This window comes from Clostridium sp. 1001271st1 H5 (assembly GCF_005845215.1).
GTDB lineage: Bacteria > Bacillota > Clostridia > Lachnospirales > Lachnospiraceae > Enterocloster.
The window spans coordinates 57672-115342 of record NZ_SPHO01000020.1 but is presented as its reverse complement, the minus strand read 5'-3'; the positions used below and the strand labels follow the sequence as shown (position 1 = coordinate 115342).

Genomic DNA, 57671 nt, shown 5'->3' with positions numbered 1-57671 from the left:
CTGCCTCAGGGTCAGACAGCTGGTCCAGCAGGTCATAGTAACCGCCTATGCCGCCGCAGTCCTCCGGAATATTGTCCCCCTTATATTTTAACACCTGGGGAAGACTGCCCTCATACTCCACTTCCTTCTCCATGAGAATCTGGTGTTCCCATGCGTCCCCAAAGTCATAGATATATACAAAACGAGGGTTCTCTGTTATGAGGGTTCTAATAGGTGTTCCTTCCTCCAGCACCTCACTGCTGCAAAGCTCCGCAAAATCGTCTTCCTCTTCCAGGTCCCTTACAAGCAGCCCCAGTTTCTTAAACTCAAACTCGTGCAAATGGTAATCGCACCAGCCAAAGGCCTCCTGAATCACCTGATGAAGCTGGTAAAACGTAAACTGCTCCGGCACCACCACGCGTCTCCATATAGGCGGTTTACTGCCTTTTATGGTAATTTTCAACTGATAACCTTTCATAAGGCCCTCCTTCGAATTTCAAATATTTGTATAAGCAGGCATCCTGCGCCGTAACAGGCAATATCCTTCCAGTCGAAGACTGAACCCAGGATAATCCTGGCCGCGGCATTTCCCTCAAGCCCCAGTATCTCAACCAGGCGGAAAAACTGCAGTACCTCCACACAGGCTGCAAAGAGAAACACATACAGCGGCAGCCGCTTTATGCCTCCAGGTAAGAACACCCTGACAAAACAGTACACCGGCACCACCACCAGCATGTCCCCTATATAGGGTCTGATGATATGGTCGTGAACATACAGGGCGATAATTAACTCAATCAAAAATACAACAATACCCACAGCCAGATATCCACATCTTGCCCTGAATTTATTTCCACTGTCCATTAGACCTCCATCCGGCTATTTTAAACCGCGTCCTTGCCGGAATACCTGTTTCAGACGCCTCCTGCCTTCTAACGGATTCCATTAAGCTCCTGATACATATCCTTGGCAAAGGTGTCTGTCATGCCGCAGATATAGTCAGTCACCAGAAGCAGCCGCAGATACAGCCGTTCCTCATCGTCCTTGTCCCTGGCACAGAGGGAATATATCATCTTATAATTGTCCGATATAAGGGAAACCAGCTTTTTCTGTACCTGGGTCATGGGAAGGTCCGTATCGTAGGGTATCACAGCGTCAACAAACCGGTCCAAAAGAAAGTTGAATATTGTCTGTGCCGCTATCTCCAGCTTAAGGATAGGTCTGGTACAAAAGGCATACCGGAATGCAATATCTCCCAGCGCCTCCATCAGCAGCTCCACATCCGTGCCTGCAAAAAGGTCACAGGTATAGGTACCTTCCATAATGGAATCATAGTTGCCGGCAAAACATTCCGTAACCCCTGAAATCATCTGGCCCTGGACACTGATAATCCAGTTCTGCACTGCATATTGGTCCGGCCTGTCATATTCCTTTCTCACGGCCTTTTCATACTTATCCTCCAGCCATGACACAATCTGGATATAGTGCTCTGTCTGGTTTCCGGCCTTATACCCCTTTAACTCCGCCAAAAGGCGTTCATAAGAAATGCAGCCCTTCTTAACCGCATCCTCAATATCTGCTGTCTTATAGGCAATATCATCTGCTGCTTCTAATATGAATGCCAGCGGATGTCTTTTTCCCAATGTTCCCGTTGACGCCTGCACATCCCGGAAGTTCTCCCTGTCTCCATGGAAATATCCCATCTTCTTAGTACGGATATCGCCGCTGTCCTTATTAATTTCCAGGGAAGATACCGGATACTTGATAATAGTTCCCAGAAGCGCTTTTGTCAAGTTCATGCCATGCTCATCCACCAGGAAATGGAGCCTGGTCACCACCCTGAATGCCTGGGTATTGCCCTCAAAATGGCAAAAGTCCTGTACCATCTGAGGCTTTAGAATCTCTGAAAGCTTTCTCCCTTTAAAAGTAAGCTGCTCAAGATTCTTCTTAAACCAATCCTGGATGGCTGTCTCCCCAAAGTGGCCAAAGGGAGGATTCCCAATATCATGAATCAATCCGGCACACTGGAGAATATCACACACCGCCGCCTTATGCTCAGGCGTAAACGTTTCATCCCTGATAATCGTACGGATGCTCTCCGATATGTTTTGTCCCAGGGACTTGGCCAGGGATGATACCTCCAGGGAATGGGTCAGCCTGGTACGGATGAAATCACTTCTGTCCAGAGGAAACACCTGGGTCTTATCCTGGAGGCGCCGGAAGGATGCACTGCCAATAATCCGGTGATAATCTTTCTCAAACTCCGTCCGCAGGTCCGTGGAGGACTGTTTCCTGTAGCTGCGGATGCGGTCGTCGCAAAGCAGTGTCTGCCAATCCATACTTACCTCCTTATTGGTTTCCCGCCAGGGTCCTGTCCTTTACAAACCATCCGTCCCAGCTGGAAAATCCAACTGCAGACAGGCCAAAAAACGGGATACATTTCATTCTAGTATATCGGAAGTCGATTCCCCTGTCAAATCTGCCTTTCATATGCCAGAATCAGCCTTAAAAATGCGTCTATATCTATTATCAACAAAATCGTAAAAAAAGCAACAAAAAACTGCATCTTTTGCTGTTGACAGCCAATGTTATTTGTGATAATTTTAAATGAGAAAAGCAAATGAATAGGTTCTTCGGGGCAGGGTGTGATTCCCTACCGGCGGTATAGTCCGCGACCCGCTGCATGCGGCTGATTTGGTGTGATTCCAAAACCGACAGTATAGTCTGGATGAGAGAAGACAATTTTGTTCATATAAGTAACAGGCATTCCCTTTTATTTATATTGACCATGAAGTTAATCTCAGGTTCCCCGGAACCTGAGATTTTTTGTTACCTGGAACTTCATTCATTGCTGAATCACCGTATAATAAGCATTTATCAAGGAGGTTTTGCTATGAAAACAAAATGGAGTATTCAGAAACTTATCTACACCGGTATGCTGGCTGCGGTTGCCGGCGCCCTCATGTCCCTGGAATTTTCCGTTCCCATGATGCCGCCCTTTTACAAGATTGACTTCAGTGATGTCCCCTCCATCATCGCCCTGTTTCTCATGGGGCCTGTCTCTGCAGCCTGGGTGGAAATCATCAAAATCATAATTAAACTCATCACGGTGGGTACCAATTCCATGTATGTAGGGGAATTTGCTAATTTGATAGGGGTTGCACTATTTGTAATTCCCATATGGACTGTTTACAAAAGAGGCGGAAAGACCCGCCGTGCAGCCATTGCATCCATGGTTGTCAGTGTTCCAATCCGTACTCTGTTTGCCTGCTTCTGCAATGCCTTCATCACCCTTCCCCTGTATGCAGCGGCCATGGGGCTTCCTCTGAACCAGGTGATTACTATGGTAGCCGCAGTGAATCCGGCCATCAGCGATCTGACCACCTTCATCTTCATGGCCACCATCCCCTTTAACCTGATTAAACTGGGGCTCAACTGCTTTGTGGGATATCTGCTGTACACCCGTCTTCTGGCGGTTTATCCCGCTGTAAGAACGGCATAAGGAATAACCGGCTTACCAAAAATAATCAGGAGGTATATACACATGATTCGGAATTATCGGGATTTAACCCGTTTAGAAATGGAGCAGGTCAACAAGGAGGAGACCATTATACTGATTCCCCTGGGAGCGTTGGAGCAGCACGGCAACCAGGCGCCGCTGGGGACGGACGATATCATTGCAGAAGCCATGACGGACTATATATGCAGGGAATTGGAAGCAGAAGACCCGGATTTTCCCATGCTGATATTTCCGGTCATTCCCGTAGGACTCAGCACGGAGCACAGGAATTTCTGCGGCTCTGTCACGTTTAAACCGGATACTTATTACCATATGCTGTATGATATCAGCACAAGCCTGGTCCATCACGGGTTTAAGAAGCTGGCCTTCCTGGTTTGCCACGGAGGAAACGCCCCCATTGTACAGGTCTTAAGCCGGGAACTCCGCAGCGAATTCGGCATATCTCCCTTCATCCTCTCATCCGGGGCCTTTAGTCATCCGGATGTGACAGCCACCATCTCCGAAGGAAATATATGGGATTTTCATGGCGGCGAAATGGAAACCTCCATGGTCATGGCCGTGGACCCGTCTCTGGTAAAACTGGAGACTTCAGAAGCAGGCATCCCGCATGCATTTAAGGATAATCAAGCGCTGAAGCCTTACGGGAATGTATCCATTGGATGGGTATCCGAGGACTGGAAGACAGCGGACGGCAAACCCATTGGAATCGGCGGAGATCCGTCCGGCGCCACTGCGGAAAAGGGACGGATTATATTGGAAACCAGCGCCAAAGTGCTGGTACCTGGACTTAGAGAAATTCGGGCGTGGAAGGGCTAATGGGGGGCAGCTGAAATATGGGTTTTTGTCAGCACTCTTTTGCAGCATTTTATAGATTAACAGAGGTGGGGCTTGCCCCACCTTATTGTTATGCATTTATAGTCGGAAGTATCCGCTGTGCACTGTATACAAAATACAGTTGAAATAACTATTCTCTTATATATTAATTTTATTCCGCTATGCTGCAAGGTCAGCTATGTACTGTTCTATTGCAATACATTCCACCTGCGAAGGCGGAGACATGTGGCTACATCCAGTCCTATCTGCGTATGGACATTTCAATCCACTCCACCCGCGAAGGCGGAGACCGACTTTGACAATCCAGTCATGATTTCCATCTGCCATTTCAATCCACTCCACCCGCGAAGGCGGAGACGAATCCGAGAGGGTGAGCTCCTGGCCCTAACAATAATTTCAATCCACTCCACCCGCGAAGGCGGAGACTTTGCGACTGGCCACTTTCCACATTGCATCCGGATTTCAATCCACTCCACCCGCGAAGGCGGAGACTCTGATGAAAGATGGGATATATGCATATACAAGCATTTCAATCCACTCCACCCGCGAAGGCGGAGACCGATAGCCAGTATCAATATGCTTCAAATGTAATTCTATTTCAATCCACTCCACCCGCGAAGGCGGAGACATGAAAATCAACAGTACCCCCACCCCAATGGAAGATTTCAATCCACTCCACCCGCGAGGGCGGAGACAAACTTCAAGTTCAGAATCCTGGGTATAAAACCATGATTTCAATCCACTCCACCCGCGAGGGCGGAGACGAGATATGGGCTTAGGGTTTTTACACCTCTTCTTAATTTCAATCCACTCCACCCGCGAAGGCGGAGACGCGTAAAGAATCAGTCTTTCTGTGTCCGCCATCATTTCAATCCACTCCACCCGCGAGGGCGGAGACCTGCCTATAGTCCCATATGACCAGACGATTGTGATTTCAATCCACTCCACCCGCGAGGGCGGAGACTCGGCAACCCTTGCATTTCCAGCCAGTGTGTGGCATTTCAATCCACTCCACCCGCGAGGGCGGAGACGGCATAATCGCAATCCGGATATATGGAGTAATCAGGATTTCAATCCACTCCACCCGCGAGGGCGGAGACATGACCAACCACGCACTTGCACATTCCTACTTTTATTTCAATCCACTCCACCCGCGAGGGCGGAGACTTTCCCAACAGGTATGTATTCAAGCTGTTTCAACATTTCAATCCACTCCACCCGCGAGGGCGGAGACATTCAGTCCAACCAGAGGAGGGAATCTTAAAGCTATTTCAATCCACTCCACCCGCGAGGGCGGAGACGGAAGGTTCGATGTCGCTTGAAAGCGGTATGATGCATTTCAATCCACTCCACCCGCGAGGGCGGAGACGAGGGGATAGACCTTGTGATGGAGCCTTACCGGATTTCAATCCACTCCACCCGCGAGGGCGGAGACTTGTAGAGGAAGCCACCATCAATGCGCTGGTAGATTTCAATCCACTCCACCCGCGAGGGCGGAGACAAAGGTCATCTGCATGGATGAGGCTGGAGTAGGATTTCAATCCACTCCACCCGCGAGGGCGGAGACTTCTTTCACATACTCAAGCGCCGATGAACCATAAATTTCAATCCACTCCACCCGCGAAGGCGGAGACTGGACGCTGCTGATTCTGTGGACTTGGCTGCAGCATTTCAATCCACTCCACCCGCGAAGGCGGAGACCATGCTTCCCTTCCTCCTGTTGCGATATCGCAAAATTTCAATCCACTCCACCCGCGAAGGCGGAGACTCGGTCAAACGTGCCGGTCTCTGGGAACTGCTCCAATTTCAATCCACTCCACCCGCGAAGGCGGAGACAGCTTCTTAATTATGTCGGCGGCCCCACTTTCCTTATTTCAATCCACTCCACCCGCGAAGGCGGAGACAACTGAGGGCACATATGTCCAGGCATGTACTGGAGATTTCAATCCACTCCACCCGCGAAGGCGGAGACGCCCGTTCTTCATCCGTAAAGTTACAATATGTACATTTCAATCCACTCCACCCGCGAAGGCGGAGACGAATGACCAGGGGAAATATCAACATACTTTTTTAATTTCAATCCACTCCACCCGCGAAGGCGGAGACAATTTATTCAACTCTATTTTAATTTCATTCAATATTTCAATCCACTCCACCCGCGAAGGCGGAGACGGTATCCAAGATAGGGGAATCGGATAGAGATATACATTTCAATCCACTCCACCCGCGAAGGCGGAGACCCTGTTTTTTCATCAAGCACAAAATACCCATTGATTTCAATCCACTCCACCCGCGAAGGCGGAGACGACTCAACGTTAAAATCTTCCTCTGCCTGTCGCTTATTTCAATCCACTCCACCCGCGAAGGCGGAGACTAATATGTATGATTACCGTCCAGAATATCCCAGTATTTCAATCCACTCCACCCGCGAAGGCGGAGACACTATTATCGGCAGGTATGGGAGGCCGAACTCATATTTCAATCCACTCCACCCGCGAAGGCGGAGACTAATATACTTTCCATTTAGCAATGAAAATCTTGATTTCAATCCACTCCACCCGCGAAGGCGGAGACATAAAAAGGTGTTCATTATCTATAGGGCAGGAAATATTTCAATCCACTCCACCCGCGAAGGCGGAGACAGCAATAATACACAACAACTCCTATCATTTCTTATCAAATTCCAACAAACAAGTCATACAACACCCCCTCCAAATCCCGGAAAACATGCCTAAATCCTCACAATACCATCCTCATTATACAATTTTTCTGGTGCGAATCCCCCTGGAAATCCATGTTTGCTTCAGGTTCGCACCGGAACACCTATTACCGTTTCAACTCCTGCACATCATATCAGAAAATCAATGGTTCCTCCACATTAATTCCCTTACTAACACCAACATGGTCCACTTTTGTAGTATGTTTATTCCCTAAGTTATAAAATCTAAGGCTGTCCGTCTGTTCATCAATGATATCTGTCAAAATTGCCTTTAGCTTTATCAGCTGGGCATTATCCAGAATACATTCAAATACGGAATTCTGAACGCGGGTACCATAATTGACGCATTGCTTTGCAACCTTTCTCAGTCTGGCCTTGCCTGCAGCGGTTTCCGTGTTCACATCATATGTAATTAATACCAGCATACGCCTTCCTCCTCCGGCGCCCCCTTCCTATTTCACCCTATTTCCAGAAAAACGGCGGATATTCATCAATATCACCCCTCAGATATCTGGCCAGAAGCATGGCCTGAACAAAAGGAATCATTCCCCACTCCACCTTCTCATTCAGGTACGGATGGGTAATCATCTCTTTTTTCTTGTTCTGCCATTCCGACAATAGCATCTTTCTGGCTTCATCTGCCATGATGACTGCCCCGTCCTCTTTCCTGGAAAAATCCTTTTTGTTTACCATCTTTCGATTGATTAAGGTTAATACAAAACGGTCTGCCAGAACCGGTCTCAGTTCCTCCATTAAGTCCAGTGCCAGCGAAACGCGGCCAGGCCGGTCAGTGTGCATGAAGCCCACATAAGGGTCCAGGCCAACTGTCTCCAAAGCCGACGCAACCGTGTTTGTCAGGAGCGTGTATACAAATGACAGCATGGCATTCACATTGTCCAAAGGCGGACGCTTATTCCTTCCATTGAAAGCAAAATCCTTCTTCTGCTGTAATATGAGCTGGTCAAACACTCCAAAGTAAATACTGGCAGCCTCACCTTCATAACCCCGCAGCTGAGCCATGTCCCGGCTTTGCTCTATCCGCTTAAGGGATTGCTTTAAATATCCTGCTGCATCCTTTACCTTCTCTGTGTCAATCTGCAGCCCATGGTCCCTCACAGCCCTTTCCAGTATCCATCTGGCATTGTATACCTTTCCAAGAATACAGTTCCTGGATATTGTAAGGCTTATATCCTGATTTTGGGAGACCTGGTACTGTTTTTTGCGCAGCAGAACATTTCCCCGTACACGTCCGGTCACGCGGGCCAGAAATCTTCCCTGAGGCGAAAGGACGCAGAGTGATATGTCCCGCTCCGCGCATCCCCCCATAAGAGCCGGACTGATTCCCCTGTACCCAAAGGATACAATTCCTTCCAGGTTATGAAGAGGAATCCTCCCCAGCTCCGTCTCTTTATCATAAATCACCACATTTTCCCCATCCATCGACAGATAACTATCAGGAGATGTAACATACAGCGTGTTTAATAACTTCTTCATACATCCTCCTCCATCTTCCCGCGGATATAGTCCCTGACGGATAATGCCTTTCCCAGTTTCGGCAGACATATATCTTTCATGGAACAGGCGCTGCAGCTCTTTGACCATCTGACCTTTGGCGTATATCCCTTGTCATAAAGTTCATGCATTTCCTGAAATATATCACGTACCTGTTTTCGCAGCTCATCTGTTATCTCCACCACCGTCCTTCGGTGAATCTCTCCATAATACAATGCACCAGCCTCTATCCTGGCTGACATCATTTCCTCCAGACACATGGCCTGGGCTGTCAGCTGCAGTATATCCGCCTCGGATTCCTTCGGACTCCCCTTTTTATATTCCACAGGAAATATGCGGAACGTTCCCCTGTGCCCATGGAGCCTGATACCATCCTCTGTTCTGTGAAACTCCACAATATCACACTCACCGCTGACGCCCATAATCCTGGAATACACAGGCAATGCCCTGCTTATAATCACATCGCCGCGCTTTTCTGTCAGATATGGGTCATGGGCCTTTTTGTGGAGCAGTTCTCCTTCTATGGTATGCTCATTTTCTTTCCACTGCTGTTCAATATGTATAAGGGCCCACTGGCGCCTGCAAAAGGAAAAATGCTGGATACCGGATAGCATGAGGAAATCGTCTTCCCTGAAATCCATTATATTTTCTCCGAGACGTCAACCGTTTCCGGAATCTGCTCCATATGGACTGCGACCGTATAATCCCCATATCTTCTGGGATACTCCACATCCTCATTCCTTTTCACTTCCACAGCATCAAAGAGTTTATATGCAGGGCAGTCTCCCAGTTCCTTGCTGTGTTTAAACACAATGAGCCTGCGGACCGCCATCTTTCCCCTGGCCGCAGAATGGTCAATTTCAAACATATTGATGATGGCATCCCACAAAAGTTCCAAATCCTCCTCTGAAAAGCCTGTGGATTTTCTGGCCAGATTGGCTGATATGTACCCCTCTGCACGGTACAGGGCATAGGGAACAATATTCTTTCTTCCCATCTCTGTGCTCTTATTTTCCGCATCTTTTTCCGTGGTAATGGCTACACGGGTAATCGTTACTTCCTGGCTTACAATTGGGTCAATGCTTCTGGCAAAGCCCAGCTGAACAGGTCCCCGCACCTGGCCGCAGTTTAACGCAGCTTTCACAAAGGTGGTCATGACCGCGCCAAAGGTACGGATATCAAAAAAGTTTCGGCACATGAAATCCCGGATTTTCTGGTCTACCAGAGGGTCTTTCTTTTTCAGTTCCTTGATTCCCTTTTCATCTGTTCCCAGCTCTATGTACGCGGTATTATCGCTTCTGTTTAACGGTACATCCTCCCGGATGTATATCTTATACCCAGGCTGGTCTTCCTTCAGGGTTTCAACGTAATTTCTTATCTTACGTTTCAGGCATACATCCGTCACAATGCCGTATCCGCTCTCCGGGTCAATCCTCGGCAGATTGCCTGCATCCGGGTCGCCATTTGGATTCCCGTTCTCCACATCAAATAAAACCACGAATTCATACCTGTTCTTAATTACCTCTGCCATTTTAAGCCTCCTCCTTTATCTTCTTCTCATATCGCTTCTGAGTCTGGTGATAATATCCCAATATGAACATTCCCTGCTCCTCCAGGGTAAGCCGCTTTGGGCAGGCTGCCTTCTGTCCCTCTGCGACATTCAGCCTTCCCTGTAAATCAACCAGGATTTTTTCGTAATATACCTCCTTTGCCCCATTGTTCATCTTCTTTATATGACTGTTTTTCAATTTAAATAAAATGGGAAAGATTGCTGCCGGAGTTGCACATGCAGAGTTAAAATACTTGTCCTTTATGGTGGCGTTAATCCCTGGATTGGCATCCTCCTGGATTGCCTCCAGAACAGCAAACTCCCTTCCCAGGATATACGCAGTATTGTTACTGTCTTCATTCAGCGCCATGGTTATTTCCTCCCTGTTATTTCCATTTTTCAGCAGATATGCCTTGATAATGGCAGCCCTGCCCCTGGTTATCTTATAAATCCGGCTGTCCCCGTCATCCTGCTCTGCCCGTATTCTTCCAAGCACGGCCTGATACAGGGATGCCGGATAAGGGCTGCCGGATATGATTGCCCGGTACACAGCCCCAGACATACTGGGAACCGGCTTTTTGTCCCTGGACTTTTTATTGACAGTCTCCTGCAGCATACGCCACATCCCCAGGTACTCCAAGGCATCGGCTGCGGGCCGTACAATCGCCATCCTGTCATAGTGTTCTTTGATATGCTTTAATATATTTCCAAAGCTGTCCTGATAGAAAAAACGCACTGCAAGCCTGGCTGCATTGGGCGCCAGACCTAATATATAGAATTTCCTGCCCATATCCAGACAGTCCAGGACATCCTGGGCCACAACCGCTTTTCCCTCTGCCAGATTCTTGAATACCCCATCCACAATTTCCTGGTTTTCCATGGAAGGCTCCGACACAGATGCAAATATATTCTGGTATAGGTCGTCACCGTCCTCGGACCAGTAGACCACAGCCGTATCACCAATGGTTGTCCCGTGCGTCCGGTCTGCAAGGAGATAATTGAGCGCCGTGGTATAGGCGTAGGCCGCGTATGTTCCCACCGGTGCATTAAAGCTCTGCTCCTTTCCGTAGGATTCAAAGGCCGGCGCATTAAAGGAAACCAGCGCAGCCCCGCTGGACTGGGCTCCCTGTACGCCTTTGATGGTGCCGTGAATCCTGGCGATTTCCTCCCTGCGCCCCGTTACAAGGCAGACACCCACAGGTCCGGTACCGGACTGTCTGCTGTACGCTTCCCATGCCTGTCTTATATCCGGGTCCTCATGGGCGTACTCTCCCTCCACCAGGAACACCAGATTACATCCAGATATTATCTCCTCCAGTTCCGGCATAAGACATGGATTATCTGCTGCCTGGTCCGGCGCCCAGCAGTCAAAAAAACGGCACACCGCCACGGCTGCAGGACTGCTGATATTCCCAAGGATGTCCTGATGCCGCTTTCTGGCACACTCAAAACATTCCCTGGACCGCTCCGGCTTCCCCTTATTATCGATTCCCAGCATATAACCGGAATGGTCGCACAGGAAATTGGCTGATACGCCGGAAGAACGGGAAACCATCTGAGGTACCGTAAGGTTTTGCGGTACCATGACTGTCTTTTTACCTCTCTGCTGCTCCTGCTTAAGGGGAATGACAGCCTTAAGCTCCCCCTGCCTTGAAATATCCAGGCCGTACGCAGCCTTGGCCCTGCACCAGCCCGGACTGGTTATCTTCCCCTTCTGTTCAAGAGCTTCATAATATTCAACAAGCGCCTGGAGAATCATCGCACCACCTCACAATTCCTCACATCCAGAACACCATCCTTCATAACAGCCCTGAAAAACATGGGTTTTATGTCCTCTGTATCTGAATAATCAAAATCATACAGCATATACCCCAAATCCTTTTCCGTTCCCTCATATGCAGTATCCACATCCTCCTCTTCATAGAGAGCAAACCGGGCAGGGAACTCCCGGCAGCCAAAATACGGCCTGTGATAACACTCTCCCCGCCGCAGACGGCGCATGATGATATCTTTAAACTTGCCCTCGTTATCCCCGGGAGTTGCCTTAGGGGTCATCTCAAAATGGGCCTCAACCACATATTCCACATCCCGCAGAAGAATGGCGGCCCTCTGTACGATTTCCTCCCTGCTGCTTATGTACAGCGGTTTTCCTCCCCCATTTATGGCGGACAGCACGTTTCCTGCCAATACCTTGCTCTTTACCTCATTCCTGCGGATGCTGGTAAACTGAATCGGTTTTCTCACATAGATTTTGTCAACCACCCAACGCATCCCCGGATGCCAGTAGACCGCCTCCAGCATCCCCCTGGCCGCGGAAGGCGTCATCACATCATAGCTGCACCGTTCCACTTTCATCTCAGGGCGGCTGAAAAGGGCATAATCTCCCCACATCCGGACCCGTACTCCTCGACTCATCACTTCACTCCTCTCCGGCATACGCCTTTTCCTATAAGGGACTCTAACTCAGAACATGACGGCATCACCGCGGCTTACGTCAATTACAAGCCCTTTCTCGGCTGTATACTGTTCCTTATTCCTCAGGACATAAAATTCCTGGTCTATCTGTTCAAGACGGCCTGCTCCGTTCAGCGCCTCAAAATCATTTTCATAGACATTTACACAGTACTGTCCCGCCTGCCTGATAAGCTGTCTGCTATGCTCTCCCCTTCGGATTTGCATGGCAATCTGCACTGCCTCCGGTTCTATATCAATCAAAATGGTCCTGGTATTGCTCTCAATCAGACGGAACCCGGATGCCACCGATGCAAATGGAAACATAAAAGAACGGCTTCCCTGTTCAAACTGCTCCACCACATCCTTTGCATCCAATCCCTCCCCCTTATACCGGTACAGTCTGGTAAAGTATTCGCCTATGGCCTCAGGTGATGATATATCCCCGTATTTATGTACAATCTGTCCTGCAACTGAAATAGGCAGTTTCAGTTCCCGGGGTATATGGATATCCTCCTCTTCCTCCAGAGTAAATATCTCCGTCATGCATTCCTCCGGCTTTCTCCTTCCTTCCCGGTTGCACCTTCCGGCAGCCTGAATCACACTGTCAATTCCAGCCAGCTCCCTGTACACGGCCGGGAAATCAAAATCCACCCCTGCTTCCACCAGACTGGTGGAAATAAGCCGGCACGGCTCTCCTGATAACAGGCGGTTCCGTATCTCTCTCAGCAGCACCTTTCTGTGTTTCGGGTACATCAGTGTGGATAAATGGTACGTCCCCTCTCCTTGTATGGATTCGTAAATGCGCTGCACACGCTTTCTGCTGTTCAGGATACACAGGACCTGCTGATGCCCCTCCAGCCGGCTCACCAGGTGGTCCTGGGATATCTGACCTGCCAGGTGTATCTTTGTTCTTTTAAAAAAGTCATACTGTCCTTTTACATCCGGGCATATCTCCACCGCCTGCAGTTCCTGTATCTTCGGCGGAAAGAAGGGCTGAAGAGATGGCTGGGTGGCCGTACAGATAACAGCCGTACAGTGATAATTACAGATAAGCTCGCTGATAGCCCGAAGGCAGGGCATCAGATATTTTGCCGGCAGCATCTGGGCCTCATCAAATATGATGACACTGTTGGCTATATTATGCAGCTTACGGCATCCGGAGGTCCTGCAGGCATAGAGCGATTCAAAAAAACGGACATTGGTAGTGACCACCACCGGTTTATCCCAGTTCTCCGCTGCCATCTGTTCCAATTTCAATTCCTTTTCACTGTCTTTGTCTTCATATGTTACATTACAATGGTTTTCCAGAACATTGTTCCTTCCCAGGATTTCCTTAAACACCTGGGCATTTTGTTCTATTATGCTCGTATACGGAATGACATAAATAATCCGGCTCAGGCCATGTTCCGCTGCATGACGCAGGGCAAAGGCAAGGGAGGATACCGTCTTGCCTCCGCCGGTAGGTACGGTGAGCTGGTACAGCCCCTGTCCCTTGCTGCCAGCCTGCAGGCATGCCTTTAGGATAGCCGTTCTTCTCCCGTTTACAGTCGCCAAATCATCATTGGAAAGCCACGGCCCAACATGGCTCTCCAGACGGCTGAGAAGTACGTCCATATCATCATGGCCGCCCCTTCCCCCATCATGTCCCAGCATGAAATGTTCCGTATCCAGATAATCTGCATCCACAAGGCATGAAAACAGCATCCTGATAAAGAATGACAGACTGAAGCCACCCCTGCCTATCTGTCTCAGGGGCAGCCCTGGAAAATCCGGCAGCGCAATTTCATCTTTGTATGGGCTGTAATCCTCCAGCTGCTTCTTAAGCCTTCCCTGAAGCGTGGCCTCCCCTGCTGTGTCACCGGTCCTTCCCCCGTCCAGCAAGCCCGAATGATGGCCGCTGATACAATAAGCGGTACAATAAGCAGCCAGCGGATTGGACCTGGCATACAAACGCATCATCTCCCGGGCCCCTGCCGTGGCATGGTCTATCATGGAACCGCCCTCCAGACGCTTTCTGAATCCCTGGGAATATTTCCCTATATCGTGCAGGATTCCGCATCCATACCCCCATTCTCCGCATCGGAATGCCTCTGCAAACAATCCGGACAGCCTGGCTGTCCCTGTCAGATGTTCCTTCACGGTCTGCTTGCGTACCTTGTCGTCACTGATATGCGCATAGTACTGCATAGGTTCCCCCCTTCCCCCATTATAGTGCAAATTATAACATATCTTTGTCTGAAATTAAATGTTTTTGACAAATGTTACCATATTCATCTTTTATTTAAAATAACGAACCCGATTCATTCTGTCATAAACATAGATATACTTACTCCTCCCCCACAAACAACGGAAAGCCATCCTCAGCACTGCACTCCCCCGCCTGTACCATCTGTGTCTCATCCTCCGGGTATTCGATGCAGCACCCCTTTCCTCTTGCCCTCGCGCACCTGGGATATTTGGGACAGATAAATTGATAACATACTTTATCTGGACTTTTTTGCTCCATTTTAATTTTCCTCCTTGATTTTTATTTTTTTCTTTCATTATAGCGTGACTTTCCTTTTATTTCAATCTTTAATGACTGAAAATTTGTTAAAATAAAAACTATTATGAAAACAATTTAACAAATATTGCATTTTTTATGTGAAAATGATATGGTAGTTAATGTAAACGGAAGCAAGGCTTTTATAAGTCTTATTTATAGGAGTGTAACAACACAAAACAAGGAGGTATTACATGAACAAACCAGAACTTCAGAACAGGTATCAGCTTTTCATAGGGGGCCAATGGCGGGACGCTTCTGATGGTGAAGTATTTACCACAAAATGCCCTGCCAATGGTGAAAAGCTGGCCGAGTGCGCGCAGGCTACCAAGGATGACGTGGATGATGCTGTTAAGGAAGCTTGGAAAGCGTTTGAGACATGGAAAATGGTTCCCACCAGCGAACGTGCTGCAATCCTGAATAAAATCGCCGATATCATCGACGCAAACACAGAACACCTGGCTATGGTGGAATCCCTGGACAATGGCAAACCCATCCGTGAGACAATGGCCATCGACATCCCGCTGAGCGCAAAGCACTTCCGCTACTTTGCAGGCTGCATCATGGCCGAGGAAGGCAGCGCCAATGTACTGGATGAGCAGTTCCTTTCCCTGATTTTACGTGAACCAATCGGCGTTGTAGGTCAGATTGTTCCCTGGAACTTCCCATTCCTGATGGCTGCCTGGAAACTGGCTCCTGTCCTGGCAGCAGGATGCTGTACTGTATTTAAACCATCCAGCGACACATCCCTTTCCGTTCTTGAATTTGCCCGTTTAGTACAGGATGTCATTCCCAAGGGCGTATTCAATGTGATTACCGGTTCCGGCTCAAAATCCGGCCAGTATATGCTTGACCACAAAGGATTCCGCAAGCTGGCATTTACCGGCTCCACCGAGGTAGGCCGCCAGGTAGCCCTGGCAGCAGCCGACCGTCTCATCCCCGCCACCCTGGAATTGGGCGGAAAATCCGCCAATATCTTCTTCCCGGACTGCAACTGGGAGCAGGCCATTGACGGCCTCCAGCTTGGCATTCTGTTCAATCAGGGCCAGGTATGCTGCGCAGGTTCCCGTGTATTCGTACATGAGGATATTTACGACAAGTTCCTTGAGGACGCAGTAAAGGCATTTAATAATGTAAAGGTAGGGGTATCATGGGATTCTGAAACCCAGATGGGCAGCCAGATTAATGAACGCCAGCTGGAGAAGATTTTAAGCTATGTGGAAATAGGCAAGCAGGAAGGCGCCCGCCTGATTTGCGGCGGCGAGCGTATAACGGAAGGCGAACTGGCTAAGGGCTGCTTCATGCGTCCTACCCTGCTGGCCGACGTGACCAATGACATGCGTGTTGCCCAGGAAGAGATTTTCGGCCCGGTGGCCTGTATCCTTAAGTTTAAGGATGAAGACGAGGTCATCCGTATGGCCAACGACAATGCATACGGCCTGGGCGGCGCTGTCTGGACCCGTGACTTAAACCGTGCAATCCGTGTATCCCGGGGCATTGAGACAGGACGTATGTGGGTGAATACATACAATCAGATTCCGGAAGGCTCACCATTCGGCGGCTACAAAGAGTCCGGCATCGGCCGTGAGACCCATAAGGTCATTCTGGAGCACTATACACAGATGAAGAATATCATGATTAATCTGTCCGAGGCTCCCAGCGGATTCTATCCTGCAAAATAGAATCTGACAGCGGATTTATGAATCTTCGAAAACAGGAATAAATGATTTTTATAAACAGGAAATTTCCTATAAATGTCATACATGGGGAATTTCCTGTTTTGTTATGATTTATCTGATTTACCATTGGTTTCATTATTATCTGTTTTATTACCGTCAGCTTTATTATTATCAGTTTTACCACTGCCAATCTTCTTACTTCCATTCATTCCAAGCTCCTCCCACTGCATCAATCCGTAAATATGGCGCATCCTAACAACAAAAAAATGCTCTTGAAACTATTCTCAAATACCGCTTGACATATAGTACTGTAACTTTTATAATTACAGATAGGAACTGATATTTATTTGATTACAGTTTATTCAGAAAGGAACTGCCATGAACAACACCCTCACCGGATTTCTGGGTACCTATGCCTCGCCTGACAGCCTGGGCATTTACCGTTTTACCATTGATTTAAGGAATGGGGCAATGTCTTACCCTGAATTATATTATGAAGCCCCGGATTGTAAGTATCTTTCCCTTAAGGACGCCATGCTGGCCTCTCCTTTAAAAAGGGAGGCCAGGTCCGGGATATGTCTTCTGGATACAGCCCATAATAAAGAGAATGCCTCTGTTCCACTGGTTGGCGAATACTTCGATGAATCCTCACCGGCATGCTACGTTGCCCAGGATGAACGATATATATACACGGCCAACTACCACGAAGGCGCCATACTGATATATGAGATAAAACATGAGGCCAATTTCCACGGACACGAAAAATGTCCGGCCCGCCGGTACCTTAAACCGGTTAAAAAAATTCTCATTGCACCCAAAGCCGGATGCCATCAGATTTTGTTTCACAGTCATTATATGATGGTTCCCTGCCTGCTGCTGGATAAAGTGATGGTGTTTGACCGCCATATGGATTTTGCCCTTGTATCTGAACTGGCCTTTCCCACAGGCACAGGCCCCCGACACGGAATTTTTGACAAGGACCATACGCAGCTATTCCTTGTCAGCGAGCTGAGCAATCAGGTCTTTGTCTATGGACTGACGGAAACTACTGCCTCCGGGGCAGACAGCAGCAGTATATCTCTTCCGGACTTTACCATGAGGCTTATGCAAATTTACCCGCTTTTCCCTTCAGACGCAGTGTATAAGGAATCTCCTGCGTCCGCGGCCATTCGTCTCTCACCGGACCAGCGCTTTTTGTATGTATCCACCCGCTTTGCCGAAGTCATAACGGTTTTCAGGATACACCAGGGGCATCTGGAGCAAATCCAGCAGACCGGGTGCGGAGGCGTCCATCCCCGCGACATGGTTCTCACCCCGGACGGAAGGTACCTGCTGGTTGCAAACCGGACCCAGGGCGGCCTTGTGAGCTTTCAGATTAACCCGGAAACAGGACAGCTCATGGAAATATGTTCCCGTGTGCCTGCGCCGGAGGCTGTTTCCATTGTTCTTTCCCCGCACACCAATTAACCCGTTTTTCACCTGATAGGAGGTAATAGCATGACAAAACTTGATATTGGAATCATAGGACTTTCCGTTATGGGCAGAAGCCTTGCCCTGAATATGGCTGACCACGGTTTTAAGGTGGGCGGTTATAACCGCAGCGCCGCCGTCACAGACCAGGTAATGAAAGAACACCCCCATGAGAACCTGATTCCTTTTTATGACCTGGCCAATCTGACAGATGCCCTTTCCCGTCCCCGGAAGGTTATGCTGATGATTCAGGCCGGTAAACCGGTGGACGCTGTTATAGAACAGCTGACTCCCCTTCTCGAGAAAGGGGATATGATTCTGGACGGAGGAAATTCCTTTTTTGAGGATACCAGAAGGCGGGCAGCCCTGCTGGCGGACAAAGGGATTCATTATCTTGGAGTTGGCATCTCCGGCGGTGAGGAAGGCGCCCGGTTTGGTCCCTCCATCATGCCCGGCGGTGATGCCGGGGCTTACCAATCAGTTCGTCCCATACTGGAAGCCATTGCTGCCAGGGCCATGGACGAACCCTGCTGCGCCTATATCGGCCCTGACGGGGCAGGGCATTATGTAAAAATGGTCCACAACGGCATTGAATATGCAGACATGCAGCTGATTGCTGAATCCTATCTCCTGCTAAAATATGTAGGCGGCTTTACCAATCAGGAGATGGCCGATACCTTTCAATCCTGGAATGACGGGGAGCTTCGCAGTTACCTGATAGGCATTACAGCCGGTATTTTCCGGGAGGCTGATGACCTGGCCGGCGGAGCGCTCATCGACCGCATCAGAGACAGCGCCAAGCAAAAGGGAACCGGAAGATGGGCCAGCATAGAAGCCTTGAGACAGGGCGTGGATATCTCTATGATTACCTCCGCCTGCACAGCCCGAATCATGTCCAACCATCTGGATGAGAGAGAAAAGGCGTCCGGGCTTATTCATTCCCCGTCCATCAGCCTGTCCCCTGACAAGGCGTCATTTGCAGCCATGGTCCGCCAGGCCCTGTATACAGGAAAAATCATTGCATATGCCCAGGGCTTCTCACTGATGCAGGATGCATCCGTACAGTACGGCTGGAATCTGGACCTGGGAAAAATTGCTTCCATATTCCGCGCAGGATGTATCATTCAGGCTGTTTTCTTAAATGACATCACCCATGCCTTTGAAGCTGAGCCGAAGCCGGAAAGCCTGATATTCGACCGTTTCTTCCTGTCACGCATCAATGAGCACCAGGACAGTCTGCGTCAGGCCGTTTCCACAGGCGTCATGAGCGGCCTTCCCATTCCCGCCCTCTGCAATGCAGTGTCCTACCTGGATGAATTCCGGGCAAAGGCAGCAGGCGCCAATCTGATTCAGGCCCAGAGGGACTGCTTTGGAGCCCACACCTATGAGAGAACCGACCGCGAAGGCGTATTCCACCACGAATGGAGGTGGGCAAATGAAAATCAGCACTAACCTCACCATATTCGGAGGAACCGGAGACCTCACCTTCCGCAAGCTCCTGCCTGCCCTTTACACCATGGATATCACTGGAAAGCTTCCGCAGGACAGCCGTATCACCATCATTGGGCGCCGTGACTATGACAGCAGCCATTACCGTCAGATTGCCAGGGACTGGGTGGAGAAATTCACCCGGCTCTCCTTTGAGGAACATACATTCGGCTGTTTTGCAGAAAAAATAGATTATTACCGGATGGATTTCTCTGATTTAGGACAATACCAGGGACTGAATGAGTATTACAGAAAAAATGATATCCTGTCACACATCTTTTATTTTGCAGTGGCGCCCCGCTTTTTCAAAGCCATCACAGAGGGGCTTAAGCTGGTCCGCGGCTCCGCCTCCGGCAAGGTTATACTGGAAAAACCCTTTGGTGAAAACCTGGCTGCTGCCACAGCCCTTAACAAAGAGCTGGAAGTATTCTTTGGCCCGGAGCATATTTACCGTATCGACCATTACCTGGGAAAGGAAATGGTCCGTAATATCCAGGCAATCCGCTTTTCCAATCCCATTTTTACGGATGTATGGAATTCCCGCTATATTGAATCCGTACAGATTTCCGCTCTGGAGGACATGGGCGTGGAAACCCGGGGCGGTTACTACGACGCCAGCGGTGCCCTGAAGGATATGGTGCAGAACCATCTGTTCCAGATTTTGTCCATCATGGCTATGGAGCAGCCGGAGGAATTCAGCCCCAAGGGGCTGCACGACGCCCAGTTGGATGTCTTCCGCTGTTTACGGCCGGCCGGCGGTACATCCATAGAAAACACCCTGGTCCTGGGGCAGTATGAGGGATACAAAGACGAACCCCTTGTAAAACCGGATTCACAGACCGAAACCTATGGAGCCCTGCGCCTTTTTATTGACAATGAACGCTGGAACGGAACTCCGTTTTACATCCGGACCGGAAAAAAGACAGGAAAGCGCGAAATTGAACTGGCCGTGATTTTCCGCCGCCCTTATCCGGAGGTGGAGCCTAATATACTAATCATAAAGATTCAGCCCACGGAAGGCGTTTATCTGCAGTTTAATATCAAACGCCCCGGCGACTCAGAAGATATCATCCCGGCCAAAATGGACTTCTGCCAGAATTGCAGCCTGATTCATCAGCTCAATACCCCTGAGGCCTATGAACGTCTCATCACTGCCTGCATGAAGGGGGAGCGCTCCTGGTTCTCCCAGTGGGACCAGATAGAGCTGAGCTGGAATTACATCAGCTGTCTGAAGGAACTCTATGCAGGAAATAAACTTCCGGTGTATCCTTATAAACCAGGCTCCCATGGACCGGCCGAAGCGGACCGGCTGCTGGAGCAGCATGGGCATAGCTGGCTGTAGGAGGTCTGCAGGAAGAAGGCGGGATATCGGCGGAAGGCGGCACATCGGTGGAAAGCGGCACATCGGCGGAAGGCGGCACATCGGCGGAAGGCGGAACATCGGAAGAAAGCGGCACATCGGCGGAAGGCGGCACATCGGCGAGGCACGGCCGGCACAGAGGAGAGAATATGTACAGTACAGAAGAGCAGAAAAAAGCGGCTGCCTGGCGGGCGGCCATGGAAGTAACCGATAATATGGTACTGGGCCTTGGAACCGGTTCAACCGTATATTACCTCATTCAAAATTTGTCTGAACGAATCCGCGGCGGCCTGAACATCCATGCGGCAGCCACCTCTCTTGGAACGGAATCATTGGCCCAGCATCTGGGTATTCCCCTCATATCCCTGAGGGATGCACAAACCATACACCTGGCCATCGACGGTGTGGATGCCATTGACCCGGATTTTTATTCCATTAAGGGCGGGGGCGGCGCTCTGTTCCGGGAGAAAATCATTGCATGCAGGGCCCGGCAGGTCATATGGATTATGGACCGGAGCAAACTTGTAAAATCCCTGGGCGGGTGTGTGCTTCCTGTGGAAGTTCCTTCCTTTGCAGTGCCTTATGTGGAGGAGCAGGTAAAGAAAGCAGGATTTATACCAAAGCTGAGGTTAAAAGACGGAAATATATTTGTCACAGATAACGGCAATCATATTCTGGACCTGACAGGAAGCAAAGACATGAACTATCCCGCGGCAGCCCACCGTCTCAAGGCCATGACCGGCATATTGGAGACAGGCCTATTTCGCGATATCTGCGGAAAAATCATAATCGGGACCGAATATGGAACCGAAGAACGGCATCATATTTGAGCTGCAGCCATAAAACCAACCGGAAAAGTCCCGGACTCCGCATGATGCAGAACCCGGGACTTTTTCATTTTCTTAGATTGAATCCGCCTATGCTGATTTCGCTCTGGCAGCTGCCTTATCCTCCAGCTTGGACACAAACACAGTACCTGCAAGGTCGCCCAGGCAGTTGTTGGTTGTGGTTCCCATGTCAAACAGACGGTAGAATGCAGCGATGATACCTACAATCTCTGTAGGCAGACCAAAGGCAGTAACCATGACCAGAAGTTTTACAATACCGCTTCCCGGAATACCGCCGCCGCCGGTGGAAAGAATGGCAGACATCAGTATGATTTTCACCATGGTTCCCAGGGTAACCGGGACACCAATGGTCTGGCTGATAAACAGGATGACACAGCCGTACAGGATAACGCTGCCGTCATAGTTCATCTGTGAGCCCAGAGGCACGGTGAAACCGGAAATGGTTTCCGGAACATTGAATTTTTCCTTTGCCACCTTGATGTTAATCGGAATTGCTGCCACACTGGAGCAGGTGGAGATGGTATACACCCAAAGTTCCGCGCTGTCCTTTAAGAACTTAAGCGGATTGATTCCCGCAGTTACCCAGATAACAGTACAGTAAACCAGTACCACATGTACCAGGCAGGCCAGATAATAGGTTCCTACAAGGGTCGCCATACTTGTAAAGATACCGGCTCCGTACTTTCCAAAAGAATCTCCCATCAGGAAGAATACACCGATTGGGGACACCAGCATAATCATGTTAATCAGTGAAAATACCATGTCGTTGAGCACGTTCATGCCCTTGATTGCCTTTTCCTTGTGCTCCGGATTCTTCATTCTTAAAATCGCCACGCCCAGCAGGATTGCAATGACAACCGTCTGAAGAATATTGCCGTCAGCAAAGGTCTGGATGATATTGGATGAGAACATGCCTGTAAAGAAATCAGCTACCGTTATGTCCGCGCTGCCTGTTACCTCTTTGGACGCCAGCCCTGTAAAATTGGCTATGGTGCCAGGCTTTACAATGGATGTAACCAGGATGCCGATGGCACAGGCAACCAGTGTGGTGATAATATAATATGCCATGATACGGAAGCTGATTCTTCCCAGTGTTTTCATATCCTTCTGTGAAACAACTCCCGTTACAATGGTAACCAGTACCATTGGCACAACAATCATCTTAATACAATTCAGCCAGATGGTTCCAATAAACCCAACTTTGGTCATTGGTTCCCCGATAACGATTCCCAGAATCGCTCCCAACAACATGGCTGCAAATATCTGCGTGGATAAACCTACCTTTTTACCAGCAATCTTCATATGTCAAATCCCCCTTTATCGTAAAGAATCCAGTTCACGTATAATTGATACCGCTTTCTCCGTGTCCTCCCTCGAAATATCCTTGTAAAATACAAGTCTTACCTTATCCTTCAGCACCGGCTTAATCAATAACCCCTTTTCAGCCGCCCTGCTGCAGTATTCACCCGGCGTAAGTCCCAGTCCATTGGCATCCAGAACAATGATATTGCTCATAACCTTTCCGTATACCTTTGTGTTCTTTAAATCCTTTAACTGCTCTGCTGCATAGGCCGCATTGGCATTATCCTCCGCCAGGCGCTCAATGTTGTGCTTAAGGGCATACGTTCCAGGTGCTGCAATCACACCTGCCTGCCTCATGGCTCCGCCTAAAAGCTTCCTCTTATCCCTGACCTTCCTGGAAAATTCCTCTGAACAGCATACCAGCGATCCGATAGGCGCTCCCAGACCCTTTGAAATGCAGAACATCACGGAATCCACATACTTGCACATTTCCCGTGCCTCCACACCCAGGGCCACCACTGCGTTAAACATCCTGGCGCCATCCATATGGACAGGCACGCCAAACTCCTGGGCCAGTTCACGAATCGCCTTCATCCGCTCCAGCGGGACACAGGTACCGCCCGAAAAGTTGTGGGTATTCTCAATACACAGCAGGGCAATTTCCTGGCTCTCCAGTATGCGGCGCATATCGTCAAGGTCCGGCAGATTGTCCTGGTCCAATTTATAGGTAACCGGCTCAAGCTGCCCGATGGATGGGTCAAATACCACCTTTTCACTTAAGTAGATATGCTGCATCTCATCTACCATCACCTTCTGTCCCGGCTTGCAGTATGCAAGAATGGCAGATGTATTGCCCTGTGTTCCTGACGGGAACACCACCGCGGCCTCTTTTCCTGTCATCTCTGCCGCCAGGTCCTCCAGCTCATTGACCGCCAGGTCCTCACCCCTTCCTCTGGAATCCGTTCTTCCGTCATCCCCAAGTTTTGCTTCCAGTATGGTCTCCAACATTGCTCTGGTTGGCATACTGATGGTGTCACTTCTCAAATCTACCATTTCATTCCCTCCTAGTACATGGTTATACAGTATTATCAAGCAATATTTGTGCCATTTTTCTTGTTTGGTACAGGAATACGAGAAAAAACAGCTATATTCAGAGATATTTATGTTAATATCTGCAAAATATAGCTGTTTTTTTGGGTTTTCAGATTCGAAAAAAGGTAGAAAAAACAAATTTATTCCGGTTGGAATTGATTCTTACCTTGGCTGTTTCATGTCATGTGTCGCATTTCAAAATCAAAAGTGTGGCGTATCATTTAACGCAACATCTCTTGCGACATTTTATGCGACGTCTCATGCGACACCCTATGGGATATCATGTGCGGCACTGTATCCGGTGCTCACCGCTATATTTCATACTGCACATAATATACAAAATCATACTCTATCACTTTACTCCATATTTTTTGATATACCTCCAAACCGTACTCCTGTGTACACCAAGAATCCGGGCTGCTTTCGTTTTATTGCCACCTGCCTGTTCAATTGCCTGCATCAGAAGCTGTTCTGTTATCTCCTGACTAAGGCTCTCCCGGCTCAGGTCCATCCGCTTTAGACTCTCCTGACTCAGGCTCTCCCGGCCGCCATCCCCACTGCCGCCATATACCTTGTCATTCCCATTTCCATGGCCTTCCTGGCTGGCAGTCCAGTCTCCAATCTGCTCCATCCCGCAAGGCGGTTCATAATTCTCTATCACATAGCTGGCAGCCTCCCCTGATATAACGGAGGAATCGCATATGATACGGACCTTCTCCATAAAATGTCTCAGCTGCCGGGCATTTCCCGGCCATCCGTAGGAGGTAAGCACCTTCTGTGCAGCCGGAGTAAGGCAGCATTTTCCCCCGCCTTCTTTGAGAAACAGATTAGCCAGGCCAGGAATGTCCTCCACCCGTTCCCTCAGCGATGGGATTTTCAGGGTCAGCACGTTCAGACGGTAGAACAAATCCTCCCGGAATTTATGCTCCTTCACCAGCTCAATGAGATTTTTGTTGGTGGCTGCAAATATCCTGATGTTCACGGGAAAGACCCGGTCGCCGCCCAGGCGCATAACCTTACGTTCCTGCAGAACACGCAGCAGTCTGCTCTGAAGGGACATGGGCATTTCCCCTATCTCATCCAGAAAAATGGTTCCATTGTGGGCCAGCTCAAAAAGTCCCATTTTTCCACTTCTCCTGGCGCCGGTAAATGCGCCGTCATCATATCCAAAAAGCTCACTCTCCAGAATTCCTTCCGGAAGGGCTGCACAGTTTACAGCCACAAAGGGCCCTTTCCTCCGGCTGCTGGCATTATGCATGCTCTGGGCAAACATCTCCTTGCCGGAACCTGTCTCCCCCAGCAAAAGTACGGTCAGGTCCGTGTGGGCGTACCGCTTTGCATGCTGGATGCACTGATTCATCTGCTGGCTGCTTCCGCATATGTCCTTAAAGGAGTAGGTTGCCTGGAATCCCTTTATGCCTTTATCCCTGATTTTATGTTCCCCTCTTGTAATGGTCCCCGCATCGTTGAAGGTGATGACCGCGCCCAGTATCTCCTCGTTTTTATATGTCAGGGGAATCATGTCATAGAGAATATCAGCCCCATTGATGGAGCCTGTCTCCTGTATGATTTCCTCCCCGGTCGCCAGTACGTCACAGACCGCCTCAAAGGCAGGAAATACCTCCGTTATGGGCATGTCATAAACGCGGCCGCCCGGATTGGGCAGATAGGGTTTGGCCACCCGGTTCATCCAGGTAATATTTCCTTTTATGTCAACTGCTATATACTTCTCATTGGTGGTATTCAGTATGGTCTTAAGCTCCTCCGCCTTTCTGGTCGCCGCCTTGACCGTGGCAATCAGTTTCTCTGCCTCCTGGCACGCATAGGACAGGGACTTGTCCGTCAGCTCAATGCGGACTGCCGGCAGCCCTAATTCCCTTGCATAACGGGTCTGGATAAGGCCGCCCACAATCACGTCCACCCCTTCATCTTTAAGCTTCTGGATCTGATGATAGGTATCATCTGCATCCACGGCAAATATCTGCCGTATATTTACATTCAGGATAGGGTTTAAGCGTTCCAGACCGCTGAGAAGATTGTTATAGCCAATAACACCGATGTTTCTGCCGTAATGGCTGGCCTCAATCAGGGTGTCTGCCATATCCTCAAACGGAATGGGAATTTCCACCACCGGCAGGTCCACTACCTTGCGGATTCGCAAAGCCGTGGCCCCCCGCCCCAATATGACGCTCACCCCGCGCCTCAGCATTTCCGGAACCAGCTCCGGGTCCCATACCGTGACAATTACGTCCTTATCCAATTTTTTGAATATCTGCTGTGCCTGCTCTACAAAATCTTCGCTGAAAGCAGCGTACCAAATCTGGCTCATGGGAAGCCCTCCGATTTTTTATCATGTAGTTACTAAAAGACTATCTATATAATTCTAAACAACCATTCATATTGCATCCTCAGTATAGAATATTTACTCAAATATCTCAAAAAATTCAGCCATGGAACAGCCCAATGCCATTGTAATCTTTTCAAGACTCATAATTGATAAATTCCGTTTTCCATTTTCTACGGATGCAATATAGGTCCGGTCCAGACCTGCCTTGAATGCCAATGCCTCTTGACTTAATAATCGTTCCTTTCTCAATTGGCGTATTCTGTTTCCAACTTCCATTTTTATATCACCAGAAAACTCCATCGCACTCACCTCTTGTAGGTAAGCGTAGCGGAGTGTGACTTATTTATCAACGGACTATAAGTCACATATATCCATACATTCCAAATATTTTATTTCGTCCGGACTAAACTCGTCGAATTTTTTCTGAGAATTACATTCATCTAGTACTCATCATTCCCGACCGCATAACCACTTTAATCCACTGTTTATCTTTCCTAAAACAACATATCTGGTTAAGGAATCCCTGCATTTACAACCGCCAGACAAGCATCAAAAAATGCATGACGCACCCTGAGGCCATCATGCATTTTATTTTAACTACACATTTCTTCCCATCTCATATGCCTGACCCATGGCCGGGGACCCTTTAATCTCTCCCGCCTGCCATGCACCTGTTCCATAAATGATTCCCTTTTCCCTGGCTCCTGTCAGACAGTCCTGCGTAAATCCCCGGAATCCCTCTATGGTGCGCTCAATCATCTTCTGTTCCGTATCCGCGGCAGCCATTATGAAGTAAAAATCTTTATTCTGGATTTCCGTATATCTGGGCACTGTACGGTCAATCAATGTCTTCATCTGTGCGTCCATGGTGTAAAAATAAACAGGGGTGGCCAGCACGATGACATCTGCCTCAACCATTTTATCCAGCACCTCTGCCATATCATCCTTTTGGACACACTTATGAGTTGTGTTACAGACACCGCACCCTTTGCAATATCCGATACTCTTACCCGCCAGAAAAATCTTTTCCGCCTGGTTCCCGGCTTCCTGTGCTCCCCGGATAAACGCATCACAGAGGGTGTCTGAATTTCCGCCCTTCCTTGGACTTGCTGATAAAACCAATACTTTTTTACTCATATGTAAATCTCCTCTCATTAAGCTTTCTTCCAGTATCTTATCATCTGGAGTTAACTTCAAGTCAAGAAAATTTTCACGTTTGGCTCACGTTTGGTCCCTGTTTGGCTTTAGCTTCCCCTTAGCTCAATATCACCTTCCGCTTCATCCAATAATACACAAACCCGGTACAATCCGCCAGAAACCACCCAATGGGCACTGACGCCCATATACCTGCAACACCGATAGAAGGAACCGCAGACAGGACGTAGGCAAGGACTACCCTGGTTCCCAGCGATATAACCGTCAGAACCACGGACATCTCCGGCCTTCTCACAGCACGGTACAGGCCATACAGCAGGAACAGACAGCCGATACCGCAGTAAAATGTCCCCTCAATCCGAAGATACTGCACCCCCACTGCCAATATTTCGGTTTCCTGTGGCTGTACAAAAATAAGCATAAGCTCCCTTGCAAACACACACACAATGAATGATATCACCAGACAAAACAAGGCGGAAGCAGCGACAGCGCTTTTAATTCCCTTTTCCACCCGGTCATGCCTGCCAGCTCCATAGTTCTGGGCTATGAAAGTGGAAAATGCATTTCCAAAGTCCTGTACCGGCATATAAGCAAAGGAGTCTATTTTCACCGCTGCGGCAAACGCCGCCATGACTGCCGCGCCAAAGCTGTTGACCAATCCCTGGACCATCAATATACCAAAATTCATCACTGACTGCTGGACGCAGGTCAGAAATGAGAAACCGGATATTTCCGCCAGCACCTTCCGGTCCATTTTCATATGGCTTCTGTTTATCCTGAATTCCGGCATTTTTAAAAATGTATACAGGCAGATTCCAATGCCTGACACAAACTGGGAAATAACAGTCGCCGCACCAGCGCCGGCCACACCCCATTGAAAGACCAGAACAAACACCAAATCCAGTCCCACATTCAGGAGGGCTGATATGCCAAGAAATACCAGCGGTATGAAGGAATTTCCCACCGCCCTAAGAAGACACGCAAAATAATTGTACAAGAATACAGCGCTGATACCAAAGAAAATAACCCACAGATATTCTCTCATGAGCCCATAGATTTCCGCAGGTACACATAACAGGCGCATGATTGGGTCTATGAACAGGAATACAGCTGTATTCAGTATCAGGGCCACTGCCGCCACAAGCACGAACGATACAAACATACTGGATTTAAGCATCCTCTCGTTCTTCTCTCCAAAGCGCAGGGAGAATACAGCTCCGCTTCCCATACACAGACCCAGGAGAATGGAAGTAAGGAATGACATCAGCGCATAGGCAGCGCCAACTGCTGCCAATGCCTGCACTCCCAGATACCGGCCCACAATCAGTGTATCTGCAATATTATAAAACTGCTGCAGAAGGTTCCCCGCTATCATGGGAAGTGCGAACCGCAGCATGGTTCCCGTGATGGAACCTGTAGTCAAATCCCTATGCATGTCTCTTACATCCCTCTATGAATGATTGGAATATTTTTCCTGCATCTGCGTCCTCCGGCGGCATGAACTCAGGATGCCACTGTACAGCCTGTATGTATTCCCTGTCAGGCGCATATACTCCTTCCACCAGTCCGTCCTCTGCCACAGCCATGGCCTTAAGCCCGGGAGCCAGTTTCCTGATTCCCTGGTGGTGGTAACTGTTCACTCCCATGGTACTCTTTCCCAAGAGCTTACATAGCGGTCCGTCAGCCGTCAGTTCCACCTGATGGCAGGCCCGGCTGTAGGGCGGTTCCATGTGGTGCCCGACGCTGCAGGTACCCTGAAATTGGGACTGCAGGTCCTGAAACAGGGTGCCTCCCATAAGAACATTTATCAGCTGCAGGCCCCGGCAGATTCCAAGCACCGCCTTGCGGTCCTCCCATGCCATGCAAAACACGGTTTGTTCCAGCCTGTCCCGTTCCATACAGGCAGGTCCGCACAGAGCGGTCTTTTCCTCCCCGTATAGGGATGGGTCCACGTCATGTCCACCTGTAAACAGATACCCGCTGCACATACTGTTTATCTGGCGTAAATCCGCCTCGCCACATACAAGCGGCAGTATCATGGGGATTCCCCCCGCCCGGCGGATTCCTTCCATATATCCCGGCACCATCCATATGCTGTCCTTATCCTCGTCATATAATGGTATGATTCCTATCACTGGCTTCATGTGTATTTACCTCGTTTCATGTGTACTTACCTCATCTCTTTATGACTGCGTCTTCATAGCTGTCCTCATCTCATCCTATATATCCGGAAAAAATATTCCCCTTGTTACATTGATGAATGTCCGGCCATTTTCCCCCTTAATCTTATATGCCCTCCCGTGTCAGTACACAGTAGACTCATTGGCCGAGATTTCCACAGTACTGCCATCCTTTTTATGATATGTAACCGTAATTACCGCTTCCCCTTTGTCCGGGGTTCCCAGTTCATAGTTCAGAAAACCAGGTATCTTTGAAGCCAAATCTATTTTGTCCCGGGTCTGAAACAAACGGGGCTCCTGCCCCGCATCTCTGTCCAGAATTTCCACACTGGATATTTCATCCGCATCCGGCAGTCCCATCAGAGGTATGCCGCGAAGCCAGAAAAACAATACACACATGATAATCATACAGATTATGGCCTGTAACATATACTGCCTGAAAATCTTCCTCATCGACGTTCCTCCTTGATTGCTGTTATACCCTATGACGCGCGGTTTCATTACCGCACTGTTTCATTGCCGCACTGTTTCATCGTCACACTGTTTCATTACCATGTTGGTTCGGCATCATCCGGTCCTGCCGCCCTTATCATAGAGACAGTATATCACAGACTTCCAATAATTTACAAACAATATCTCTGTTCGTATTCTGATTAATGCCAATAGCCCTGCTTCCCTCATGTTCCAAGTTCTCCGGGTCTTCCCCGCATACATCCACCCCTATTATACTGCGGCAGGACGCAGCCTCTTTTATGCATGCCAGCACATCCCCCAGCCGGACCTCTCCCTGGTCCCAATTTGTGACAGCCCAGGATTGGCCCAGGATGTCCTTATCCAGTGATATATACAGGGGGAGTCCGGAGTTCTTCAGATGACTGCTGATGCACCCCGGTATCTTCAATTCCTCTTCCCTGATTCCAATGACCCGTTCCCCGTCAGTTTCCTCCTCCATACATGGCGGTCCTGCCAGATAGACCGTTTTCAATCCCGGATTCGTATCCAGAGCTGACTGAATCCACCCGCCGCATGACAGGATATCTCCAAACATAGGCATCTGCATGTCCGTATGGTGGTCAAATACCAGCAGTTCAAATTCCCCTTCTATCTTATCCAGCCAGATTTTACTCACATAATGGTAATTCCCGGAGTCCAGGAAATGGATTCCGGAGGGCTCCATAAAGCGGATTCTCTCCCTGATGGCTGCTTCCGCCTCCTGGTCACAGTAACAATTGGTGCCCTTTAAATCTTTAAGCTCCAGCCACACAGCGTTCAATCCCCTGTAAAATGACTGTTTTTCATAGGCTCCTGTAAAATTCATAATGACAATCTTATCCCGTGTAAGCATACCGATTCACCGCCTGCCTTTCATACATGCTGTTATCCATATTCCTCATACTGCTGACTAGATTTATCATACTGTATTAGATACTTCTCATACTGCTTTTCTATGATTGTAGCAGATAGGCTCCAAATAAGAAACTATCTGTGTACAATATTTTTTATAATAATAGTAATTATTATTGATTTTATGGAATTTCTATGGTACAATACAAATATCTTACATATTATCAATTATACGTGGTAAAATCAAACTATAGCCGAAAAGGCAAATGAAACACAGGAGGGGTACATTTTATGGATTCAAAAGCATTTTTCAAATTAAGTTACGGCGTTTACATCATTTCCACCAGCGCAGACGGCAAGGAAAGCGGCTGCGTCATCAACACACTGACCCAGGTCACCTCATCTCCCGCCAGGGTATCCATTGCTCTCAACAAGGAAAACTATACCTTCCGGCTGATTGAGACATCCGGCACTTTTTCCGCGGTCGTGCTTTCAGACGATGTGGAGATGGACCTGATTAAACGCTTTGGTTTCCAGTGCGGCAAGGATGTAAAGAAATTTGACGGTATTGCACAGGGACGGGACAGTCTGTATAGCCCATATCCCACTGAGGGAGTCTGTGCACGGTTCACCTGCCGCGTTGTATCCTCCATGGACGTGGGAACCCATATGCTTATAGTGGGCGAGGTAGTGGAAGCAGAAGTCCTGGATTCCCAGACACCAGCCCTCACCTATTCCAATTACCATCTGAAGAAAAACGGAACCACTCCGCCAAAGGCACCTTCCTATCAGGCAGACACCGATAAGGTGACCGGATGGCGCTGTACCGTATGCGGATACATTCTGGAATCCGAGACATTGCCCCCTGACTTCATCTGTCCGGTCTGCGGCAAGGATGCCAGCTATTTTGTCAAACTTTAGCCTCCTTATTTTCCTTTTTATATAAAATACCCCTGAAAACAGCTGATTCATACCCATAAGCTGTTTTCAGGGGCATTTTCATGTCCTCTGGATGTATCTGGCTTCTGGCAGGATATTTCCTACTCCTGGCCAGACCTATTCTTATCCCGGTTTTCTTCCTTATCATTGGTAACATTACCGTCCCCGCTGACCGGTATGGCGTCGCCCAGATAGGTGGGCTTGGGCATCACTATCGTGTAGAGCAAATCCTTGGGCCTGGCCAGCAGCTCCCGCAAATCCCGCATCTTCTGACCGCCATACTGCCTTGGCTCTGATTCCACGCCGTATGCCTCCATACCCATGGCCTGCGCCACATAAAGAGCGCGGTACATGTGATAGCGCTGCGTGACTATGATGATTTTCTTGACCTGGAAAATATCCCTGGCCCGGTACATGCTCTCATAGGTGGAAAAACCTGCGTGGTCCATAAAGATGTCCCCTGAAGGAACGCCCTCGTCAATGGCGTACTGCTTCATCCGGTTTACCTCGTCATAATTCTTGCGCCCATGGTCTCCGCTCATGAGAAGGCGGTCTGATACACCATCCCCGTACAGCTGGATTCCCTTATCCAGCCTGTCCCGGAGCATGCCTGACGGCGTGCCGTCAGGCCTTACGCTGCAGCCCAGCACCATGATGCAGTCCACATCACCAAGGGCTGCCGCATCATCTGCACTGATGATATTCGGCTTTTCCTTCCTGATGATATACAGGTTAACGAGGAACAGGACCAGACAACCTGCCAGTCCCAATACCAGAAGTACCTTAACCGCTTTTTTCAGAATCGCTTTTTTATCCATTCCACTCTTCCTTCTCTTACGGAGCGCCGACGGGGTCAAAAAAGCCGCTCTTCCCGGCAAAATGCAGAGATTTGCGGCTTTTATTGCGTATGTCAGGTCAATCCTTATTTAACAGCAATTGCCTCGATTTCACACAGAACGCCCTTTGGAAGGGTCTTAACTGCCACACAGCTTCTGGCTGGTTTGGAAGTGAAATACTTGGCATATACTTCGTTAAATGTAGCAAAATCGCCCATGTCTGCCAGGAAGCAGGTGGTCTTAAATACCTTGTCAAAGCCGCTGCCTGCTGCTTCCAGGATGGCGCCTACGTTCTTGCAGCTCTGCTCAGCCTGTCCTGCAATGTCCTCTGCAACGCTGCCGTCTGCCGGATTTACCGGTATCTGACCGGACGTGTAGATTACTCCATTAACCTCAAATCCCTGGGAGTATGGTCCGATTGCGCCTGGTGCTTTTTCTGTGCTGATTACGTTCATTTTAAATCCTCCTTGTTTTTAGGGGAAATGCCCGTACAATATGTATTCCCCATTATATTGATTTTCATTCTCACGCGACATGCGCGAACCCCAAAGTTTATTATATCGGATAATTGAAGATGTTGCAAGATGGGCCTGGATTCTTCTTTGTATTTTTTACCGTGCTATTCTTTTTATACATTTCCCGCAGCAATGAAAGGTAATATAAATATACGGCGCCATGGACGTCACCAGGATGCCATCCTGCTGATGGCTGTATGCGAAATGATGCGGGAATACAAGAAGGGGAAGGAGCAGGCGCTCCTTCCCTGATACGTATCTCTCCGCCTGCTCACTCTAAAAGGGAAAGAAGATACTCCTTCGTATTCCTCTTCGGTTCCTCCAGTACCATATCCAAAAACCGTGACAGCGTACTGCCCACCTCCCTGCCCGGCTTCACCCCTGCCTCCATGATGTCATGGCCGGACACAGCCAGGGTCTTAAGGCTGATGCAGTCCCCGTCCCTTCGGATTTCCTCTGTCAATTCCCGGACCTGGCGCAGCCATTCCACTTCCCTGTCATTGGATTCTGCCTCAGAAAGGCATATTTTAAGAGTGAGCAAATCATCAAACAGCTCCGGCTCCATCTGGCTCATGGCCCAGCGGATTAATGCCTTGGATGGTTTTACAGGCGCGTCCCCGGATGATTTTTTTCCTGATTCTCCCCCTTCATCTTCCATAACCTCCTTATAGCCTACCCTCTTCCCCTGCCACTCCACCAAAGTTCTCACCTTGCAGATGGTATCATTGTCCAGCTTTAAATCCTTCAATATACCCGCTGCCTGGGAAGCGCTGCACTCCCTCAGAAAGGCTGCCCACCGCATATGCTTTACCGCCGGAACCCCGGACGGAACAGGCGGCACCGCCCAATCCCCTGATTCCATGACACCGGCCCTGTGAAATCCCTCTGACACAAAGGGACTGATTCCAGTCTCATACACCAGCGAGATATAATCCGGATGGGAACTCAATAAAAGCTTGGTCAGCTCCACCTGTATCCGTTCCTTGCTCACATGGACCATATTAGGCGCAATTACCTTGATAGCTTCAAAGGTGTGTTCTTCTATGGAAAAACCCAGCTGGGCAGAAAAACGGATGGCCCGCAGTATTCTCAGGGCATCCTCCGTAAAGCGGTCCATCGGTTCACCTACGCACCGGATAACGCCCTTTTCCAGGTCATCCGCACCGCCGAATTCATCCACAAATCCCCTGCGGCTGTTATAGGCCATGGCATTGATGGTAAAATCCCGGCGCTTTAAATCCTCCGCCAAATCCGGCGTAAACTCCACACTGTCAGGATGGCGTCCGTCAGAGTACTCCCCGTCAACGCGGTAAGTCGTTACCTCATACCCTTCCTTTCCCATCATCACGGTCACGGTTCCGTGCTGTATGCCGGTATCCACGGTGCGCCGGAATACCTCCTTTACCTGCCGGGGCAGGGCGCTGGTGGTGATATCCCAGTCCCCCGGCTCCCTGCCCAAAAGCATATCCCTGACGCATCCGCCCACCACATACGCCTCGTATCCATGTTCGTACAGTCTATTTATAATCTCCTCTGCCGGAGCAGGAATTCTGATTTCCATGTCTGTCTGCTTCCTCATACTTTAAATATTTTATGATTTACATTGCCACGGTCTTATTTTATCAGTTCTTCCGGCCTTTTTCCAGAGATATTTTAACTGCATACCCCTAAACGGTCCATTTCTCCTTATACTGTTTCAAAACTATAATTACGGGCCGCTGCCTATGCCGCGTGATTGTTTTGTACAGGGAAAACGGCTTGTTTTCCATTCCCGAAATGCTATAATTGTATTAACGTATCATCAGACAACATTCTATGAAATGGATGCGGTACGAACCAGCGGAGGAACTGCGGATGAACTGCAAGACCGTTAACATAAGCCTGCAAACAGAATATGACAAAACCAAACTGCTCCAGGGCCTGTGTCTGGCTGCCCTTGGCATTGCGCTGCCGGGAATCCTGAAAACCACAAGCTTCTCAATCGAAAGCGCATTGGATGTTTATGTGAAAACAGGAAATACATATTATCTCATGATATCCGCAGCGCAGATGGTGCTGATGAATTGCATCAGGGCGATTCCCCAATATATGGGGGCTTTTCTGATGAGTGAATCCATCCGCATGATATACCGCGGGAAACGGTTCTTAATTTTTAATTTTCTGCTTACCTACCTGGTGCTGTTTCTTGTTTACAGGGGCATTTACTTCATCCACGGAATCCGGTTCGATTTCGGACTGACAGCGCACATCATGATTCTGTCTGTGTTCGCGCTTACGTACCTAAATTTATTTTCCATCCCTCTCTCCAATAAAATCTTTGTGCTGATATCCATGCAGCTCTGTTTCCAATGGCTGGATGAAATTCCTGTTATCAGCAAATACGGCTTTGGACGCGGAAATCTGTCGTCCCTGATAAAAGAAACCGCTGTTAGACACGGAGACGGATGGACGCTCAGCTTTTATGCCGCCGCCCTGGGCTGTTCCTTTTTGTTTGCACTGCTTATCCAAATACGGCTTCTTTATAAAGAGCACCGTTTAAAAACAATGACGGAACAGAACAAACAGATGACGGAACAGCTGTATCAGGCCCAGATTGACGCACTGAAACTCAGAAGCGCCAGCGAGGTCCAGAGCCTGGTGCATGATTTAAAATCTCCGCTCACCGCCATGCAGGGCCTGATTAGTCTCTCGGAAATGATGGAATCCGACCATCAGATACGGGAATATCTGGGAAGAATCAGTGCATCCGCCGAAGGGATGAGCGGGATGATTTCAGATATTCTCTATGAAGAACACAGGGAGCTATGCCAGACAGACGAGCTGTTCCGCACCATACTGGCCCAGGCTCAGGCCGGCATACCGGGAAATATTATCAAATACCGGAACCATGCCAAAAGCGCCCTGCTTCAGGTTAACCGAATCCGTTTTTCCCGGGCAGTGATTAACATCATCCAGAATGCATACCGGGCTGTCGAGGAAAAACCGGACGGCCTGATTGATATTTCGGTCAGGGAATTACAGGGGACCGTCATTATCCGTATTTGGGATAATGGAAACGGAATACCGGAAGCAATCCAGGAGAAAATCTGGCAAAAGGGATATTCGGCAGCCGGTTCCACCGGAATTGGTCTTGATTTTGTAAAACAGGTAATTGAAAATCATGGAGGGGACATAAAGATTCAGAGCGGAGAAGGACAGTACACCAACTTTGAAATATGGATGAAGGAGGCTGCTTTGCATGGCGAAAACAATACTGATATGGGATGATAACAAAGATATTCTCTATACCATGGAACAGATTTGCAAGTTTCAGAAATGGCGTCCTCTGCTTGCCGAAAATTCCGTGCAGGCCCAAAAATTCCTCCGGACATCCGCCATCGATCTTGTCATTGTGGATTACCATATGCCGGATATGGACGGCATCACGGCGGTAAAAACCATAAGGAAACTACTTCCCCATCTTCCCATTATTGTCCTGACCATTGAAGAACGGGAATTCGTGGCGGAAAGATTCATGGAGGCAGGGGCTGACGACTACGCCCTGAAACCCATTAAGGCCGTTGACCTGATTGCCAGAATCAAAGTCCATTTAAGCTATGCTGAGAAAAGCCAGTACTACGATAATACGGAAAAGGGAATTGGGTCAGTAACGCTGAAAAAACTGGAAGATGCAATGAGGGAATTAAAAGAATACAAAGAGATTGAAGAGCTTGAGGAAATCACGGGTATCAAAAAGAAAACCTTGTACCGCTATCTCCAGTACATGCAAAAGGAGGGACAGGTGGATGTGCAGAACAGCTACGGCAGAATGGGCAGGCCAAAGCTGGTGTATTTTCTGAAACGGTAATCCGGCGGATTTGAGCAGGGGTTGTCAGTGGTCCGAAAGGACATTTACTGGCAACCCCTGCTTTTTTGTAAGAAAAATGAGAAAAAATAGACTTGACCTGACGATAACAGTATACTTTTGCTAAAGAGTTCAAGTTGTAACAAAGAGCGTTTTAAGGAGGATAAAATGGAACTAATCGACGAAATTAAAAAGCTGGAAGAAACCATGATTGCACAGAGACGTCTGCTTCATCAGAATCCGGAACTCAGCTATCAGGAATTTCACACAACAGAGTTCTTAAAGAAAGAGCTGCTGAATTCCGGCATTGAACTGGAACCGCTCCAAATGCCCACCGGCGTTTCCGCAATTATCCGTGGTGAGCGGCCCGGCAAAACAATCTGTATCCGCCACGATATAGATGCGCTGCCTATCCAGGAAGCTACCGGTCTTTCCTTTGCCTCGGAAATGGATGGAATCAGCCATGCCTGCGGTCATGACATCCACGCAATCATAGCGCTGTACTGCGCCAAACTTTTGCAGGAAAGAAAAGACAGCCTTGCCGGCAATGTCAGAATCGTATTCCAGCCCGCAGAAGAACCATGCGACGGCGCACAAGCCATGATAAAGGCAGGACTGATGGACCTGACACCCCCAAATGATATTGTGGTAGGGCTCCATACCCATCCCGACACACCGGCCGGAAGCATCTGCCTGAGAAAGGGCCCCATGGAGGCTGGCGTGGAACATCTGAAAATAACAATCCGCGGAAAGGGCGGTCACGGCGCCCATCCCTACCGCTGCGTGGACCCGATAATGACAGCGGCATTCCTGCTGACACAGCTCCAGGCAATCATAACCAGGGAAAATCAGGCCGTAAAACCCACTGTCCTGACATTTGGCAGCATTCACGGCGGACAGGCTTCCAACGCCATACCGGACCAGGTAACCATACTGGGAACACTTCGGACCTTTTATCCGGAATGCAGGGAACAAAATATCGAGGCCATACGCCGTATTACCCATTCTGTCTGCGAGGGCATGCGGGCGGAAGGAGAAGTGGAAATAATGGGAAGCCTGCCGCCGCTGTACAATGACGGGGAGGTGGTGGACGATATCATCCATGCGGCCCACACAGTGCTCGGTGAAGACAAGGTAGTGGAATTTGAATTTCCAAGCCCTGGCTCCGACGATTTCTCAGTCTTTTTGGAATACAGCAAAGGCGCACAGTTTTTCCTGGGTACTGCCAATGATAACCCCGGGAGCCGTCTGGGCCTTCATAACGCCTCAAACATTTTTGATGAAACATGTATAGCCGCCGGCGTAGCCGTACTCACCCAATACGTTTTAGACCGTTTATGCGAAGGAGGAAATAAATCATGAAAGAAAAAAAATGGAGTCTGGGGACAGTCATCCTCTACGGAATCAATATGGTAATCGGAAGCGGCATCTTCCTGCTGCCGGGAAATGCCTATAAAACAATGGGAGCCGGGAGTCTCCTTGCCTATGCTTTTGTTCTTGTCCTGGTGATGTCCATAGCACTGTGTTTTGCTGAATGCGGAAGCATGTTCGAGCGTTCCGGCGGCCCTTATCTGTATGCCCAGAAAACCTTTGGCTCCTTTGCCGGTTATGAAGTGGGGATTATGAAATGGATTGTAAGCATCATTGCATGGGCAACCATGGCCGTTGGATTTTCCACTGCGCTTTCAGCAGTGTTCCCATTGTTTGCAAATCCCGCTGTCCAGAAGATGACCGCTGTCAGCATCATTGCAGTCCTGAGTATCATCAATCTGTTCGGAATTAATATCATGGCCTACCTGAACAATATATCCACAGTAGCCAAACTGGTTCCCCTTGTTCTCTGCGTCACAGTGGGTATTTTCTTCATCAAAGGCTCTAATTTTACGCCGCTGTTCCCGGCCGGCCTTGGCTCCGCAGGGGTCTCCGCAACCATTATCACTGTGTTCTATGCTTTTACAGGATTTGAAAATACAGGTCTTGCAGCGGGGGACATGGAGAATCCTGCCAAAAATGTGCCGAAAGCATTGATTTTATCCATGTCCGTTGTTTCAATTGTTTATTTCCTTATACAGTTTATCTGTATTGGAACGCTGGGAGAAAATCTATCCGGCACCTCTACCCCGGTAGCGGATGCAATGGGAATTATCCTTGGAAATAAAGGCGCTCTTTTAGTAACCGTCGGTACCCTTGTTTCCATTGCCGGAATTAACATCGGTTCTTCCTTTAATACCCCAAGATGTGCCCAGGCCCTTGCCGAGGACGGGCTTTTACCGGAATCCATTACAAAGCGGAACCGTCATAACGTACCCTATGTTTCAGTGGTTGTAACCGGAGTGCTGGCCATTCTCCTGTCCCTGAGCGGCAGCTTTACCGAACTGGCAATGATTAGCGTGGTCAGCCGGTTCAGCCAGTACATCCCCACATGCCTGGCCGTCATCTTTCTGCGGAAAAACCATCCAGAGATGAAAGCAAATTTCAGGGTTCCTTTTGGAAACGTGATTCCTGCCGTGGCAGTCATTGCCAGCATCTGGCTTTTGATTAACACGGAATTACCAAAGCTTGTGGCCGGACTTGGCGCAATGGTTGTAGTGGCTCCGCTTTATTTTTACATGAAGAACCGCAAGAAGGCCAACGCAGCCAACGAGGAAGCAAATACAGCAAGCTGCAGCTTTTCCCAGTAAATAAATGGCAGATACAGGTCTAATCCTGCATCTGCCATTTCCATATATATTTTTATATACAACCCTAGTACGCCTTGCCCCAATAAACCATTTTCTTCGCCGGTTTCCCGCAGCAGACACATGTATCGGACAGCTTCTCCTGCTCAAAGGGGATGCATCTGGATGTGGCGCCGGCCACTTCCTTGATTTTTTCCTCGCACTCCAGGCAGCCGCACCACATGGCTTTTACAAAGCCGGGCTTATTGTTGACGGTATCCACAAATTCATCCCATCCGGCTGCTGTATAGGTGTGGGCATCCCTGTGCTTTCTTGCCTTCTCCAGCATGGAGTCATGGATGGTATCCAGCATTTCGCCTGCTCTTGACTCCAGCTCATCCAGGGATACAAAGCTCTTCTCATGGTTATCCCTGCGCACCAGCACGGCCTGGTTCTTCTCTATATCCTTTGGTCCTATCTCCACGCGGAGGGGTACGCCGCGCATCTCACAGTCAGCAAACTTCCAGCCCGGACTCTTGTCCGTATCATCCACCTTTACGGCAAATCCTGCCTTGGTAAGACGCTCCTTCAGCTGGTATGCCTTATCCAGCACGCCCTCCTTCTGCTGCTGCACCGGAACAACCATAATCTGGACCGGAGCGATTCTCGGAGGAAGCACCAGGCCGTTGTCATCGCCGTGCACCATGATGATGGCGCCGATGATACGGGTGCTCACGCCCCAGGAAGTCTGGTGTACATACTTTAATGTATTGTCCTTGTCCGTAAACTGGATGTCAAATGCCTTTGCAAACCCGTCTCCGAAGTTATGGCTGGTACCTGACTGCAGGGCCTTTCCGTCGTGCATCAGGGATTCGATGGTGTAGGTTGCCTCTGCTCCGGCAAACTTTTCCTTATCCGTCTTCTGGCCCTTGATAACAGGAATGGCCAGCACTTCCTCGCAGAAGTCAGCGTACAGGTTCAGCATCTGGATTGTCCTGGCCTCAGCTTCCTCAGCTGATGCATGGGCTGTATGACCTTCCTGCCACAGGAATTCCCTGGAGCGGAGGAAGGGACGCGTGGTCTTCTCCCAGCGCACAACCGAACACCACTGGTTATAGACCCTGGGAAGGTCGCGGTAGGAGTGGATGTCCTTTGCATAAAAATCGCAGAACAGTGTCTCAGAAGTAGGCCGGACGCACATGCGCTCCTGCAGTTCCTCCAGTCCTCCATGGGTTACCCACGCCACCTCAGGGGCAAATCCCTCCACATGGTCCTTTTCCTTCTCCAACAGGCTCTCGGGTATGAAGATAGGCATGTAGACATTCTGCACCCCTGTCTCCTTAAACCTTCTGTCCATCTCCTTCTGGATGTTCTCCCAGATTGCGTAGCCGGCCGGCTTAATCACCATGCATCCCTTGACGCTGGCATAATCGCACAGCTCCGCCTTCTTTACCACATCCGTATACCACTGGGCGAAATCCTCATCCATGGATGTGATGGCCTCTACCATTTTCTTGTTGTCTGCCATGATTCTTCTCCTTTTCGTTATTTACATTGACCCTTGCATATCTAACATTATGAAACTAAAAAAGCCACCCTGTCCCCTGCGCTCTATGCACAAGGGACCGAATGACTCGGCGGTACCACCCTCATTAACCTCAGGGCCCTGTCCGCCCTCATGGTTCTCTCATAATCCGTTAACGCCGGCATACGCTGCATTCATCATGCAGGACTCCAGGGTGGGTTCAGCATCTGCCAACCGTAAGGACCTCTCACCTTCGGTCCTCTCTCTGTGACGTGCAATCACGCTTACTGTTCCCTTTCCATGTCATTTCTATGAATTGGTCATCTCTTTATGTAAGAATGATTTTACGTCAGTTTTGGGACTTTGTCAACCACAGAATCGCCATATGACGCTTCTGTGGCAGACAAATCATTCCTTGTATCCCCCTATGTCTCCATCTCTTCCTCTTTCGTCCATGCCTCCACCATATCCTCAATCAGCAGCAGCCCCAAAGGCCCCAGTATGAACCCAAAAAATCCAAACAGTTCCAGCCCCACATACACGGACGCCAATGTCTCAAGAGGAGACAGACCCACCTGGCCGCCCATCATACGCACCTCCAGAATCTGACGCACGAAGTAGCACACCAGGTAAAGGGCCGTGAGAATCAACGCCTGTTTCCAGTCCCCCACGGCCAGCTTAAGGACCGCCCATGGTATAAGCACCGTACCGGTCCCAAAGATGGGAAGGGCATCCAGTATGCCGATTCCGATGCCTGCCATGATATAATATGGATTCCGCAGCAGGAACATTCCCCCGATGCACAGTCCCGTTGTTATGAACAGAATAATTCCCTGGCTCCTGAACCAGGCTTTCCCTGTCTGTACCAGGCGGCTTCCAATCATATTGAATTCCTTGCGGAAGGCGGACTGGTCCCGGCGGTCCCGCAGGTCCTCCATTTCCTGAAGGCTTAATATGGCTGCCAGGAACACCACAAGGCTTACAATGGCTCCTTTTGCCAGGCAGCTGATTACAGACATGGAGTTGGCCATGAGAAAGGGCATGGCGGCTGTTTTGCATGTATCTACCATATGATAGAGCATGTCCCCTGCCATGTCCGCCACACAGCCGGCCCTCAGCCCCATGGCATGTTCCATCCTGTGGCAGTTTCCTGTGAGCCACACATCAAACTGTTCCAGCCACACAGGCAGCTGTACCATAAGCAGCTTGCCCTCTGCGCACAGCTTCAGGGCGCCTCTGTAAAGCACTGCTCCCAGGACGGACAGCACTGCCAGAAATTCCACGCCGCCGATGACGCCGATGGGCATATGATGCCGTTTTCCCCTTACCGTTATTTTCATGCGGTAGGACAGAAACCTGGCCGAAGGCCGCAGCAGCAGGGCCAGGATATAACCCACGAAAAAAGGAGCCACGAGGGGCAGCAGGTATTTAAATCCTGCATACACCGCTCCCGTGGTTCCTGTTATAATTAATAATTTCTTCAGTTTCTTACCGGGTTTTTCCATGGACTCACCTGTTTCTGATTCGTACTTCCTTTGTACCCTCATAGTATGAGCCGATGGCCTGAAATTATTCTGTTTCCTGTGTGCAAGAACTGCCGGTAAATTATTCCTTTGTTACCAGGCTGTCCACTGTTTCCTGTGTCACCAGCTGGTTGTCCAGGATTACATAAGGCTCGACCTGCTTGCCTTCCAGATAATCATAGGCAGTGTTCAGGATGGCTTTGCCCAGGAAGAACGGCGGCTCTGCGATGGTAGCGTCAACCTTGCCAGCCTTCATTGCATCCAGGGTATCATCGATGGCGTCACAGCCGATTTTTACGATTTCATCGGTTCTTCCGGCTGCTTCCATTGCCTCCAGCGCTCCTAACAGCATTTCGTCATTTGCAGCGTAAAGTCCGTCGATTTCCGGATTAGCCTGAAGAATATTCTCCATAACGCTCATGCCCTTGGCCCTGTCAAAATCAGCTACCTGGCAGGCTACGATTTCCATATCAGGATTGTCCTTCATGACTTCGTTAAAGCCCTGGGAACGGTTCTGCGCAACATTGGTTCCCATAATGCCCTGAATCTCAACAATTTTGCCCTTTCCGCCTAATGTGTCAACCAGGTACTGTCCAGCCATACGGCCCGACTTGATAGCGTCATAGCCAATATGTGAAATGACCTCGCCGCCATTGGCCTCGCGGTCCATGGTGAATACCGGAATCCCCGCCTCATTGCATGCCTCGATGGAGGACACGATGGCGTCGGAATCACAGGTATCGATGATGATGGCGTCCGGTTTTTTTGTAATCAGGTTTTCCACGTCCTTCATCTGGATGGTGGGGTCGTCCTGCGCATCGGTAATGTAGAGCTCAATTCCATGCTCGTCCGCAGCCTTCTGGACTCCGTCCTTTACATCCACGAAGAATGGGTTGGTCTGCGTGTTCATGGCAAGGCCAATCACATATTTCTTTCCGCTTCCCTCTTCTGAGCCGGTTTTCTCCGCCTCGGAAGCAGGCTCCTTGGCCTCATCCTTTGCCTCGTCCTTTGCTGCCTCAGTCGCTGCGGCTGCGGCCGCTGCGGTGGTGTCCCCTGAACCTGAGCTGCATCCAGCCATCAGTGAGCACGCCATTGCCATTGCCAGTACAGTTGCCCCAATTTGTTTCCTCATAATACATTCTCCTTTTCTTTTATGAAATTTGCATAACAGCCCGCCGCACCATGGGCGGTATGGCAGACCATAGGTACCATATCCTCTGCGCCCGGTTCCGGGCATGTTCTATTCTGCCTTGGCAGACAAATCCTTCACCTTCTTGTCCACCAGGACTGCAATCAGTATGACAGCACCCTTCACAATGTTGGTGGCATGGGGATTTACGTTCATTAGTGTCAGGATATTATCAATAATACCCATAATCATGGCGCCCACCACGGTGGGGAGCACAAAGCCCACGCCGCCGCTTAAGGATGTGCCGCCCAGGATAACGGCCGCAATGGCGTCCATCTCAATGCCGGTGCCGCTGGTGGACTGGGCAGAACCCAGTCTGGCCGTCAGAATCACGCCTGCGATTCCGCACATAAGCCCATTGAGCGTATACGCCATCCACTCCGTGAAGCGGACGGAAATACCGGACAGGCGCGCGGCCTCCCGATTGCCCCCAAAGGCATAGATGCTGCGGCCGTAGCTGGTCTGTGTCAGCACATAGTGGGCAATGAGGAAGAGGATGATAAGGATGATGACAGGTACCGGCACCCCGGCAACTGTACCCTTGCCAAAAAATTTGTAGGCATCCACCTTAATGGGAATGGGGGAGCCTTTTGTATAAACGAGGATGCATCCGCGCAGGAGGGTCATCATGCCCAGGGTGGAGATAAAGGGAGGAATCTCACACACTGCCACAAAAAAACCATTTACAGCGCCGCATCCTATGCCTACAGCCAGAGCCACCAGAATGGCCGCGCCCGCATTGCCCGTGGATTCCAGGATGCCGGAGGCCAGAACGCCTGCCAGGCCCAGGATGGAGCCCACGGAAAGGTCGATTCCTCCGGTGAGGATGACAAAGGTCATGCCGCATCCCACAATACCGGCCACTGTAATCTGCTTAAACACGTTAAACAGGTTGGCCACGCTTAAAAAGCTGGGGGACAATATGGTTGCAAATACGCAGATTACCAGTAAAATCAGTACGGAACGGTAAATATTGAGCTGGCCGATACATTTTTTCTTATTTATATTATTCATTTTCGCTGACACCTCCGGATGCATGGGCTAAAATAATTTCCTGATTCATTTCTGACTTGGGTATTTCCAGGACCGTACGGCCTTCCCTCATGATGACCACCCGGTCGCTCATTCCAATGACCTCGGGCAGGTCCGTGGAAATCAGTATAATGCTTTTTCCGGCCCTGGTCAGCTCATCCATGATTTGATAGATTTCCGCCTTGGCCCCCACATCCACGCCGCGGGTGGGCTCGTCCAGAATCAGGATGGACGGGTTGGCCTCCAGCACCTTGGCAAATACCACCTTCTGCTGGTTGCCGCCGCTGAGTTTACCTGCCAGCTGCTGCAGGCTGCTGATTTTAATGTTGAGCCTCCTGACCTGCGCGTCAATCTGTTTTGTCTCCAGCTTCTTATCCAGATGAATGAAATGGGTTATCTTGTCCAGGGATGACAGGGAAACATTCTCCCTGATATTGCGTATGAGCACCAGCCCTTCCTGCTTCCTGTCATCGGACACAAATCCGATTCCTGCCTTCAACGCTTTCTTTGGGCTGGAGCAGTCCTTCTTTTCCCCGTTTATGTAAATCTCTCCGGACTCCATGGGAAGCGCCCCGTACACGATTTTAGACAGCTCTATGGTGCCTGAGCCCAGAAGTCCGGCCACTCCCAGTATTTCGCCCCTGCGGAGGCTGAGGTTCACGTTGCGGACGCCTTTGCCGCAGATATCCTTAAGCTCCAGCACAGTTTCATCCTGCCTGTAATCCCTCTCAGGGTACAGGTTGGTAACACTGCGACCCACCATCATGGAAACCACCTCGTCATAGTTGGTGTCCTTTATATCCTTGGTCGCTATGTATTTTCCATCCCTGAACACGGTCAGGCGGTCTGAAATCTCGAAAATCTCATCCATTCGGTGGGAGATATACAGAATGGAAATCCCCTTCTCCTTAAGCTCCGCTATGATTTTAAACAGGATACGGATTTCCTCATCTGTCAGGGCAGCCGTGGGCTCGTCCATGATGATGACCTTGGCGCCTATGGTCAGGCACTTTGCGATTTCCGTCATCTGGGATTCAGCCACAGACAGGTTGCGCACCTTGGTGCGGCAGTCAAACTTAAGACCCAGACGGTCCAGCTCCTCCTGGGCGTCCTTGTACAGCTTCTTCCAGTCCACTGCGCCGTAGGAAGTTTTCGGAAGCCTTCCCAAATACATATTCTCCGCCACGGACAGGTCCCGCACCATGTTGAATTCCTGGTATATCATGGCGATTCCCTTGCGCTCCGCATCCTTGGTGGAGTGGAACACCACTTCCTCCCCATTGACATACATGTGTCCGGAAGTATATCCCTGGGCTCCTGCTATGATTTTCATCAGGGTGGATTTGCCTGCGCCGTTCTCACCGCACAGGGCGTGCACCTCGCCCCTCCTCACATCCAGATGGACTCCATCCAGGGCTTTTACACCCGGAAATGTCTTCACAATTGAATCCATCTGCAATACTAATTTTTCTTCCATGTTACCCCTCCCTTGCTGCTAAGAGTTCCTGAGAGCACCCCTTTTACCAGGGCTGTATCAGTAAGCGCATCCAGCCACTAATATCACGTTGGTGTATCCGGTAAATTCACCGGTAAGGACAATGGCCTTGGCATCCCTGCTGCGCTCCTTAAGCTCTGTGTGGGGAATGTATTCCACCGGAAGGCCCTGGGGCAGAAGGGCCAGCGCCTTCTTGTGGAAGTCCGGAGTCACAGTCAGAGCCTCATCCGCGAACACGGCTCCCTCCACCACGATATATTTAAGTATTTCTTCAAGTACATCCAGGTAAGCCGGGTCACCGGGCCTCCAGCCCAGGTCCACGCGCTCCACTCCCCTGGGAATGGGCAGCCCTGCGTCTCCGATAATAATGGTATCCTTGTGTCTCAGTTCCGCCAGCACCCTGGCCAGCTGTGGATGTAATATTCCTGTCTTTAACATGTTCGTTTCCCCTTCTCCTGTTACTGATGTCAATGGTTTGCTGCCATAAATGCGTCAATCTCTTCCCTGACCGGCATGGAGGGCGTGGTGCCGATTTTCTGTACGGACAGCGCCGCCAGGGCATTGGCAAAATCAGCTGCCTCCCACAAATCCTTTCCCTCTGACAGCGCTGCCAGAAGGCCGCCGTTAAATGCATCCCCGGCGCCGGTGGTATCCACTGCGTCCACCTTATAGGCAGGTATGATTCCCTTCTTTTCTCCCGTGTTTATGTATACGCCGCGATGCCCCAGTGTAATCAGCACGTTCTTTACGCCCTTGGAAAAGAACCAGTCCGCCGCCTTATCCGCTGCTTCCTCGCTGTCCACCTTGATTCCTGTGAGAATCTCCGCCTCCACCTCGTTGGGCGTAATCAGGTCAATCTTGCCCAAAAGCTCATCACTGACAGGCTGCACAGGAGCTGTATTTAAAATGACCTTGACGCCCTTCCTGTATGCCATGTCCACAATGCGTTCCACAGAGGATACGTTAGTCTCCAGCTGTGTCAGCAGATATTCGGACTGTCCCACCAAATCCTCCAGGGAATCCACTTCCTGGTCCGTAATGGTATTGCAGGCCCCCAGTATGACCACGATTTCGTTCTGGCTGCTGTTTTCATCCACCATAATCAGGGCGCATCCTGTCTCCGTTGTCTTGGAATACAGTACTCTTCCCGAATCCATGTGAAGCTCATGCATGGTATTAAGGGCAATGTCTGCAAATGCATCCTGACCCAGCTTTGTCACCATGGTCACATCCGCTCCTGCCTTATGGGCCGCCACTCCCTGGTTGAATCCCTTTCCGCCGGGACCCATCTTAAACACGGTTCCCTTCACCGTCTCTCCTGCTGCCGGCAGGTGCGGCGTCCTGCCCATCAAATCCACCACAAAGCTGCCGAATACCGTTACTTTCTTTCCCAAATGTTCCATATATGATTTCTCTCCTTAATCCATCCTGGCTGTGTGCCCGCTATATCAGCACAATCCCGTTGCCTGCTCCGATTCTGTCTGCCCCGGCCTCAATCATGGCCGCAGCATCCTCCGGCGTACGGATACCGCCGCTGGCCTTTACCCTGGCACTTTCTCCAACCGTCCTGCGCATCAGCGCCACATCAGCTGCCGTTGCCCCGCCTGTACTGAATCCGGTGGAGGTTTTCACGAAATCAGCCCCTGCCTTCACTGCCAGCCGGCAGGCTCTTACCTTCTCCTCATCCGTCAGAAGACAGGTTTCTATGATGACCTTTACCACTGCGCCTGCAGAAGCCTTTACCACTGCCCGGATATCCTCCTCCACAAAGGAATCGTCCCCGTCCTTAAGGGCGCCTATGTTGATAACCATATCCACCTCGTCCGCCCCTGCCTTTACAGCCTCTGAGGCTTCAAAGGCCTTTGCTGTGGTAAGCATGGCTCCCAGGGGGAACCCTACCACACAGCAGGTCTTTACCCCGCTTCCCTTTAACTGCTCCGCCACCAGGGGCACAAAGCAGGTATTGACACAGACAGAGGCAAATTTATGTTCCCTTGCCTCGCTGCAGTATCGAATGATGGTATCCTTACCGGCATCTGCCTTCAGCATCGTGTGGTCAATCATGTGTGCAATTCCCATTTTCATTCTCCTTTTCCATTTGAAGCTTATATAGGTTAAAATTGTAATATATATTTTCTGTAACCGGTTACACATCTCAGTAAAAAAATAGAATGGCTTTTGTTCTGTGTGTAACCGGTTACAGATTTGTGCAGAAAACAATCTGACCTAATCGTCAGGTTGTTTTCTTTTGCTCCGACCCTCTCAGGATTACCTGATAAGGAATGGTAATCCGCTTTCCTCTCTGGCGGTTCTTCCCGGAATCCTCAAAGCACTCCTGAAGAAGCCTCATGGCTTCCCGCCCCTGTTCCCTGGCATCCCTGTCCACCACGGATATCCTGTAGTCAATCATCCGCAGGGCATCAATGTCATCAAATCCCATCAGGGAAATATCCCTTCCTATCTTCACCTTGTGTTCCGTCAGATACTTAAGACACCCAAGGGTGGAAAGGTTGTTGGATGTAAAGATGGCTGTGGGCGGTTCCTTCAGTCCCAGAAGCCGTCCGGTGCACTCATATGCCTTGGCAATCTTAAAATCGCCGCAGGCAACATACGCCTCAGGCACAGCCAGCCCGCTGTCCTCCATGGCCTGCATATAGCCCTGGCACCGGTCCTTGCCAGGCTTGGAAGTCTCGGGTCCGGTTATGATGGCAATCCGTTCATGGCCTGCCTTTATTAATTCCATTACCCCGTCATAGGAACCCCTCTGGTTGTCCACAAAAACGCCGTCAAACTGGGCTCCCTTCACATCACGGTCCACCAGCACCACCGGTATGCCGGATTCCTCCAGCCGGAGCAGATTATCCCTGGTAACCGTGTCCGTCTCTGAAATCGGCGTAATGATTACGCCCTTCAGTCTCTGGCTTTCCACGATTTTTAAAAAGTCATGTTCCTTGTCCAATGTCTCATTGGTTCCCAGAAAAACAATATTATAATGATATGTCTCGGCCACCTCGCTGATTCCGCTTATGACCTTGGAGAAAAACTCATTTTCAATATCCGGGATAATGGTTCCCACACTTAAGCTGTCCTGGATACTCAGGCTTCTGGCAATGGCGCTGGGCACATAGTTGTACTCCTCCACTGCCTTAAGCACCTTCTGCCTGGTTTCCTCCTTCACATATCCCGAATTATTGAGGACCCTGGAAATCGTAGCGGAAGAGACACCTGCCCGGCGTGCAATCTCTTTAATGTTCATGGCCCTTTCCCTCTCTTTTTCCTGTAACCGTGCCAGAATAATCTGTAACCGGTTACATATATAATACTACCACAAAGATAAGCAGATGTAAATAGTTTTTATCATTTTTACACAAAAAACAAGCGGTATAAATCCGGAAGATACGCAAAAAGGGTTCCCTTTCCTTATTATAATATCTGCGAAAAGGAACCCTTCTATCATTATGATTCTATCCTGTTTCTGTCAGCACATTTCTATTCCTCGCGTATCATGCTGGACTCCCCTTCTCCGGGCGTCTCTTCCAGCATGGTAAGCACTTCTTCCGCCAGTTTTTTACGGTATTTTACCTCCTGCTCCTTTGGCAGGGACGGATTGCCAAACACATGGAGTACGCTGTTGCCGCGGAATATCCGGTGGGAACCAATGCCCTCTGCAATCTTAGTCAAATTGGTAACCTGCACAATAGGTATTCCAGCCCTTTCGATTTCTTTTGTCATCACTGCACCGCAGCGAGAGCTGGTCCCTCAGGTGCTGGTAAGTATGACCGCATCAATATTCTGGTCCTTCAGGCTCTTTGCAATCTCCTCACCAAACTTTTTCCCCATCTCCATGGGAGTCATGACACCGGCCGTGGTATAATAGGTGTCCAGAAGGCTTCCTATCTTTCCTTCCTTCTCAAGGGCACGCATTGCGTCCACAGGTACCAGGCGGTTGGGGTCGTCCAATACAAACGCATTGTTATATCCCTGGTGGCTGACCTCATAATCAGATGCATCCAGGTGGTCTGTATCCCCGAAATTATAAGATTTAAAATACTTGGAGTTGGTGGGAACCATATGGTCCGGATTCCCCTTGGGAACCAGGCCTCCGTCCGTAACCAACGCAATTCTTGCTTCACTCAGCGGCTTTTCCAGAACCGGAACCGGAATCTCTTCATGGTTCGGCATGACCACCTCGGTTCTGAAATTCTGATGGAAATATTTGTTGAGAAGCATGTTTATGCCCCTGGTACTTGCAGGTGTGCCATAATCAATATCTACGGCAGGACCAGAACCAAAGTATCCTTCTGTCTTTCCATCACTGATAAAACCGCCCTCCGCCAAACGAGATGCAAAACCAGCCAGTCGTTCCAGTGCCTCCTTCATCTTAGCCGCATTGTTTTCAGTCTGCAGGATATAGGCCCTGTCCTTGTAGAGGTCTGTGCCCGGATTTTCCGTATATAGGCCGGTGACTGCAGGTATTTTAAGCCGTTCAGTAACAACTGCCGTAGTGGCTCCGCAGGCCAGACCGTACCGCCCTGCGTTGAATCCGGGGCCGGCTATGTACATCTGGGCATTGTATTTTTCCACAATGTCAGCAACCTCATTTGACACGTTCTCAATATTCTCAGCAATAAAATTGTCACCGCAAATAATAGTTGCAACTATTTTATAGCTGTCTCCCAATGCTGACTGCAGATACAGCCCGGGGCCAACGGGTTCTTCTTTTACCACGATTCCCATGCTGGCGGTGTCTTCCCCGCCATATCCGCCATAAAACTGGTTGATATAGTGAACCACACGAATCTTATCAGACATTTCTTCTCCCTCCTGTTTACATAGTGTCCGGGACATCCGGCAAATCGCTGTCTGTTGTCACATAACAATCACCCAGCTGAGACCAGATTCCCTGATAAGCGAAGTTTGTTGTGTGTGTAAATGGTCCCTCAACATTATATCCCATCAGACTCGGAACACCTGCATCTTTACCAATCACACGGTCCACCTTGGGATGCTGCAGGTCGTAATTCCTTCCGCTGTTTATAACTGCGTCAATCTTAGGGTCAGAGATAACCAGCATATCGCCGGGAACATCATTGGAAACAGCAGACAGATTCATGACGCAAGGCATCCCCATTTTCTGGCACCAGTTAAAGGCCAGGGCCGAATCCAGCTGGCAATGTCCCATGCCGGACTTATTGACAAGAACGCAGTCTGCTTTCAATGTCTCTTTGCACAAGGTGGCCGCCATCATTCCCATGGCATCCTTGCCGTCAATCTTCATCACATTATTGGCAAATACAAGGCCTACGAATTCCAGGTCCTTTCCATGCCTTCTCAGCAGCTCCTTGATGTATGTCTCATTCTGCAGATAGTAATTAGGCTCCCAGTATCTCCATACCATGGCTCCGTCCAGTATCTCAGTGGGCTGGAGAATGATTGGCAAAAAGTTCAGTGCGCTCTGCCCATATACCAGGAAGTTCCATGTATCATGGGAAGCCATATGGGTAACAAGATACGCCACCTTGGGGAGAGGCTTTCCATCAGGCCCCGGTCCTACGGGTCCCAATTCAAAGGTTTCTGTCTCATCCGGTGTAAGGCCGATTCCCAGCTTTGCCAGATATACATTGATTGTCAGGGACGCATATTTTAATGCCTCTGCATAGCTTGCATCGCTTACGCCCTCTGCCGGCGTTGCATCCAGAATCACATGATAATGCTTTGAAAAGTGGGTATATTTGGCGCATGGACCGCCCATATCCATATAATATTTAATATTACACTTTGCATAGTAGATGTCTGATACCACCACGCCCTTAAGAGCAACCGTCCGTCCCTCCCCCATAGGAGCAAGCTTTCCCCAGATACCCGGATAGGAGGTCTCCGGCGCATCCGCCTTGCAGCGGGGCTGCATGATATCATGTATGGCCAGAATGCGGCAGCTCTCCCCAGGCACTGCTATCTTGATATCCAGGTTCCCGAACATCTCACTCTTTACCGTGTCAATCAATTCCTCTTTGTTAATTGTCAGTATCCCATTCTCTAAAACTGTTTTGTCCCCGAACTGAACTTTCTTTACCCTTACATAGTCAATCTGCAATTTTTTGCTCAATTTAAGCACTCCTTTCCTATGTCAAACATGTAATATATTATCATGCATTCTCAGCACTTTTCTTGCCAGGCAGCGTAAATACCAGGACAATTCCAAGCAGCGCAACTACTCCGGCACCGATGAATGCAGTAGAGATACCTACCACCTTTGCAAGCAGGGATGCACCTACGGAGCCCACGCCAAAGCCAATCATGGTGAAAGAGAGGATAACACCCACATTCTTTGTTCCAAACCGGTCTGCTGCAATCGGTGAGAAACAGGCCTGGCAGCCGCCATAAGACAAGCTGAGGAGCCAGAAGCAGAACATATAAAGATTTCCCGTTGCAACTGTCAATAATGCAACCCCTCCAGCTGTAATGAAAAAGGAAATGGCAAATGCTGCCTTACGTCCTATCTTATCACTTAAGGTAGGAATGACGAAGCGTCCGCCAACCTGGCACAATGAGGCAATGCTGACGCCCAGGGTTGCCATGGCTGATGTAAGTCCCTTATCCGCTCCATATGTAACAAAAATCGCACTAAGCAGCAGATAAGCTGGTACCGCACAGAAATATAATCCGGTTATTGTATACAATTCCTTTACATGCAGCGCCTCTTTTAATGTATACTGCTTTTTAGAGCTGACATTGGCTCCGGCAGATACATAATCCTCCATAAATCCGGCCGGAGGTGCCTTCATTGTAATGGTCCCGAATATTCCAACTGCAATGTATACTCCTGAGACTATCATGAACGATTTCATATAACCATAATTTGTAAGCCAGGAGCTTACTATGGGTGAAAATACCGTTGCACTGATTCCCAAAGTGGCAAGCGTGAGCCCGGATGCCAGTCCCTTTTTGTCCGGAAACCACTTTGGCATCAGTGCAACGATAACATTATATACAATGCCGTCTCCGATTCCAAAAAGGCCTCCAAATGTCAAAAACATGCACCAGAACATGTCCGGCGGCAAAACTGCTGAGGCGAACCACCCTAAAAACATAAGCCCATACCCAATAATCAGCACTGTCTTCAAGGACATCTTTCTCTGCATGACGCCTCCGAAAAAGTTTCCCACACAGAACACGGCAATAAAAATCGTGTATGGAAGGCTTGCACTCGCACTTGCCACGGAAAAGTGGTCCATGATATAGGGCTGAAATAAGCTATATGTATAACATATGCCCATAATCAACATGCAAATCATACCGTACACCAGTATCGCCCACCTGTTTGTTTCCTGTTTACCATTCATTCCTCGGTACCCCCATTTCTTTTTCTTTCAGTGTAGTATGGATAACCACCATAATCAATTTACAGACTTGCTACAGTGCGCAAAAATATTACATTATTCACAAAGTGTAATACACTTATTCCGTCAAAGGCATACAATAGTCACATACAGGCCATATGGTAGGACTGCATTAAAAATCCGGCAGAAAACCTCCAAAACGGTGGTTTTCTGCCGGAATATCACGGGTATAACACAGCTGCGCCATCCTCTTACTGGCTTGTCAATGATTCTGCATCATACTTTTCTCAGTCATTTTATTATAGGACATCTCAATCTTTCGTATACTGGCAAGATGGTCGAAATACCGCCCATAATCGTTATTCATGCCATCCCTGACCCAGTCAAAAACAATGCCTACATATGAATAAGCCTCCATACGCGCCATCAGGTTCAGTTCATCACTTGACAGCCTGATTCCTGCCTCTGAATATTGAACACTGAGGTTCATGCGAATCAACTCATAATAAAAATTCTGCAAATAATCCCTCAGGGAATTCTGGCCCACATATTGGAAACAGCTCAGGTAAAAACTCCGGTTTTTATGCAGATACCTGCACAGATTTATAAAACTGTCCTGACACTTGCTGGGGTCATTGAAGGAGTTGACTTCTGCCAATGTTTCTGTATAAAAAATCCAGTTTATCAATTCATATTTATCTTTAAAATGATAATAAAAAGTATTTCGGCTGATATTACAATACTGAACTATATCCTTTACGGAAATCTTGGCTAATGACTTTTTTTTAAGCAGATGTTTGATTGCATCCGCAAATGCCTTTTTAGTTATATCGCTGCTGGACGTTGAACATCTCCTCCTTTGCATTCATTAACTTCAACTTGGTACACACATAGATAAAACAACTGAATAGTTACAAATATATCAATAATATCTATCTATTATATGTCCATTAGCAGCTATTGTCAAATTATAATATTCCTCCTGTCCCCCCGTGTACAACGTGCACAAAATGCATCTTGACATATATTATCGAAATCTATATGATGTAAGAAAGACCGTATTATCATGTTCTACAGAAACAGGTTATAGAAAGCTGGTGATTATGTTTGGATAACAACTCCAAAAACCCATCAATCAAAAATGTTGACTATGCAACTCCTGCCAGCAAACGTGGCATAGACATGCTGCTAGCCAAATATCATAAACAGAATTTCGAGACAGAAGTACCCGCGAAGCCTTTTCAGGAGATACTGATGCCTAACTTGAAAAAGGAACTGGCAAAAGCCAGGATTGCTCTTGTTACAGACGGCGGGCTTGTCCCCAAAGGAAACCCGGATAATCTCAACCCAACAAATTCACAGAAGTTCTGCATGTATTCTCTGAGCGGCAGTGAAATGCTTCTCTCCAAGGACTACGAGGTCAGTCATCAGGGTTATAATACCGAATATATAGAACAGGACCCCAACCGGCTTTTACCCATAGATGCCTTGCGAAGGGCGGAACGTGAGGGTATGATAGGGCGGCTATTTGATATTTTCTACACCACGGCCGGCGTAATGACATCGGTTGAAAACGGTACTGCCCTGGGAGAACGAATTGCCGTATCACTAAGGGACTGCGATGTGGACGCTGTTGTCCTGTCCTCCACCTGCGGGACCAGCACCCGGTGCGGTGCATTGATTGGAAAAGAAATCGAGCGTCTTGGCATACCTGTAATACAGGTGACAAACCTGACTAAGATTGCCGAGAGCGTGGGGGTGAGCCGCATCCTGCGCGGTAATGATATCTGCCATGTTTTCGGGGATCCCAAACTAAGCCTGAAGGAGGAGCGTACCTACCGCTGGCACATGGTCGGCAAAGCTCTGGATTTACTGAAGATAGAGATAGCTCCCAACTGTACGGACAGCATAATATCCGAGTAAAGGAATCATTATGGACAATATATCATTGTATACTGGTGAAGAAATTTACCGCCCCTTCTGGGAAAATGACAGTGCGTTCTTAGAGACTACCCTGGGGTGCAGCTGGCACAAGTGTGCCTTTTGTGACTTTTCCAACGATAAGTTTTCTGTTTTTTCTCTGGGCGACATAGAAAAAAAAGCCGCTATATTAGCGCAGTATTCAACCGGCAAAACCTCTGTCTTCCTTCTGGGTGAGAATCCCTTTGTGATGGACACTCCCAAACTGCTGTCCATCTTTGACATCGTGCATTCCCATATGCCATGGATGGAAGGCATAAGCATGTATGCCAGGTTTGACGACATATTGAGAAAGGACCTGCAGCAGCTTAACGTCCTCATGCGCCGCGGTCTGACCCATCTGTATATTGGTCTGGAAAGCGGATGCAACGAGGTGCTGCGGCTCATGAATAAGGGAATCACGGCCCAGGAGGCGGAAGAGGCCTGTCTGCGCTTACGCCAGGCCGGTATCCCATTTTCCCTCAACGTCATTCCGGGACTGGGCGGGAAAGAATGTTCCGGCCAACATGTGAATGACACAATTGCTTTCCTGAATAAAGTACAGCCTGCAAGGGTATGGTTCATAGGCTTGAGGGTATGGCCTAACACCAGCCTGGCATCTATGTGCAGGGAGGGTACTTTCACCCCTCTCTCGCCTCTTGAACGCCTGGAGGAAGCCCACGATTTGCTCAGTGGCCTGGAGCTGGAACACTGCGCCTTTGCAGATACCACGGTCCTGGACAAATACACCTTCTTAGGACAACTGCCTGACAACAAATACTCTTTGTTGTCCCAGATGCAAAAACTATTAAGCCAGCCTGAAGACCCGCCGGGCATATAGCGGCGCGCTGAAAGGGGGAGACAGCCTGAAGACTGCCTCCCCCTAAATATCTCATTTCATATCTGAACGACCGTATATAACCACACCATCCATCCTTATGCAAAGAAGGATATGATAAGGGCTACCACAAATCCGGTACCGCCCACCAGTGTCTCCATGATGGTCCATGTCTTGAGAGTGGTCTTTTCATCCAGCCCTACCAGTGATTTCACAAGCCAAAAACCAGAGTCATTAAAATGGGAGCAAACCGTTGCGCCTCCTGCTACTGCTGCCGTGACGCAGGCCAGGTACAGAGGGGAAAGGGTTGCAATCTCCGGCATGGCTGCAATGATACCGGCAGCCATGGTCATGGCTACGGTCGCAGAACCCACAGAGATACGCACCAGGGCAGCCACCACAAACGCCACTACCACAATCGGAAGGGATGCTGAGGACACTGCATTGCCAATCACATCACCCAGACCGGAGTTCTGAAGCATGAACCGGAGCACGCCGCCGCAGGCTGTTACCAGGAGAATCAGTCCGGTAGGCTCCAGGGACTTTGTCAGTACCTTTTCCAGCTCCTCATTGCTGTATCCGTGGCGGTACCCCAGAAGAACCATGGC

Annotated in this window: 53 protein-coding genes, 1 CRISPR repeat array, 1 riboswitch and 1 other annotated feature (2 of these 56 cut by a window edge); of the genes, 14 read left to right on the top strand and 39 right to left on the bottom strand. The window is 49.2% G+C overall.

Features of this window, described 5'->3' with window-relative positions; genetic code table 11:
* The 4 genes from FGS84_RS24135 to FGS84_RS31035 form a co-directional block, all read right to left on the bottom strand.
* On the bottom strand, positions 1-457 hold the 5' end (the start) of the coding sequence (locus FGS84_RS24135) for an SEC-C metal-binding domain-containing protein (RefSeq protein WP_138310867.1). The gene continues 1262 nt to the left of window position 1, outside the view; only the first 457 of its 1719 coding nucleotides appear in the window; it begins with the start codon at positions 455-457; its stop codon lies off the left edge, out of view.
* Positions 454-840: a DUF2809 domain-containing protein gene (locus FGS84_RS24130; protein WP_138310866.1), complete on the bottom strand. Its 387-nt coding sequence runs from the start codon at positions 838-840 to the stop codon at positions 454-456. Before FGS84_RS24130 ends, FGS84_RS24135 begins: the two co-directional genes overlap by 4 nt.
* A gap of 68 nt (positions 841-908) precedes the next feature.
* Complete coding sequence (locus FGS84_RS24125) at positions 909-2315, bottom strand: deoxyguanosinetriphosphate triphosphohydrolase (protein ID WP_138310865.1); 1407 nt, start codon at positions 2313-2315, stop codon at positions 909-911.
* A 10-nt stretch (positions 2316-2325) separates the two neighbouring features.
* Positions 2326-2466, bottom strand: coding sequence for a hypothetical protein (locus FGS84_RS31035; protein ID WP_171042707.1), 141 nt, complete (start codon positions 2464-2466; stop codon positions 2326-2328).
* A 135-nt stretch (positions 2467-2601) separates the two neighbouring features.
* A riboswitch (FMN riboswitch) is annotated at positions 2602-2720 on the top strand.
* 149 nt (positions 2721-2869) lie between these two features.
* On the opposite strand from FGS84_RS31035, the gene FGS84_RS24120 reads away from it, so the two are divergent.
* Positions 2870-3478 carry an ECF transporter S component gene (locus tag FGS84_RS24120; RefSeq protein WP_138310864.1) on the top strand — a complete coding sequence of 203 codons (609 nt, stop codon included), beginning with the start codon at positions 2870-2872 and terminating at the stop codon, positions 3476-3478.
* A 42-nt stretch (positions 3479-3520) separates the two neighbouring features.
* A complete protein-coding gene (locus tag FGS84_RS24115) occupies positions 3521-4312 on the top strand; it encodes a creatininase family protein (protein WP_138310863.1) in 792 nt (263 codons plus the stop codon).
* A gap of 208 nt (positions 4313-4520) precedes the next feature.
* A CRISPR array of direct repeats spans positions 4521-6972; the repeat unit is 33 nt; unit sequence ATTTCAATCCACTCCACCCGCGAAGGCGGAGAC.
* A gap of 211 nt (positions 6973-7183) precedes the next feature.
* Here the strand turns inward: FGS84_RS24115 and cas2 are convergent.
* The 8 genes from cas2 to FGS84_RS24075 form a co-directional block, all read right to left on the bottom strand.
* Positions 7184-7474 carry a CRISPR-associated endonuclease Cas2 gene (gene cas2, locus FGS84_RS24110; protein WP_138310862.1) on the bottom strand — a complete coding sequence of 97 codons (291 nt, stop codon included), beginning with the start codon at positions 7472-7474 and terminating at the stop codon, positions 7184-7186.
* Between the two features lie 37 nt (positions 7475-7511).
* The gene (gene cas1c / locus FGS84_RS24105) at positions 7512-8543 is read right to left on the bottom strand and encodes a type I-C CRISPR-associated endonuclease Cas1c (protein WP_138310861.1); all 1032 of its coding nucleotides are present in this window, start codon (positions 8541-8543) and stop codon (positions 7512-7514) included.
* Entirely contained in the window at positions 8540-9202 is a 663-nt protein-coding gene (gene cas4, locus FGS84_RS24100; RefSeq protein ID WP_138310860.1) for a CRISPR-associated protein Cas4, read from the bottom strand. The genes cas1c and cas4 overlap by 4 nt, the downstream gene beginning before the upstream one ends.
* Positions 9202-10092, bottom strand: a complete 891-nt coding sequence (cas7c, locus tag FGS84_RS24095) for a type I-C CRISPR-associated protein Cas7/Csd2 (RefSeq protein WP_138310859.1) — start codon at positions 10090-10092, stop codon at positions 9202-9204. Before cas7c ends, cas4 begins: the two co-directional genes overlap by 1 nt.
* A 1-nt stretch (position 10093) precedes the next feature.
* Positions 10094-11869 (bottom strand): type I-C CRISPR-associated protein Cas8c/Csd1, encoded by a 1776-nt coding sequence (cas8c, locus tag FGS84_RS24090; RefSeq protein WP_138310858.1) that lies wholly within the window; start codon positions 11867-11869, stop codon positions 10094-10096.
* Positions 11866-12525, bottom strand: coding sequence for a type I-C CRISPR-associated protein Cas5c (gene cas5c / locus FGS84_RS24085; RefSeq protein ID WP_138310857.1), 660 nt, complete (start codon positions 12523-12525; stop codon positions 11866-11868). Before cas5c ends, cas8c begins: the two co-directional genes overlap by 4 nt.
* Before the next feature lie 48 nt (positions 12526-12573).
* On the bottom strand, positions 12574-14751 hold the full coding sequence (gene cas3 / locus FGS84_RS24080) for a CRISPR-associated helicase Cas3' (protein ID WP_138310856.1): 2178 nt from the start codon (positions 14749-14751) through the stop codon (positions 12574-12576).
* Between the two features lie 139 nt (positions 14752-14890).
* The gene (locus FGS84_RS24075; RefSeq protein WP_138310855.1) at positions 14891-15070 is read right to left on the bottom strand and encodes a hypothetical protein; all 180 of its coding nucleotides are present in this window, start codon (positions 15068-15070) and stop codon (positions 14891-14893) included.
* Positions 15071-15300: 230 nt separating this feature from the next.
* Here FGS84_RS24075 and FGS84_RS24070 point away from each other — a divergent pair, with 230 nt between their 5' ends.
* From FGS84_RS24070 to rpiA, 5 genes are all read left to right on the top strand, one after another.
* Complete coding sequence (locus FGS84_RS24070; RefSeq protein ID WP_138310854.1) at positions 15301-16788, top strand: aldehyde dehydrogenase family protein; 1488 nt, start codon at positions 15301-15303, stop codon at positions 16786-16788.
* A 375-nt stretch (positions 16789-17163) separates the two neighbouring features.
* The gene (locus FGS84_RS24065; protein WP_138310853.1) at positions 17164-18252 is read left to right on the top strand and encodes a beta-propeller fold lactonase family protein; all 1089 of its coding nucleotides are present in this window, start codon (positions 17164-17166) and stop codon (positions 18250-18252) included.
* Between the two features lie 30 nt (positions 18253-18282).
* Entirely contained in the window at positions 18283-19707 is a 1425-nt protein-coding gene (gndA, locus tag FGS84_RS24060) for an NADP-dependent phosphogluconate dehydrogenase (protein WP_138310852.1), read from the top strand.
* On the top strand, positions 19691-21085 hold the full coding sequence (zwf, locus tag FGS84_RS24055) for a glucose-6-phosphate dehydrogenase (RefSeq protein ID WP_138310851.1): 1395 nt from the start codon (positions 19691-19693) through the stop codon (positions 21083-21085). The genes gndA and zwf overlap by 17 nt, the downstream gene beginning before the upstream one ends.
* A gap of 47 nt (positions 21086-21132) precedes the next feature.
* Positions 21133-21933 (top strand): ribose-5-phosphate isomerase RpiA, encoded by an 801-nt coding sequence (gene rpiA / locus FGS84_RS24050; protein ID WP_243130061.1) that lies wholly within the window; start codon positions 21133-21135, stop codon positions 21931-21933.
* A gap of 87 nt (positions 21934-22020) precedes the next feature.
* Here the strand turns inward: rpiA and FGS84_RS24045 are convergent, their stop codons facing one another.
* From FGS84_RS24045 to FGS84_RS24005, 9 genes are all read right to left on the bottom strand, one after another.
* A complete protein-coding gene (locus FGS84_RS24045) occupies positions 22021-23253 on the bottom strand; it encodes a dicarboxylate/amino acid:cation symporter (RefSeq protein ID WP_138310850.1) in 1233 nt (410 codons plus the stop codon).
* 15 nt (positions 23254-23268) lie between these two features.
* The gene (locus FGS84_RS24040) at positions 23269-24306 is read right to left on the bottom strand and encodes a GntG family PLP-dependent aldolase (RefSeq protein WP_138310849.1); all 1038 of its coding nucleotides are present in this window, start codon (positions 24304-24306) and stop codon (positions 23269-23271) included.
* Between the two features lie 391 nt (positions 24307-24697).
* Positions 24698-26674 carry a sigma 54-interacting transcriptional regulator gene (locus tag FGS84_RS24035; RefSeq protein ID WP_138310848.1) on the bottom strand — a complete coding sequence of 659 codons (1977 nt, stop codon included), beginning with the start codon at positions 26672-26674 and terminating at the stop codon, positions 24698-24700.
* Positions 26675-26767: 93 nt separating this feature from the next.
* Complete coding sequence (locus tag FGS84_RS24030; protein ID WP_243130059.1) at positions 26768-26968, bottom strand: helix-turn-helix transcriptional regulator; 201 nt, start codon at positions 26966-26968, stop codon at positions 26768-26770.
* A 321-nt stretch (positions 26969-27289) separates the two neighbouring features.
* The gene (locus FGS84_RS24025; protein WP_138310846.1) at positions 27290-27829 is read right to left on the bottom strand and encodes a flavodoxin family protein; all 540 of its coding nucleotides are present in this window, start codon (positions 27827-27829) and stop codon (positions 27290-27292) included.
* A 118-nt stretch (positions 27830-27947) separates the two neighbouring features.
* Positions 27948-29282, bottom strand: a complete 1335-nt coding sequence (locus tag FGS84_RS24020) for an MATE family efflux transporter (protein WP_138310845.1) — start codon at positions 29280-29282, stop codon at positions 27948-27950.
* Positions 29275-29991 (bottom strand): gamma-glutamyl-gamma-aminobutyrate hydrolase family protein, encoded by a 717-nt coding sequence (locus FGS84_RS24015; protein ID WP_138310844.1) that lies wholly within the window; start codon positions 29989-29991, stop codon positions 29275-29277. The genes FGS84_RS24020 and FGS84_RS24015 overlap by 8 nt, the downstream gene beginning before the upstream one ends.
* 159 nt (positions 29992-30150) lie before the next feature.
* Positions 30151-30480 carry a hypothetical protein gene (locus tag FGS84_RS24010; RefSeq protein ID WP_138310843.1) on the bottom strand — a complete coding sequence of 110 codons (330 nt, stop codon included), beginning with the start codon at positions 30478-30480 and terminating at the stop codon, positions 30151-30153.
* Positions 30481-30616: 136 nt separating this feature from the next.
* On the bottom strand, positions 30617-31372 hold the full coding sequence (locus tag FGS84_RS24005; RefSeq protein WP_138310842.1) for a hypothetical protein: 756 nt from the start codon (positions 31370-31372) through the stop codon (positions 30617-30619).
* 290 nt (positions 31373-31662) lie between these two features.
* Here FGS84_RS24005 and FGS84_RS24000 point away from each other — a divergent pair, with 290 nt between their 5' ends.
* Entirely contained in the window at positions 31663-32292 is a 630-nt protein-coding gene (locus FGS84_RS24000; protein ID WP_138310841.1) for a flavin reductase, read from the top strand.
* On the opposite strand, the gene FGS84_RS31030 is transcribed toward FGS84_RS24000, so the two are convergent.
* From FGS84_RS31030 to FGS84_RS23985, 4 genes are all read right to left on the bottom strand, one after another.
* A complete protein-coding gene (locus tag FGS84_RS31030) occupies positions 32282-32458 on the bottom strand; it encodes a hypothetical protein (RefSeq protein ID WP_171042706.1) in 177 nt (58 codons plus the stop codon). The two genes, FGS84_RS24000 and FGS84_RS31030, sit on opposite strands and share 11 nt — an antisense overlap.
* Positions 32412-33128 carry an ElyC/SanA/YdcF family protein gene (locus FGS84_RS23995; protein ID WP_138310840.1) on the bottom strand — a complete coding sequence of 239 codons (717 nt, stop codon included), beginning with the start codon at positions 33126-33128 and terminating at the stop codon, positions 32412-32414. Before FGS84_RS23995 ends, FGS84_RS31030 begins: the two co-directional genes overlap by 47 nt.
* A gap of 104 nt (positions 33129-33232) precedes the next feature.
* Positions 33233-33601: a RidA family protein gene (locus FGS84_RS23990; RefSeq protein ID WP_002566105.1), complete on the bottom strand. Its 369-nt coding sequence runs from the start codon at positions 33599-33601 to the stop codon at positions 33233-33235.
* A gap of 331 nt (positions 33602-33932) precedes the next feature.
* Entirely contained in the window at positions 33933-35222 is a 1290-nt protein-coding gene (locus tag FGS84_RS23985) for a CCA tRNA nucleotidyltransferase (protein ID WP_138310839.1), read from the bottom strand.
* Positions 35223-35476: 254 nt separating this feature from the next.
* On the opposite strand from FGS84_RS23985, the gene FGS84_RS23980 reads away from it, so the two are divergent.
* The 4 genes from FGS84_RS23980 to FGS84_RS23965 all read left to right on the top strand — a co-directional run bounded on the left by FGS84_RS23980 (position 35477) and on the right by FGS84_RS23965 (position 40186).
* Positions 35477-36928 (top strand): HAMP domain-containing sensor histidine kinase, encoded by a 1452-nt coding sequence (locus tag FGS84_RS23980; RefSeq protein ID WP_138310838.1) that lies wholly within the window; start codon positions 35477-35479, stop codon positions 36926-36928.
* Entirely contained in the window at positions 36900-37508 is a 609-nt protein-coding gene (locus tag FGS84_RS23975) for a response regulator (protein ID WP_138310837.1), read from the top strand. Before FGS84_RS23980 ends, FGS84_RS23975 begins: the two co-directional genes overlap by 29 nt.
* Positions 37509-37673: 165 nt before the next feature.
* Complete coding sequence (locus FGS84_RS23970) at positions 37674-38867, top strand: M20 family metallopeptidase (protein WP_138310836.1); 1194 nt, start codon at positions 37674-37676, stop codon at positions 38865-38867.
* Positions 38864-40186: an APC family permease gene (locus FGS84_RS23965; RefSeq protein ID WP_138310835.1), complete on the top strand. Its 1323-nt coding sequence runs from the start codon at positions 38864-38866 to the stop codon at positions 40184-40186. The genes FGS84_RS23970 and FGS84_RS23965 overlap by 4 nt, the downstream gene beginning before the upstream one ends.
* 64 nt (positions 40187-40250) lie before the next feature.
* Here FGS84_RS23965 and proS read toward each other — a convergent pair whose 3' ends face one another.
* From proS to FGS84_RS23890, 13 genes are all read right to left on the bottom strand, one after another.
* Positions 40251-41690: a proline--tRNA ligase gene (gene proS, locus FGS84_RS23955; RefSeq protein WP_138310833.1), complete on the bottom strand. Its 1440-nt coding sequence runs from the start codon at positions 41688-41690 to the stop codon at positions 40251-40253.
* Between the two features lie 89 nt (positions 41691-41779).
* Positions 41780-41997 (bottom strand) — a binding site (T-box leader).
* A gap of 115 nt (positions 41998-42112) precedes the next feature.
* Positions 42113-43234, bottom strand: coding sequence for an AI-2E family transporter (locus FGS84_RS23950; RefSeq protein ID WP_138310832.1), 1122 nt, complete (start codon positions 43232-43234; stop codon positions 42113-42115).
* Between the two features lie 58 nt (positions 43235-43292).
* On the bottom strand, positions 43293-44342 hold the full coding sequence (locus tag FGS84_RS23945) for a substrate-binding domain-containing protein (RefSeq protein ID WP_138310831.1): 1050 nt from the start codon (positions 44340-44342) through the stop codon (positions 43293-43295).
* A gap of 108 nt (positions 44343-44450) precedes the next feature.
* Positions 44451-45413 (bottom strand): ribose ABC transporter permease, encoded by a 963-nt coding sequence (locus tag FGS84_RS23940; protein WP_347563881.1) that lies wholly within the window; start codon positions 45411-45413, stop codon positions 44451-44453.
* Positions 45406-46908 (bottom strand): sugar ABC transporter ATP-binding protein, encoded by a 1503-nt coding sequence (locus FGS84_RS23935; RefSeq protein WP_138310829.1) that lies wholly within the window; start codon positions 46906-46908, stop codon positions 45406-45408. The genes FGS84_RS23940 and FGS84_RS23935 overlap by 8 nt, the downstream gene beginning before the upstream one ends.
* 57 nt (positions 46909-46965) lie before the next feature.
* Positions 46966-47364 carry a D-ribose pyranase gene (gene rbsD, locus FGS84_RS23930; RefSeq protein ID WP_138310828.1) on the bottom strand — a complete coding sequence of 133 codons (399 nt, stop codon included), beginning with the start codon at positions 47362-47364 and terminating at the stop codon, positions 46966-46968.
* Positions 47365-47393: 29 nt separating this feature from the next.
* Positions 47394-48329 (bottom strand): ribokinase, encoded by a 936-nt coding sequence (gene rbsK / locus FGS84_RS23925; RefSeq protein ID WP_138310827.1) that lies wholly within the window; start codon positions 48327-48329, stop codon positions 47394-47396.
* Between the two features lie 40 nt (positions 48330-48369).
* On the bottom strand, positions 48370-49005 hold the full coding sequence (gene deoC, locus FGS84_RS23920) for a deoxyribose-phosphate aldolase (RefSeq protein ID WP_138310826.1): 636 nt from the start codon (positions 49003-49005) through the stop codon (positions 48370-48372).
* A 154-nt stretch (positions 49006-49159) separates the two neighbouring features.
* Positions 49160-50182, bottom strand: a complete 1023-nt coding sequence (locus tag FGS84_RS23915; RefSeq protein WP_138310825.1) for a LacI family DNA-binding transcriptional regulator — start codon at positions 50180-50182, stop codon at positions 49160-49162.
* 233 nt (positions 50183-50415) lie between these two features.
* Positions 50416-51738 carry a glycine/betaine/sarcosine/D-proline family reductase selenoprotein B gene (locus tag FGS84_RS23905; protein ID WP_227146376.1) on the bottom strand — a complete coding sequence of 441 codons (1323 nt, stop codon included), beginning with the start codon at positions 51736-51738 and terminating at the stop codon, positions 50416-50418.
* Positions 51739-51754: 16 nt separating this feature from the next.
* Entirely contained in the window at positions 51755-53032 is a 1278-nt protein-coding gene (locus tag FGS84_RS23900; protein WP_138310822.1) for a glycine/sarcosine/betaine reductase component B subunit, read from the bottom strand.
* 40 nt (positions 53033-53072) lie between these two features.
* On the bottom strand, positions 53073-54269 hold the full coding sequence (locus tag FGS84_RS23895) for an MFS transporter (protein WP_138310821.1): 1197 nt from the start codon (positions 54267-54269) through the stop codon (positions 53073-53075).
* A gap of 259 nt (positions 54270-54528) precedes the next feature.
* Positions 54529-54924, bottom strand: coding sequence for a TetR-like C-terminal domain-containing protein (locus FGS84_RS23890; RefSeq protein ID WP_243130062.1), 396 nt, complete (start codon positions 54922-54924; stop codon positions 54529-54531).
* A gap of 449 nt (positions 54925-55373) precedes the next feature.
* Here FGS84_RS23890 and FGS84_RS23885 point away from each other — a divergent pair, with 449 nt between their 5' ends.
* Entirely contained in the window at positions 55374-56189 is an 816-nt protein-coding gene (locus tag FGS84_RS23885; protein ID WP_227146373.1) for a glycine/betaine/sarcosine/D-proline family reductase selenoprotein B, read from the top strand.
* A gap of 10 nt (positions 56190-56199) precedes the next feature.
* The gene (locus FGS84_RS23880) at positions 56200-57066 is read left to right on the top strand and encodes a radical SAM protein (protein ID WP_207739999.1); all 867 of its coding nucleotides are present in this window, start codon (positions 56200-56202) and stop codon (positions 57064-57066) included.
* 95 nt (positions 57067-57161) lie between these two features.
* Here FGS84_RS23880 and FGS84_RS23875 read toward each other — a convergent pair whose 3' ends face one another.
* Positions 57162-57671 carry the 3' end of a gluconate:H+ symporter gene (locus FGS84_RS23875; protein ID WP_138310818.1) on the bottom strand. Its footprint extends 852 nt past the window's final position, so 510 of the gene's 1362 nt are visible here — the last part of the coding sequence; its start codon lies off the right edge, out of view; its stop codon occupies positions 57162-57164.

What these genes read in the sequence shown, in the direction of transcription:
- FGS84_RS24130 (WP_138310866.1), bottom strand. Translation starts at nt 840, where the DNA reads ATGGACAGTGGAAATAAATTCAGGGCAAGATGTGGATATCTGGCTGTG.
- FGS84_RS24125 (WP_138310865.1), bottom strand. Translation starts at nt 2,315, where the DNA reads ATGGATTGGCAGACACTGCTTTGCGACGACCGCATCCGCAGCTACAGG.
- FGS84_RS31035 (WP_171042707.1), bottom strand. Translation starts at nt 2,466, where the DNA reads ATGAAAGGCAGATTTGACAGGGGAATCGACTTCCGATATACTAGAATG.
- FGS84_RS24120 (WP_138310864.1), top strand. Translation starts at nt 2,870, where the DNA reads ATGAAAACAAAATGGAGTATTCAGAAACTTATCTACACCGGTATGCTG.
- FGS84_RS24115 (WP_138310863.1), top strand. Translation starts at nt 3,521, where the DNA reads ATGATTCGGAATTATCGGGATTTAACCCGTTTAGAAATGGAGCAGGTC.
- cas2 (WP_138310862.1), bottom strand. Translation starts at nt 7,474, where the DNA reads ATGCTGGTATTAATTACATATGATGTGAACACGGAAACCGCTGCAGGC.
- cas1c (WP_138310861.1), bottom strand. Translation starts at nt 8,543, where the DNA reads ATGAAGAAGTTATTAAACACGCTGTATGTTACATCTCCTGATAGTTAT.
- cas4 (WP_138310860.1), bottom strand. Translation starts at nt 9,202, where the DNA reads ATGGATTTCAGGGAAGACGATTTCCTCATGCTATCCGGTATCCAGCAT.
- cas7c (WP_138310859.1), bottom strand. Translation starts at nt 10,092, where the DNA reads ATGGCAGAGGTAATTAAGAACAGGTATGAATTCGTGGTTTTATTTGAT.
- cas8c (WP_138310858.1), bottom strand. Translation starts at nt 11,869, where the DNA reads ATGATTCTCCAGGCGCTTGTTGAATATTATGAAGCTCTTGAACAGAAG.
- cas5c (WP_138310857.1), bottom strand. Translation starts at nt 12,525, where the DNA reads ATGAGTCGAGGAGTACGGGTCCGGATGTGGGGAGATTATGCCCTTTTC.
- cas3 (WP_138310856.1), bottom strand. Translation starts at nt 14,751, where the DNA reads ATGCAGTACTATGCGCATATCAGTGACGACAAGGTACGCAAGCAGACC.
- FGS84_RS24075 (WP_138310855.1), bottom strand. Translation starts at nt 15,070, where the DNA reads ATGGAGCAAAAAAGTCCAGATAAAGTATGTTATCAATTTATCTGTCCC.
- FGS84_RS24070 (WP_138310854.1), top strand. Translation starts at nt 15,301, where the DNA reads ATGAACAAACCAGAACTTCAGAACAGGTATCAGCTTTTCATAGGGGGC.
- FGS84_RS24065 (WP_138310853.1), top strand. Translation starts at nt 17,164, where the DNA reads ATGAACAACACCCTCACCGGATTTCTGGGTACCTATGCCTCGCCTGAC.
- gndA (WP_138310852.1), top strand. Translation starts at nt 18,283, where the DNA reads ATGACAAAACTTGATATTGGAATCATAGGACTTTCCGTTATGGGCAGA.
- zwf (WP_138310851.1), top strand. Translation starts at nt 19,691, where the DNA reads ATGAAAATCAGCACTAACCTCACCATATTCGGAGGAACCGGAGACCTC.
- FGS84_RS24045 (WP_138310850.1), bottom strand. Translation starts at nt 23,253, where the DNA reads ATGAAGATTGCTGGTAAAAAGGTAGGTTTATCCACGCAGATATTTGCA.
- FGS84_RS24040 (WP_138310849.1), bottom strand. Translation starts at nt 24,306, where the DNA reads ATGGTAGATTTGAGAAGTGACACCATCAGTATGCCAACCAGAGCAATG.
- FGS84_RS24035 (WP_138310848.1), bottom strand. Translation starts at nt 26,674, where the DNA reads ATGAGCCAGATTTGGTACGCTGCTTTCAGCGAAGATTTTGTAGAGCAG.
- FGS84_RS24030 (WP_243130059.1), bottom strand. Translation starts at nt 26,968, where the DNA reads ATGGAAGTTGGAAACAGAATACGCCAATTGAGAAAGGAACGATTATTA.
- FGS84_RS24025 (WP_138310846.1), bottom strand. Translation starts at nt 27,829, where the DNA reads ATGAGTAAAAAAGTATTGGTTTTATCAGCAAGTCCAAGGAAGGGCGGA.
- FGS84_RS24020 (WP_138310845.1), bottom strand. Translation starts at nt 29,282, where the DNA reads ATGCATAGGGATTTGACTACAGGTTCCATCACGGGAACCATGCTGCGG.
- FGS84_RS24015 (WP_138310844.1), bottom strand. Translation starts at nt 29,991, where the DNA reads ATGAAGCCAGTGATAGGAATCATACCATTATATGACGAGGATAAGGAC.
- FGS84_RS24010 (WP_138310843.1), bottom strand. Translation starts at nt 30,480, where the DNA reads ATGAGGAAGATTTTCAGGCAGTATATGTTACAGGCCATAATCTGTATG.
- FGS84_RS24005 (WP_138310842.1), bottom strand. Translation starts at nt 31,372, where the DNA reads ATGCTTACACGGGATAAGATTGTCATTATGAATTTTACAGGAGCCTAT.
- FGS84_RS24000 (WP_138310841.1), top strand. Translation starts at nt 31,663, where the DNA reads ATGGATTCAAAAGCATTTTTCAAATTAAGTTACGGCGTTTACATCATT.
- FGS84_RS31030 (WP_171042706.1), bottom strand. Translation starts at nt 32,458, where the DNA reads ATGATAAGGAAGAAAACCGGGATAAGAATAGGTCTGGCCAGGAGTAGG.
- FGS84_RS23995 (WP_138310840.1), bottom strand. Translation starts at nt 33,128, where the DNA reads ATGGATAAAAAAGCGATTCTGAAAAAAGCGGTTAAGGTACTTCTGGTA.
- FGS84_RS23990 (WP_002566105.1), bottom strand. Translation starts at nt 33,601, where the DNA reads ATGAACGTAATCAGCACAGAAAAAGCACCAGGCGCAATCGGACCATAC.
- FGS84_RS23985 (WP_138310839.1), bottom strand. Translation starts at nt 35,222, where the DNA reads ATGGAAATCAGAATTCCTGCTCCGGCAGAGGAGATTATAAATAGACTG.
- FGS84_RS23980 (WP_138310838.1), top strand. Translation starts at nt 35,477, where the DNA reads ATGAAATGGATGCGGTACGAACCAGCGGAGGAACTGCGGATGAACTGC.
- FGS84_RS23975 (WP_138310837.1), top strand. Translation starts at nt 36,900, where the DNA reads ATGGCGAAAACAATACTGATATGGGATGATAACAAAGATATTCTCTAT.
- FGS84_RS23970 (WP_138310836.1), top strand. Translation starts at nt 37,674, where the DNA reads ATGGAACTAATCGACGAAATTAAAAAGCTGGAAGAAACCATGATTGCA.
- FGS84_RS23965 (WP_138310835.1), top strand. Translation starts at nt 38,864, where the DNA reads ATGAAAGAAAAAAAATGGAGTCTGGGGACAGTCATCCTCTACGGAATC.
- proS (WP_138310833.1), bottom strand. Translation starts at nt 41,690, where the DNA reads ATGGCAGACAACAAGAAAATGGTAGAGGCCATCACATCCATGGATGAG.
- FGS84_RS23950 (WP_138310832.1), bottom strand. Translation starts at nt 43,234, where the DNA reads ATGAGGGTACAAAGGAAGTACGAATCAGAAACAGGTGAGTCCATGGAA.
- FGS84_RS23945 (WP_138310831.1), bottom strand. Translation starts at nt 44,342, where the DNA reads ATGAGGAAACAAATTGGGGCAACTGTACTGGCAATGGCAATGGCGTGC.
- FGS84_RS23940 (WP_347563881.1), bottom strand. Translation starts at nt 45,413, where the DNA reads ATGAATAATATAAATAAGAAAAAATGTATCGGCCAGCTCAATATTTAC.
- FGS84_RS23935 (WP_138310829.1), bottom strand. Translation starts at nt 46,908, where the DNA reads ATGGAAGAAAAATTAGTATTGCAGATGGATTCAATTGTGAAGACATTT.
- rbsD (WP_138310828.1), bottom strand. Translation starts at nt 47,364, where the DNA reads ATGTTAAAGACAGGAATATTACATCCACAGCTGGCCAGGGTGCTGGCG.
- rbsK (WP_138310827.1), bottom strand. Translation starts at nt 48,329, where the DNA reads ATGGAACATTTGGGAAAGAAAGTAACGGTATTCGGCAGCTTTGTGGTG.
- deoC (WP_138310826.1), bottom strand. Translation starts at nt 49,005, where the DNA reads ATGGGAATTGCACACATGATTGACCACACGATGCTGAAGGCAGATGCC.
- FGS84_RS23915 (WP_138310825.1), bottom strand. Translation starts at nt 50,182, where the DNA reads ATGAACATTAAAGAGATTGCACGCCGGGCAGGTGTCTCTTCCGCTACG.
- FGS84_RS23895 (WP_138310821.1), bottom strand. Translation starts at nt 54,269, where the DNA reads ATGAATGGTAAACAGGAAACAAACAGGTGGGCGATACTGGTGTACGGT.
- FGS84_RS23880 (WP_207739999.1), top strand. Translation starts at nt 56,200, where the DNA reads ATGGACAATATATCATTGTATACTGGTGAAGAAATTTACCGCCCCTTC.